Raw genomic sequence first — 57,671 nt, 5'->3', positions numbered from 1 at the left:
TCCAAGCTAATGTAGTCATATTACCCTCTATTTATGCATATGATTTTTTAAAATTCTGTTTCAGAAATCCAAAAACATGCCCACTTTTAGATGTTTCAGAAATTGGTTCAACCTCTTTTCCTACTTATGGTAAAGAAGCTAACATCACAAATGAAGTAGCACAATATAAAGTATACCGTTATGGCGAATTAGTAGAATCTCCTACTGACATATCTCATTTATTTAATGATGACATGGTCAGTTTTTTGATTGGCTGCAGCTTCACTTTTGAGCATGCTTTGTTGGAGGCGGGTCTACCAATACGTCACATTGAAGAAGAACATAATGTTCCAATGTATATAACAAATATTCCAGCCGCACCAAGTGGCCATTTCTCAGGAAATATCACTGTTAGTATGAGACCGATGACTATACAACAAGCTATAAAAGCAACAGAAATTACGACACACTTTAAAAATGTTCATGGTACGCCAATACATATAGGAGATCCATCAACAATTGGCATCGAAAACATAACAAATCCTGATTTTGGCGAACCTGTCACGATTAAAGAAAATGAAGTACCAGTATTTTGGGGCTGTGGTGTTACGCCTCAATCTGTTGCGTTAGATGCTAAACCAGAATTGATGATTACACATGCACCAGGACATATGTTTATCACTGACGTCCCAGATAGTCAGTTAAGCGATTAATTTCACATGATACACATTTTTACACACTAATTTTAATGATGGAAATTTAAAAAGCAGCATGATAGCATCCACAAATACTAAATGGCTGCTATATGCTGCTTTTCATTTTTATAATGGTTTTTATGATCAGTATGAAACACGGTTGACTATTTTAAGATTAACATTTACATCATTTACTTATAACGTAGCATTATCGTGCTTCTATCTCTTCTTTCGAAACGACTGGATAATTTTTAAACCAAACTGAACATACATATCCTACGATTAAACCTATAACACCTACAATGGCGCCATAAATAATTATTTTTATCGGGTTATTGAAACCGAACATAACAAGAAAACCTGCGAGCGGGGTAGCTGTACCTGTCGCATCATTAATCATACCTGATGATGCTATCACCGCACCTGCTAAAGCACCACCAATAAAGTTAGCGGTATAGACGGGTACTGGATTGGCTGACACAACATCTGCTTGTGATAATGGTTCAATACAAACTGCAATTCTAGATTTACGATCTCCTAGTTTAAGTTTATTAAACATCGTACCGTTAATGAAAGATGATGCAAATGAAACCATGGCTGCAATTGCCATTGGCATCCCAGTTAAACCTAATAATGCAGTCAATGCCATGGAACTTAATGGTGCCGTTCCAACAAGTGTAATGACGCCACCAAGTATAAGACCCATAATAATCGGGTTAATTTCTGTGGAACTTTGAATAATATCCCCAATTTTCAATAATGAATTATTTACTAATGGCGTAATTACAGTAGCTACTAATCTTGCTAGTGGCGCTATAATCAAAATACCCACTATTAAATCTACGCCGTCCGGCACTTTATGTTCTGCAAACTTCATTAAATAACCAATTGCATAACCAGCAACAAATCCTGGTATTAAATCTAAACCGCCACAAGCTGCTGCAATCACTAAAGCATACACAGGCGAAACCCCGATTGCTAAAGCTACCAAACCTGCAGCTGCCACACCGCCAAGTCCACCAGCAGCATCACCAAGATCTCCTAAAAATTTAATACCAAACAGATCTCCACCAACATACTTATGAAAAGCTTCCACTAAAAATGTTGCTATCGCTGCATTAGCTAATGCTCCCATTGCACGCATGCCATTAGGAGCACGATATGTAAATAATGTAAATAACACTAGTACAACGATTAAAAACAAGGTCCCTATTAAAATATCCATGAATCATTCTCCTCTTTCTTTGAACTGCTCACACAATAAATTTGTGCAATAAATCGTTCAATCCTTTCTAAATATGGATGACAAAGCTACTTGCAAAAAATAAATATTAAAATATTTGAAAATCACAAAATATAAACTTTTCAATTTCCATATTTATATATTCTAACATAATTTTTTATTATATTCCGAACAATTTTATTAATTTCTAATTAAGCTCCGCGGAACATTTTTTAAAACAAATTTAATTTATTTTAAAATTTCACGCAATAATATTTTATTTATCCTGTTGAAAAATAAAAAAGAGTCGTAACATGATCCGTTGCAAACGTTGAATCATGTCACTAACTCCTATCGAAAAAGTTCAATATTTAATATCATCATGTCGGTGCGTTGTTTTCAATCGTTTTTATTGGTTTTGCCGGAGAACCAACTGCAACTACATTCTCAGGAATATCCTTAGATACAACACTTCCCGCACCAATTACAGAGCCATTACCTATTGTTACTCCAGGTAAGACTATGACATTTGCGCCAATCCATACGTTATCTCCTATATTTATCGGTAACGCTTGTTCCAATCCTTGATTTCTATCTTGATATGCTAATGGATGTATCGCAGTATAAAAACCACATTTTGGTCCAATAAACACATGATTGCCCACAAAAATTTTACCACCATCCATAAAATAACAATCATGATTGATAAACACCTGTTCACCTAAAAAAAGGTTATAACCATAATCGACATAAAACGGACTTAATAATTCCAAATTATTTGGTTCAGCATGTAACAATGTCTTCAAAATAGTTTGACGCTTTGCTTTATTGCTAGGTTTCGTTTGATTTAATTCAAAGCATAAGTCTTTAGCTATATTTCTTTCTTTATCCAAATTTTCATCGTAATTTGCGTCATACCATTGTCCAGCTAACATTTTTTCTTTTTCCCTCATATTACATCCCTCACTCATCTATAATAATTCACCAGATTAACTATATCATCGCGTCATGATATTTCTAAATAATTGTCTTACCACTATGCAATATAAGATAACCATTGATACATTAATGTACCTGCATAATTGCCAATCACATAACCTAATGTACCTACAATTAATATAGGTCCGACTAAATCAGTCCAACCTTTACCAATAGCTAATGCAGCTGCAGTAGTAGGACCTCCAGCAGTTGCATTACTTGCAAGTAATATCTCTTCAATGTTGAATTTCAATAATTTTCCTAACAACAAGCTCAAACCCAAGTTAAAGATTAAAATTATCATAACAAAAATAAATAACAACGGTGCCGTTTTTATAATCGTAACAAACGAGGCTGGTGTACCTATGACAACAAAGAAAATATAAATTAAGAATGTTCCAATTTCAGAGGCACCTGCTAATTTTTCAAAGAAGTCTCCCCAAATTGCAACGATGACAAGTGTTAAAGTTGTAAGTAAGAGATAGAAATCCCCAAAAAATGACACAAGTATAGTTAAGAGCAAATTACTTTGAGGTACAACATGTTGTATTAATTCAGAAAGTTTAAAGCTGATTGCAACGATTGCTATCGCTGCAGCGATTGAAAATGCGATATCTAATAATTGAATTTTTTTGGGTTGCCAAAATGATTGTTGTGCTGCCGGTGTATGATCACTATGATAATGTGTTTTAAAATGTTTTTTTATAAACGGAATGGATGGTATAGCAATTAATAACAGAAAATATAATGCCATGACACTATTATCTGCAACAACTGTGGATGAAACCATTTCTCCAGGCGTTTTTAATTTGGAACTTAAGGCCGCAAAATTCACTCCCCCACCAATGTAACTTCCAGTCATCATTGCCCCTATTTTTGATAAATAAGGTACTGAATGATTTAATATAATAAAAGCTACAGTTGTCCCTATCATGGTCCCTATTGACGCGATTAAAAAAATAAATAATAATCGCCGACTTTCTTTCCAAATTTTTAATATATTTGAACTAAAAAGTAGCAACGGTATAGATAGAGGAACAATATAATCCCACACGGTATCATAAACTGGTGCACTCGTTGGGATAACTTTAAAGTTAGAAAGTAACATCGCTCCTACCAATGCAATAATCGCTCCTGAAATCGTACTTGCCCATTGATATCGTTGTTCTAAAAAGATACTTATTGTGGCCCAAACTATAATAATCGCCCATAATACCCATGTATCATCTTTTCCTACTAGTGTACCCAAAACCATAAAATCACTCCCCTTTATTTTGCATGCATAAGATTAAATTTATTCTAACAATAAAACAGTTGTTTTTTTACAATTTTCTGAAAAATAAATTGTCATTACTTTTCCAACTTGATATTCTTACTAATGCAAGGGTACAAACAAGGGGGATTTTTATGAAACAAAAAATTGGTTTGATACTAGGACCGTTGCTTTTTCTTACTTTTTATTTTATTCCTGAGATTACTGGGCTAGATGACGCTCCTAGGGCCGTACTTGCTGTAACACTTTTTGTCGCCACGTGGTGGATTACAGAAGCGATTCCTATTCCGGCTACTTCACTCATACCACTTATTCTACTACCTTTAAGTGGAGGCACAGACGAACAAGTAGCTGCAAGTGCTTATGCTGATCCGATCGTCTTTATGTATATGGGGGGCTTCATTATTGCCTTGGCAATTGAAAAATGGAACTTACATAAACGTATCGCTATGACGATTATCGCTATGATGGGTTCTAATAGCAATAGGATTATTTTAGGTACCATGATTGCAACGGCATTTATATCGATGTGGATTTCAAATGCTGCAACAGCCTTAATGATGTTACCGATTGCATTGGCTTTAATACATGAAATCCAAAACGCACAATTTTTAAAGCCTGAGTCAGCACATAAGTTCAGTAAAGCTTTATTACTTACGGTCGCTTATTCCGCTTCTATAGGTGGTCTCGCAACATTAATTGGCTCAGTGCCAAATGCAGTTTTTGCTGCAATCGCTTCTTCAAGCTTAAATAGAACAGTTTCTTTTGCACAATGGATGATTTTTGCATTACCATTAACAATTATATTACTTATCATATTATATTTGTTAATGACAAAATGGCTCTTTAAAATTGAAGATGCAGATCAAATATCTTCTGATTTTGCTAAAAAATCATTACGTGATTTAGGACCTATGAGTCTAGAAGAAAAATTAACAGGTATTGTATTTCTATTTGTCAGTATATTATGGATTTGTGGTAGCCTGCTTCCATCTTCTCTCCACTTATCAGATACAGTTATTGCAATGATAGGTGCAGTGCTTTTATTTTTAATTCCAGCTAAATCCCACAAAGGTGGTTTACTTGTTTGGGATGATATGAGTAAACTCCCTTGGGGTATATTACTATTGTTTGGTGGCGGTCTTTCGTTAGCTGCTGCTTTTGAAGACTCTGGTTTAACAAAGTGGTTTGGGGGTATGCTAGGCGTTGTAAAACCGTTGCCACTCATTTTAATTGTTATCGTGCTTACGACTGGCATTTTATTCCTTACCGAAGTGATGTCTAATACAGCCGTATCAAATATGTTAATGCCAATCAGTATTGGATTTGCTGCAGCTATCAGCCAAGACCCTTTCATTATTATGGGTATTGTAGCAGTATCATCAACATGTGCTTTCATGTTGCCCATTTCAACACCACCAAATGCAGCGGTATTTAGTTCTGATGAATTAGAAATGAAAGATATGGTAAAAGCTGGTTTTATATTAAATATATTCACCATTATTGTCATATCACTATTTGCTTATTTCTGGTTACCAATTGCTTTTGGTCTCTAATTGAAACTTTAATTAGAATTGATGACCATATATTTTCATAAGCACGTCGTATACAACTAAGGTACGATAGTATGTAAATACTCTGGACGCATGTCACAGACTAAATTTTCATTTATAATATATGTATTATCATTAAAAGGAGTCATTACTTATGAAAACAATCATCAAAGGTGCAATAGCAGTCCTCTTAATCTTAGGTGTCGTAAAAACATTTCAAGATCACGATATTGTAGCAGAAACTACAAATTATTATCAACAATTTAAAGAAGGAGAAATACTACAAAATATTGAAAATGTTAACTTTGACTCTTTAAAAAATATCAATGTCGATGATTTCATTCCTTCAGATTTCTTTTAGCATTTTAAAACGTATGCATCAAACTTGATGCCTTGGTTATAAATGATTAACATACTTTTTAGATATAGATGTACATGCAAGCTAGCATCTCTCAATTCAAAACTAAATCAATAACATATCTATGTTAAATATCATATTAACAATACACGTTCAACTTTAGAAAACTTTACAAACATTGCAAAAGCACTTTCATCTTTCAAAGGATTTTACAATTGCTATAAAATATAACAAAACACTTTCGTTCAATTCATGCTTTTACATGAATTGATATGAAAGTGTTTTTTACTACTAATTAATATAGAAGCATAATCAAAGTCTATCCCCTTAAGAGCTACAAAATGATAATGCTAAATCAAATATTTCAATTAACTTTAAAACAAGACACACCCTACAATCATTACTAATTTTATAAAGTAAGTTTTACTATCACAGTTGCAGTAAGTTGTTATTTCGTTAGTCCATAATAATCAAGCTACACACTATACTTAAGAAGTAATATAATCACCGCCATTTACATGAATGACTTGTCCTGTAATGTAAGAACTATCTGCATAAGACGCTAAAAATACATACGACGGTGCTAGTTCTGCGGGTTGTCCTCGACGCCCCATTGGCGTTTCTCCACCTTGATGTGCTACTTTTTCTTCTGAAAATGTAGCAGGTATTAAAGGTGTATATATCGGACCAGGTGCAACAGCATTTACACGTACGCCCCGTTCTATCAGACTTGTCGCTAAAGATCTTGTAAACGCTACAATTGCCCCTTTGGTTGCTGAATAATCAATAAGATGCGCTGATCCTCTATATGCTGTTACACTTGTAGTATTGATAATGGCATCACCGTCTGCTAAATGTGGCGCTGTTGCTTGAGATAAAAACATCATGCCAAAAATATTAGTTTCAAACGTTTCTTTCACTTGCTCTGGCGTAATTTCTTGAAAACTATCCTGCGGAAATTGAACGCCACCATTATTTACTAAAATGTTTAAACCTCCAAAGTCTTTAACCACTTTATCAATTAATGCTTGAGCGTCTGACACTACCTTTAAATCATGTGCATAGGCTTTAGCTTTTACACCTATTCTTTTCAAATCATCCACTACTTTTTGAGCATCTTCATGTTCATCATAATAGCCAATAGCAACATTTGCACCTTCTCTTGCAAATAGCATCGCTACAGAACACCCAATGCCAGAATCACCGCCAGTAATCAGAGCAACCTTGCCCGTTAATTTGCCACCGCTTTTATAACCTTCCATCTCTGTTATAGGCTGTGGATTCATCTCTTTTTGAATACCTGGTTGTTTATTTTGTGTATAACCTTTAATTTGCTTATGAAATTCTAATAAATTCATCATTATACCCCCATGTGTAATCATTGTATCGTGTACTACATACCACGAATAGACAACGACAAACATATTTAAAAAAACCCGATACATAAACTAAAAATGCTGTGAATCATGTTATATGCTTATAACTTCATTCACAGCATTTTATTTAAGCTTATTAATAGAATGTTTTATTTTTTAAATTGAATGTTTTACAATTCGGCTTGAATGTATAAAAGACATAATTGCAAATATACAATACACAATTGAATATACTATCATGACAACATAAACTGGTGTCATACTTGTCGCATTATAAATCCCCATAAAAGCTTTTGCTGCAAAGTAAGCATGCATCAGTGACACAACTAAAGGTAAGCCAAAGTTGAAAATTACTTTTAACCCTAGTCCTTTCAACATATCCTGATGAGTATAACCAATTTTTCTTAAAATGCGAAAGTTCGGGATTTCATCTTCAGTCTCATCCATTTGTTTAATATAAATAATACATCCTGCTGCCACTAAAAATGCCAAACCTAAAAATGAAGTGACAAATAATAAAATGCCGACACTTTCATTCATTTCTTGTTTTATCATACCTTGTGATTGGATACTCGGTTCAATAGATTGTGCAATTTTCGTTGCTTTTGTCAAATCTGTATGATGTTTCAAATCATAACCGTATTGTTTATTCGTTTCTTTACCTTCTTGCTTGATTTGCTCATATTTATCCGAGCTTACTAATAATACTGGACCACCATAACTTACTTCGCTCATAAATGTCGCTTTATTACTGTCGCCAATCACCTTGAATGTTTCCGTATGACTATTTTTTAACTGAATCTCTTTATTTAAATCATATTTTACTATTCCAGAACCAGCTGCTAAGTTAATCAATTTAGCTTTATTTCCAGAAACTGCTTTATCATTAAAGTATTGATTGCTTGTAACAAACAAGGTTTTCATATTACCCATATTTGATTTTTGAAATACTTGATCATTTAATATATCGCCACGTGTCACTTCTTTATAGTCTTTCTTTACTTCAATGTGTGCTTTTTGTAATTTACTTTCAAATTGTTTTGCTTGTTTACTATCTTTAAAATTTAAGTCATGAGGTGCCATTAACTTTGTATTTTCATCCATCGTTGATTTACTAATTGCACCAAAACATAATACCGTTACGGTTACCGCTGAAATAGTTGCAATGATTGTTAATGATAATGCATTTTTCTTCATTCTGTGCATGATAGATGATGTAAACACAACGTCAGTGATTGACACATTGCCTTTTTTTGAACGTTTTAACGTTTTAAATATAAGCGAAACGGAACTACGGAAAAATAAATATGCCCCTAACACCGTTAAAAATAAAATGATAAATGGTGAATAGATAACCATATTGAGAAACTTACCAAACATTTCTGTTGAGATATAATATCCTACACCAATCATCACAATACCTAACACACCGAAGATCACTTCGATCACAGTGATTTGAGATTTGGTTGCTTCTGTGCGTGCATTGTCATTCATCATCATTAAAATACTACGCTTACGTAAAAAGATAAAACTTTGTATGAGTATGAGTACAAATGACACCACAATAAGCATCAATGTTTGTATGACTGCTGGCAATTGGAACGATAATGATACGCTCATATTGATGTCTAATATTTTGAGCACGATCATCAGCAGCAATTTCGAACCAAATATGCCGATAATCATGCCGATAACGCCAGTTAATAAAAGCATCATCGCTTGCTCAATGACTAACATTCTCATGATGTTGTTTCTTGTTAAACCAATCAATTGATACAGCGCAAATTCACGCGTTCTACGCTTAATAAATAGTTGGTTTGCATACATTAAAAATATAACAATTATAAAGAATAAAAATACTGCGCCAATTTCTGAACCTTTTTGAATTGTCTTTAATGATTGCTCATTATTAATACTATTTGTATATTTTAAAGTTACAAAACTAAAATATAAAACGATACTGACAATTAAGGAAAATAAATACATGGCATAATGTCTAACGTTTTTCCTTAAATTCTTGATAACGATTTGATTAAAATTCATTTGCCACACCACCTAAGGCAGTTTGCATGTGAATGATGTTTTTATAAAATGCTTGATTACTATCCTCACCTTGATATATTTCTGAATGTATATCACCATCTTTTAGCATAATGACACGATTTGAATAACTAGCTGCAACGGGGTCGTGAGTGACCATTACGATGGTAGCATTCGTCTTTTGATTTAACTCTTCCAAACGGTTTAGTAAGTCTTGTGCACTTTTTGAATCTAAGGCACCCGTTGGTTCATCTGCAAAAATAATAGCAGGTTTGTGTACTGAAGCCCTTGCCGCAGCAGTACGTTGTTGTTGTCCTCCAGATATCTCATTTGGATATTTATGGCCCAGTTGACTAATACCTAATGCTTGCGTGACTTCGTTATAATTTTCCTCTTTTTCTTGTTTAGATAATTTTTGAATAGATAGTGGTAACATTATATTTTCTTTAACAGTTAATGTATTAAGCACACTATAATTTTGGAAAATAAAACCTATTTCTTTTTTACGAAAGTCTGCTAATGCTTTATTACTCATTTTATTAATTTGATGACCATTAATTTCAACAGTACCACTCGTTATATAATCTATGGAACTAATCACATTAAGCAATGTCGTTTTTCCAGAGCCTGATGGCCCCATAATCGTCACAAATTCACCTTTTTCTATTGCAAAATCTATGCCTTTGAGTACTTCTTGTTTTCTATGTTTATTACCATAATTTTTAGTTAATCCTTCTACTTTAAGAATAGACATGTGTTACACTCCTTCAATCACTTTACTTTTATTTATATTTTTATCATAGCGAATTCACTTTATTTTCTCGTTTGATTTTACTAACAAATACATATTTTCAAATTACAAAACTGTCACATGTTTATTTCGTAATAAATTATATTTTTTTAAATTTTTTTGTCATAAAGTACTATAAACTTTTTTTATGCTATGTGCTATACTATTAAAATTGACTTTTAATAAAGGAGCACAGTTTATGCTAAATAAATTAAAGAAAGAATGGCTCACTGCACCAGGTACAAATATATTAGCAGGTATTGTTGTAGCACTTGCGTTAATTCCTGAAGCAATCTCATTCTCTATCATTGCAGGTGTAGATCCAATGGTTGGATTATATGCCTCATTTATCATCGCTGTTGTCATTTCATTAGTTGGGGGTAGACCCGCAATGATATCAGCTGCTACTGGTGCTGTTGCTTTAGTTATTGTGCCATTAGTTCGAGATCATGGTATTCAATATTTACTTGCTGCCACCATTTTAATGGGAATCATTCAAATCATCTTTGGGTTGTTGAAAATAGGTAGACTTATGAAATTTATTCCAAATTCTGTAATGATTGGGTTTGTGAACGCATTAGCTATAATGATATTTATGACACAACTTAAACATATCTTTGGTATCTCCATGCCTACATACTTATTTGTCATTATCACACTATTAATCATTTATTTATTACCTCGTGTGTTCAATCGTATACCTGCACCATTAATTGCTATCGTCGTATTAACAATCGCATATTTAGTTACCGGGGCAGACGTTAAAACGGTTGGAGATTTAGGCGAAATTAAAAAAAGCTTACCGCAATTAATAATCCCAAATGTACCATTTAATATGGAGACTTTTAAAATTATATTTCCCTATGCCATATCAATGGCAATCGTAGGTCTTGTAGAAAGCTTATTAACCTCACGCATCGTCGATCAGGCAACCGATAGTTATAGCAACAAGAATCAAGAAGCTCGTGGACAAGGTATCGCAAACTTTATCACAGGCTTTTTCGGTGCAATGGGAGGTTGTGCTATGATTGGACAGTCGGTTATTAATGTGCGCTCAGGTGCAACCACACGACTTTCCACATTTACAGCGGGTGTATTTTTAATTATCTTGATTATGGTCTTTGGTGACTGGGTTGTTGAAATTCCAATGCCAATTTTAGCAGGCATCATGGTGATGGTTTCGGTAGGTACATTTAACTGGGGATCATTTAAATTTATTCAAAAAGCCCCACGTTCTGATGCATTTGTGATGATATTAACGGTCGTTATCGTTTTGTTCACAAGTAATCTAGCGCTTGGCGTCATTGTTGGTGTTATCATCAGTGCATTATGTTTTGCTACAAAGATATCCAATGTTTCTGTCCAATATGAGGAACAAAATCATCACGTCTATTATAAAGTTAAAGGACAAATTTTCTTTGTCTCTATCGATTCTTTAATGAATCAATTAGATTTAGAAATAAGAGATCAAACAATTTATCTCGATTTTAGCCAAGCACATCTATGGGATGATTCAGCTGTCAATGCAATAGATACTTTAATAGAAAATTATAAAAAGAAAAATAATATGATTTATGTAAAACATCTTAATAAAGACAGCCGTAAAATTGTTTCTGAACTCAGCAAAGTCAATCAGCAGCAACATCTAATATAACTTTGATTTAAATCATAAGCTAACATCACTTGTTACATACATACTGATGTTAGCTTATTTTGTTTCAAACAAACACATTGACTTTTATACCTATAGGGGGTATATTAAATTTAACAGATGACATACAAATAGCGTTTCGTTATAAATCTATAAAACAAAAGGAGGCAGTCACTGAGATGAGTAACAACAAAAAAACGACACTAGGCATTACGGGCATGACTTGTGCCGCGTGTGCAAACCGTATCGAAAAGAATTTAAATAAAATGGAAGATGTCACAGCAAATGTCAATGTCACAACCGAGAAAGCAACGATTGAATATAATTCAGATCATACTTCAATCGATGCTTTAACTCAAAAAATTAAAGATACAGGTTATGATGTTGTCACTGAAAAAGCTGATTTAGATGTCATCGGTATGACTTGCGCTGCATGTTCAAATCGTATTGAAAAAGTTCTTAATCGCACTGACGGTGTTGAACAAGCCAACGTCAATCTCACAACCGAAAATGCAACGATAAATTATAATCCAGAAGTGACATCTATAGATGAATTGATAAAGAAAATACAAAACATCGGCTATGATGCAAAAACCAAAGCAGCTCCTTCAGAAAAGAATTCACGCAAAGCTCAGGAATTAAAAGGGAAACGAAACAAATTAATCATTTCAGCCATCCTTTCTTTACCTTTATTATTGACGATGTTTGTCCATTTATTCGGACTACCATTACCGAGTTTCTTAATGAATCCCTGGTTTCAATTCATATTAGCTACACCTGTTCAATTTATAATTGGTTGGCAATTTTATGTAGGCGCTTATAAAAATCTACGAAATGGCTCAGCCAATATGGACGTATTAGTTGCTTTAGGTACGAGCGCAGCATTCTTTTACAGTATTTATGAAATGATAAAATGGTTGAGCAATACAAATAATACACCTCATTTGTATTTTGAAACGAGTGCCGTATTAATAACACTTATCTTATTTGGTAAATATTTAGAAAGCCGTGCCAAAACACAAACTACCAATGCTTTAAGTGAATTGTTAAGCTTACAAGCCAAAGAAGCACGTATAATCAGAAATGGTAAAACACAGATGGTGCCACTCAGTGAAGTTGTTGTGGGAGATTATATACAAGTAAAACCAGGAGAAAAAATACCAGTTGATGGTCAAATAATTAAAGGTATGACTGCGATAGATGAATCTATGTTAACCGGTGAATCTATCCCTGTTGAAAAAACATTAAACCATAATGTGATAGGATCAACAATGAATAAAAACGGTACGATTACAATAGAAGCAACAAAAGTAGGAAAAGACACTGCTTTATCTTCTATTATTAAAGTAGTTGAAGACGCTCAAGGTTCAAAAGCGCCTATACAACGTTTAGCTGATACGATTTCTGGTTACTTTGTTCCTATTGTCGTAGGCATTGCTATACTCACATTTATCATTTGGATTGCTTTTGTTCAAACGGGCCAATTTGAACCTGCGCTTGTAGCAGCAATCGCTGTATTAGTGATCGCTTGCCCATGTGCATTGGGCCTCGCAACACCCACTTCAATTATGGTGGGTACTGGTAAGGCTGCTGAAAATGGTATTTTATTTAAAGGCGGCGAGCACATAGAACGTACGCACCAAGTCGATACAGTTGTTCTAGATAAAACAGGAACAATCACAAACGGTAAACCAATTGTGACTGATTTTGAGGGTAATAATGAAACCCTACAACTATTAGCTAGCGCAGAAAAAGATTCTGAACACCCATTAGCTGAAGCAATCGTCAATTATGCAAATGAAAAAAACATCGACTTATTAGAAACATCTGCTTTTGAAGCCGTACCTGGACACGGTATTCAAGCAAAGATTCATAACCAAGACGTATTTGTTGGCACACGTAAATTCATGAAAGATGCGCATATAGATGTTTCAATGTATGAAGATAATTTAGTTAAATATGAATACGAAGGTAAAACAGCTATGCTCATTGCTATTAATCAAACACTGCAAGGTGTGATTGCAGTCGCTGATACAGTCAAAGACTCTGCCGAGGAAGCAATACAACAATTGCACGAATTAGGTATTTCCGTAACAATGCTTACAGGAGATAATGCACGAACAGCACAAGCGATTGCTAAACAAGTAGGTATAGACGCTGTAATTTCAGAAGTATTACCAGAAGAAAAAGCTTCAAAAATCGCTGAACTACAAGATAATAATAAAATTGTTGCTATGGTTGGAGATGGCGTTAATGACGCACCAGCATTAGTTCAAGCCGATATTGGTATTGCTATTGGTACAGGTACAGAAGTAGCAATAGAAGCAGCGGATGTCACTATTTTAGGCGGAGAATTATTATTAATTCCTAAAGCAATCAAAGCTAGTAATTCAACGATAAGCAATATCAGACAAAACTTATTTTGGGCGTTCGGCTATAACGTTGCCGGTATCCCTATTGCCGCTTTAGGTTTACTTGCACCATGGGTAGCTGGCGCAGCTATGGCATTAAGCTCCGTAAGTGTAGTAACCAATTCGCTTAGATTAAAACGAATGAAATTATAACTCAATTTTGTAATAATACTAATAATAAATATCCTTAATTTAAGGAGGTGATTCTTATGGCAACAGAAACAATTAAAGTTGATGGCATGAGCTGCGATCATTGTAAGCATGCAGTAGAATCTGCGCTGACGAATCTAAATGGCGTATCAACAGCTGATGTAAACCTTGAGGCTGGTAATGTTGAAGTCAATTTTGACGACAATAAAGTTACAATGACAAGCATGAAAGATGCTATCGAAGATCAAGGCTATGATGCTAAATAACCTGTACATTTATAAAATAAGGGCTGAGACGAAATCAAACGTCTTAGCCCTGTTTTTATATTACCTATTTAATTAACGCGAAGTTTACTATCCCCTGTATATATTACCTCTAATGTTGCATCTAGCGCATCCACAATAAGATTTTTCACAGCTGCATCTGTATAAAAAGCAATATGTGGAGATAGAATGACATCTTGTCGCTCTATCAATTCAACTAATACTGCATCATCCAATTGTGTATTGCGTTGATCACTTGGGAATAAGCCTTTCTCACCTTCATAAGTGTCTAATGCTGCTCCTTTTAATTTCCCACTATTCAATGCATCTATAAGCGCTTTTGTATCAACAATCGTACCGCGCGCACAATTAATAAACACGGCACCAGTTTTCATTTCTGTAAATACTGTCTCATTAAACAAATATGTATTATCCTTTGTCGCTGGGATATGTACAGTGACAATATCCGCGTCTTTAATTGCTTCACTCATGCTTTCCTGATATGTCAAATACGCTTCGCATGAAATTTGAGGTTCAATATCATATGCTACTACTTCTGAACCAAAACCTTCTGCAAAAATTTTACCAACAATGGAACCAATACGACCTGTACCAATAACTGCAACTTTTAAATCTTTTATAGAACGTGACAAAATACTTGGTTGCCATCTAAAATCATATGTTGCAGTTTTATTTTGTATATCATTAAAATTTCTAATTAAATTTAATGCTTGGGATACGGTATATTCAGCGATTGAATTTGGAGAATATGAAGGTACGTTGGTTATAACTAGTTCATATTTCTTAGCTAACTCAAGATTGTAACTATCGAATCCAGCACTTCTCTGAGCAATTTGCTTAATGCCATAATCATGTAATTTTTTATATACTGTTTCATCTAATTCAATTTGTTGTGACAATGACACCCCATCAAAACCTTTGACACGATCTACCGTTTCCAAAGATAAAATGTCACTATCTAAATCTACTAAAACCTGATTTTTTTCTGACCATTCATTAATAAAAGGGATATCTTCTTCTCTGACACCAAAAAGTTTAATGCTTTTCATTAATCGTTTCACTCCTAATCTGCTTCATATAAATGTTTTAATGATTGAATGCGTTCTGCGGCTTCCATTAAGCTATCATCATCCACTGCTAATGAAATACGTACATAGTGCCGCCCATGTTCACCAAATGGAACACCTGGCGCAACCAAAATGGATTTTTCTTTTAATAAATACGTTTCAAATGTTTCACCATCATAATGTTTAGGGGTTTTCAACCATAAAAATATGCCACCATTCATCGGTTCAAAAGGGATTCCCACTGCATTCAATTTAGCAGTGAACTTATCTCTACGAACTTTAAATATTTCATTTTGACTCAAGAGGAAATCATCATAGTGATTTAAAGCAAAGGTAGCCGCATCTTGCAGTGCACCAAACATACCAGCGTGCGTATGTGTTTGATATTTTTTCAATGCTTGTATCATATCTTTGTTTCCTACAGCAAAACCAACTCTAAAACCTGACATATTATATCCTTTTGATAAAGAGAAAACTTCTATTGCTAAGTTTTTAGCACCCTTTGATTGTAAAATACTTGGATTTTTATAATCAAAACCAAATGCACTGTAGGCAAAATCATGAACAATTTTAGTTTTTGTGCCTTGAAATTGTTTAATTGCTTTATCAAACACATCTTTTGTAGCAACTGAACCTGTAGGATTATTTGGATAAGTTAGATAAACTAAGCGCGTATTCAATAAGACATCTTTATCTATCGTATGCCATTGTGGCAAATAATAAGGTGGCTTTAACACAAGTGGTTGTGGCTTAGCATCTGCCAATAATACACCTGCTAAATAATCTGTATAACCTGGATCAGGAAGCAGCACATTTTCCCCTGGATTAACGATGCATGTAGGCAAAGCGACTAAGCCGTTTTTCGTACCATATAAGATACAAACTTCTTCATCCTTATCTAATTCAACCTCATATTGTCTTTTATAAAAATCCACGATTGCTTGCTTAAATGTTTCTTTCCCATGAAAAGCGACATATTTTTGATTTTCTGGTTTATAGATGGCTTCTGCGTAACAATCAAGAATACCTTTAGGCGTTGCACCATCAGGTATACCTACTGCCATATTAATCAATGGCAAAGGACCAGGCTCTATTTTACGCCCCATCGTTTTGCCAAAGTAACTATCCGGAATTTGTGATAATCGATCTGATATTACCATTAAAAGTCCTCCTTAAAATAAAAAACTATATGCCCCTTAAGTGACATATAGCTCTCACATGACACTTATCTATCAAGTATTTTACTTGTTGAATGTAGCACAGTACTTATGATAATAGATAAGTCTGTTGCTGAAGTTTCAACGGGTCAAGTCCCTCCACTTCTCTGGATAAGTTACTTTATAATTAAATTAATATTAATTTTATCAGAATATTCTAACATGTCAATATAAAAAAAGAGTGACTCGCTTGAGTCACTCTTTATCTATATCACCAAATAGAACTCGTTCAGCGTTATAGATTTTACCACCAACCGTGGTTTTTACGGAATTCTAATGCTGCTGCTTCAGAACCGTAACGTTGTTTAGCATAGTTTAACATACCTTTAGTTTGATCTGCTACTGAACCAGTACCCCATGATTCTTTAGTTTGGCCTAAACCTCTATATCCTGCTGGGTTAACCGCATTTGGATTACCACTTGATTCAGGCATTACAATTGAATTCCACATAGCTTCTGATCCACCAGCCGCTAAGAATTGTGCTTTAACTGATCCACCAGTTGAAGCTGCTGATGCTTGAGCTGTTTTATATGTTTGCGTAGCTGCACTTGTTTGTGCTGTTCTAACATTTGTAGTTGCTGAAGCTTTTGGTGCTTCTACTGCTGCTGGAGCAGCATATGATTGTTGCGAACGTACTTCACTTGCAGATTTTTCATTTGTATTAACACTAACTTCTGAACTTACATCTTGTGTAGTGTTAGGTGTTGAAGCTTGTGCACCAACTGCATGGTATTCCCATGACCATGTATTACCGTCTGATGTAAAAGTAAACTCGTTACCATCTAGTACAAAATTATAGTTATACGCACCAGCGTGTAATGGTTTTTGATTTAATTCAGCTGAATCATTTAATGCTAATTCTGCTAAATGTGCTTTGTCGATGTTTTGTTCTGAAGCGTGAGCTTGATTGTTGTCAGATGCTGCTGCATATCCTGTTACGCCTAATGCTACTGCTAATGATGAAGCTAAAATTGATTTTTTCATAATAAAATAAATCCTCCAAATTTAATTTCTAATAAAATATATTTTCGATAATTTTTTTGTCGTATTTGCTAAAATTCTTTAAATTTTATGTTTTGTTTTTTGACCATAGTTAATATACCACATATTTTTATCAAACATATTACACTTACATAACAAAACTTTACAAAAATTATTCTGATTTGTAACATTGCAATCTTTTGTAATCATTTTATACAACGTTCTCAAATAATTATTATTGCTCATACGATTTATGAATACTGGCATAAAAAAAGTATTTTCACTTGAACCACTTCATTTTTTATATTGTCTGAAAAATTACAAACAACCGTTTTGTTACATAACTGTAATAATATATTTCGATATCTTTTTTATATATTGGGGTCAAACTTGCAAATTTTTTTGTACAAAATTAAAAAAGACCTTTGATTTGAGGCCTTTTTTAATGTTTTCTCTTACATTTTAACTATACGTATTTTCAATATATTACATTAATCAAGCATATATCTGCTTATTTTATGCTAAAAATTTAAATACTTCCTTATTATATAATTTCAAAACTTTCATATAGAACATATGGATTAAGAAACCTATCATAAACGGAACGACAAAAAAAGCGATAAATACATATAATAGATTAAGTAGTAACGGCGCTTCCATATGTCTAAATGCACTGATTGGCCCAACGAGTCCAATGATACCAAAACCTGCAGATTCTTTGGTACCTGCAATACCTAGCAATGCACCAAAAAAACCAGTGATTAGCGCATTGGTAAAGATAGGTAATAAAATGATAGGATGTCGAACCATATTAGGAATCATCATTTTTACACCACCTAAAAATATTGTGATAGGTACACCTGATCGATTTATTTTCATCGTACCTGCAACAAGAACTCCTTCACATGCTACGATACCTAATGAGGCTGAACCTGCTGCTAAACCACTAATACCAATAGCTAATGCTGTAGCCACTGTAGAAATTGGTGAAATGATGATGAAACTAAAGACAAGTGCAATAAGCATTGACATGATGATAGGTTGTAATTCTGTAAATGTATTAACTAAGTTACCGATACCAGTCGTAATTAATTGTATGTATGGTAATAACGTCAAACCAATCAAACCTGAAATTACACCAACGATGGTTGGTAAAATAATCAATGTGAGACTACCAAAACGTTCACCAATTACCAATATAAAAAATACTGCAATTGCTGCTGTAATCATTGTATTAATTAAGTCTCCTACTCCAGCAAGTACCCATACGCCATCTTTAAATTGCGCAACACCACTGCCAACAAAAGCTGAACTAGCAACTACAGCGGTCGCTAAAGGCGTTAAACTAAAGCGCATTGCAATCAAAGCACCTACCAATAGTGGAACTGTAAATTGAATACCTAAAACAACCTGTAGTAAAGATTCAAAAATGGCATGTTTCGGCGCTAAAAGCTTAAACACCTCACCTAAAATAGCATTAGGTATGAGCCCAGCAACAATTGCAATTGCTACTCCAGATAATACATTATTAATAAATTGTTTCGGACTTACTTTGATCATTGTGTGCCTCCTATGTTGTGATAAATAAAATATACCATATTATCGCAATTTTCAGAATATTTATTGATGTAAAATTTTCCATTTCAAATTAAAAATGTAGTTAAGTATATTCTCAAAATTTTCCAACTCTACAGTATGCTTACAAATCACAAAAATTGCACACAAAATACGGACAGACATTCATATCTATTGCATGAACTTGTCTATCCGTATACTTTGGTTGCTATTCAAAACGATATTAAACCTTGTTGTCGCTAAAATTTATCATACTCTAGTACATGCGTATTATTGATGAAACCGTGTTATTAACATACCTTATTTTTCGTCCATGAATTCACGCGTCAATACTAAACCTTGTGTTGCATTCTCAAAAAATTCTAGCTTTTGTAGTGTATTTTGCTCTGGCAAGTGTTGCTCAAATTGTTCCCATATCCAAAAGGCTATATTTTCAGCAGTTGTATTCATTGATGGCAATGTTTCATTAACGAGTTGACCATCCAAATAAGTTGCGATTTTTTGATTATATATTTTATCTACTTCATTAAAATCTAATGCCAATCCGGTATCGTCTATTTCAGATAAAATTTCAATATCGAACTTATAATGTTGATTTGCTAAATCTTTGTGTGCTGTTTGACTGAAATATATTCGATTATCACAAGTGAATTCATAATAATTTTTAATAAGCACTGCATTACTACGGTATTTAAATTGTTCGGGTGGTTGTACTTGATCAAAATTCGTCATAGTTAAAATCTCCTTTTCAGCATTATATTTATCTATACCCTTTAAGGTAGAATATATGACCTCTGAGACCTCTGATGTTTTTAATATTAAATTTTAGGCTATAGAAAAATAATTGAAATAATTCAAATTAAAGGAGTATTTTATGACTATTCAAATACAACGCATTTATGAAAAACCACTTAAAGAAGGCGTTCGTGTACTTGTAGACCGTGTTTGGCCAAGAGGTATATCAAAAGATCAGGCCAATTTAGACTATTGGCTAAAAAATATTGCACCTACATCCGAGTTAAGAAAATGGTTTAATCACGATCCTCAACTTTATGCTGCATTTAAAGAAAAATACGAGAAAGAATTACGTGAAAATGAGGAACAACAAGAAGCTTTTAATGAATTGCAAGATATTATTGCTAACAGTAAGCAAGATGTCATTTTGCTATATGGTGCAAAAGATGAGCAACATAACCAAGCAATTGTGTTGCAACAATTATTACAATAAGGTGTGAGTACGATGACTCAGTGGCAAATTGATATAAATGATCAGGCTGTACAAACACTTATGAATCAAGATGAGACACTTGCAAAACTTATAAAGCAAATTGGAAACATAGAAATAACACTACGTACCAATCCGCTAAAATCGTTAATTCGTTCTATCATTGGACAGCAAATTACCAATACTGCCGCTTCAGCAATTTTCCAAAAATTTTCAGATGCTATACACAATCAATGGACCCTTGAATCGATTTTAAGTTTGAAGGAAACACAAATGAAACATATTGGTCTTTCAAAAACTAAAATCAACTATATTCAAAATTTGCTTGCATATATAGAACAAAATAAATTGGATTTTGCTAATTTACATGAATTAGATGATAAAACTGTAAAACAAGTTTTAACACAGGTCAAAGGGATTGGTCGTTGGACATCAGAAATATTTTTAATTTTTACATTAAAACGCGAAAATATATTGCCCATTTTTGATGTAGGTTTACAGAGAGCTGCACAATGGCTATATCAAACCTCAACCGCAGAAAGAAAAAAACAGCTCACTCTCTGTGCAAAACAATGGCATCCATATGCTTCATATGGAGCATTTTACTTGTGGGAAGCAATTCATCGAAATTTATTAAATTACGATTCTATTGACTCAGTTATAGATAAATCAACTTCTTAATAAGTTAATTTTATAGTTCCTAACTATGCCTTCAATATGGTAGAACAAAATTATATAAAATAATTTTGTTCTACCACATTGTTATCATTACATTATTCGGTAAATTGTGCCGTGATAGGCTAAAATATTTTCTAGACATTTATTGCTTATACAAACTTTTTTCACCTTTTGGCAATGATTCTATAAATTTTCTTGGGTTTTCCGCATAATCGTTGCCAACGCCACCTTTCATTCTTTGGAAATGTAGATGCGGTCCTGAAGTTTGAGAACCAGTATTACCAGAAAGTGCGATGATTTTTCCAGCTTCAACTTTGTCTCCAGGTTCCACTTTAAATTCATTTAAATGCATATACCATTGATGGTATACACCATTTTCTTCCCTAATTTGCACTACCTTACCACCTAACTCATTTTCAAAAGTTCTAGTTACCTTACCATCTGTTGCGGCAGTTACTGGTGTGTTTTTAGCTATACCATAGTCGATGCCATAGTGTTTACCATCAAAGTCATTATATTCATAATCACCAAAAGATTCTGTCTCTCTACTAATATTAAAAATACTTCTATCTGTTTCTTTTTCATCTTTATTTCCATCATTTTGTTGCACTAAATTTTCTCTTATATATCGTTGTACCGTATCTATATTTGTTAATAATAGTATTAACGGCACTAACACAATAATTAATAATAGTATCATTTTAAATGTATTTTTCACTATCTGATTCACCTTTTAAATTATGATATTAATATCATAATAAATGCTTTCATCTATATTTTGCTAATTATTCAACTTAAAATCTTCTCATACTTTCGTACTAAATGAATGGCACAAAAATATCAAAACACTTTTAGTAAACATATATCCATTGAATTCAGATATGGAAATCTCTTGATACCATTAATGTAAAATAAACGTCAATTTCTAATTTATTTTACTAGAAACCGACGTTTATTTTCAGTGACAAATATTTAAGCTCTATGCTTTTCTATTATTTTAATAAAATTTAAGAAATGCTAACGCGCACGTTCTTACAAGTGATGTATATTAATATCTTCAAAATTTATGAAGCAATACCTATTCATTTAAATTACACATTATAACTTTCTAACATATGTTCCATCAAAGTCCAAACGCGTTCAACATCTACTGATGTAGCAAAATATGCATTTTTTTCTTTGTTTGTAACATTATTTAAGTCGACTGACATTGTACCGTAAGTGAGTGAACTTTGATGTTCTATGTCGATATGTGTCTGTTGCATGGTAAATAAGTCTGGCTGCAATAAGTATAAAATTGTACACGCATCATGAATAGGACCGCCATCCATATTAAAATGCGTTTTATACGTAGATTTGAAAAATTTTAGTAGTTCAACAACAAATTTGGATATTTTATTATCAATAGCACTAAATCTTTGAATAACTTCATCTGTTGCTAAAACTTGATGTGTCACGTCTAGCCCAAAAACATTAATGTTAATACCACTTTCAAATACACGTGTAGCAGCTTCTGCATCTACCCAGATATTAAATTCAGCAGTAGGTGTCCAATTTCCGAAAGTACCGCCTCCCATGATAGTAATAGAATCAATGTATTGAGCAATACTAGGATCTTTAATTAATGCGGTAGCAACGTTAGTAAGCGGCCCCGTTGCTACAATTGTTACAGGGTCAGAGCTTTGTTTCAATGTTTTAATGATTACATCTGCAGCGTGATATTGTGTTGGTTTCAACGATGGTACTTCTGGTAATTTAGGTCCATCTAATCCAGAATCTCCGTGAATTTCAGAAGCAAACGAAGCAGGTTTTATGAGCGGACGTGAAGCACCTACTGATACTTCGATATCTCGTCTTCCCATAACTTCTAATACATTAAGTGCATTTTTGGTGTTTTTTTCAACTGCTTGATTTCCAGCTACAGTGGTCACTGCTAGTATATCAAGCGTGCTATGTTTCGCACCTGCAAGAATCAATGCTATCGCATCATCATGACCTGGGTCACAATCCATGATTATTTTTTTAGTCATTTAACACACTCCAATCTTCTTATATAAATATAAATTGTACTAACTTTATCTAAGTATCATTTTGAAGTTAATATTTTATTATTAAACACAACTACCTAAATCGCAGCAACATGCTTTCAATTATATTGCTCTGTCTTTTTATACTACTGTTAAATCTATCATACTACTTTTCCATTGCATCCGCTTTTTATTTTTCCGAAAATTCACTTATTTTTATAAAATATCATCTTATTTGTACGAATTTTGTTTGCTGTAATTAAAAAAACTGGTAAGTTAGTATCATTAAACAACTTGAGGTGGTCTTAAATGCGAGCAATTTTAATTGGTATATTAGCTGCTTTCTTTTTTTCTATTACATTCATATTAAACCATGCAATGTCTAACGACGGCGGAAGTTGGCTTTTTAGTGCGTCACTACGTTTTATTTTTATGTTTCCGTTTTTATTAATAATGGTTATTGGGAAGCATAAAACCCGCCATCATGTTGTTCTGTTGCATATTAAACAACATTTTTTCGCGTGGCTATTGTGGAGTTCTCTTGCCTTTGTCTTTTTCTATGTGCCTATAACTTTTGTATCAAATTATAGCCCGGGCTGGCTTATTTCTGCAACATGGCAATTAACTATTATTTGCGGCCTTCTCACTGCTCCTTTTTTCTACACATACATACAACATGATACAGCTACAATTAAAGTGCGAGAACGAATCGCATGGCGCCCGTTAATTACATCGAGCATTATGATTCTAGGTGTTATTATTGTACAAATACCACACATTTCAAATATAGACTTGCATATATTTTTATTATCGGTTTTACCGTTAATCGTTGCGGCATTTTGTTATCCATTAGGCAATCGTAAAATGATGGTGCTTGTTGGCAATGACTTAAATACGATTGAACGGATTTATGGTATGACCTTAGTCACCTTACCATTATGGTTGCTCATCTTTCTCATTGGATTGGCTAGGCAAGGACCGCCATCTTCAAACCAAATCATGCAAACTTTCTTAGTTGCAATTTTCTCTGGTATTATCGCAACAACATTATTCTTCTATGCTACAAATATGGTAAAACACAATCAAACTAAGTTAGCTGCAGTTGAAGCAACACAAGCGATGGAAATCGTTTTTACATTAATTGGTGAAATGTTACTTTTAGGTTTAGCGTTACCAAATATATTGAGTATCGTTGGTATTATGATCATCACATTTGGTATCATTATCTATTGTTTTTTAAATAGTAAAATAAATAATCGTAAAATAGAAATAAAATAATGTTATAGTCAGTTATGTTTATTGACAACTTGTGCGTAAAGCAAGATAATTTGTCTGATGCTAATAACAAATATAGAGGTGTAATCAATTGAATCATACTCATATAGATCCCCGTATTATAAGAACAAAGAAATTATTAATGGATGCTTTTCGTGAAATTGCAAAAGAAAAAAAGTTAGTATCGATTACAGTTAAAGATATCACCGAACGTGCTACTGTCAATCGCGCTACTTTTTATGCTCATTTTTACGATAAATATGACATTATGGATTATACATTGTCTGAAACAATCTTAAAAAATTTAAATCAATCACTCAGTATGGTTGCAGAATTAAATGAAAATGCATTGTGTCAATGTTTTATTACAATCACTAGCTATATTCAAGATACGCACGAAGAGTGCCGTCTAAACAGTGAAGCATATGGTGAAATTGTCGAAAAAAGAATTAAAGAAGAATTAGAAGATATTTTTTTTAAATTAATGTCTGATGAACACAAAGATATAGATAGAGAAACGCTTGCTACAAGTGCACGTTTTCTTTCATGGGGGTTATACGGCATTGCCAAACATTGGTTTCATTCAAGTAAATTGCCTGCTGAAACGTATATCAACAAGTCATTACCTTTCATTACATCACAACTTTCAAAACAAAAATAGTTCACATACAATGAGTTTAGACAATGAAAATAGTTGTTCTGTAAACATTCACCCCCTCGTTAAACCATCAGTTATCATAACTTTATTTCACGAGGGGGATAATATATTTGAGTACAACAATTGTTTAAACATTGTGTTTCTTGATAAATTCTAATACTTCACCTGTTATCGCCACTGCATTATTGCTTTCTCCTTCCACTCCCCCGTAATGTAGGCCGATTAGTTCATTATTATCATTAAAGACAGGTGAGCCTGAATTCCCACCAAATGTGCTAGCACTATACGTCAATATGTTATCATTATTACTTTTGACTTTACCGGAACTTTCCCACATCGTTGCTAAAGGTTTGTCACCTGGATAACCAGTAACTGTTATTGGCTCATTGCTCGACACAGTGGTAGATTCTCCAATAGTGGCAGGTGTCACAACATCACCAACCGATTGTCCTTTACTGTTTTTATTAAAATGAATAACTACTAAGTCAGCATCACCAGGATATGCTATCACTTCTTTTGCCTTAAAAGTACCGTACGGAAAACTATTTTCATTTTCAGCAGCGGGCGCAAACGACAGATTTGCATTATTGTTATCCGCTACATGTTTATTCGTCAGCACTGTATTTTTACCAATAACCACACCGGTAGCAATCATTTCTCCTTTTTCTATGTAGCCAATTGATTGGTAATGACTCGTTCGAGTATTTTTAATTTGATGTCTATTTTCACCTGGTAGCATTACCCTTGGCGTGGCAGTACCTATTTGGTTGTGTTCATTACTCTGTTGTGAATCTGGCAAAGTTCCATTTTGCGTTTGTGCTTGCGTCTCATCATTGATAGCGCTTGATAAAAATAATAGAACACCTATAACGATGCTAACTAAAATATTTTTCAACAAAAGTACCTCCTATTTAAAAGATATTACTTTTTAAATTTACAGAATTTTAAGATTTTAATCAATAATCATTAATGTTTCATTATGATTTTATAAATCGTTAATATTCATTCACAAATTCAACAATTATTGAGATATTAACTAAATAACTTAAACAACATATTGCTCACGTTGTTGTTTATACAATGAATCTATAAACATGTTGTTTGCATTATAATAAGTCGTGACATATAATCAATCTAAACAACAGATGTTTCTTAGTTTACAATCGTTGTTTAACATGATTGAAGAGGAGGGATAGACGTGACAACAATTCAAACACACAATGGTTTCAAACGAACTTTTCAACAGGAACATTTAACCTTAGGATTAATGTTACCCTTTGACGATTCTGAAAATATCGCATTGCCGTTTGATCAACAAATAGCATTAGTTCAATATGCTGAAAGACTTGGATTCACAAGCTTATTTGTGCGAGATAGTCCTTTATATAGTCCGCATCTTGGTAATGTAACGACAAACTACGATCCGTTTGTATTTTTAACTTTTATCGCTGCCAACACATCCAAAATCGCTCTCGGAACATCTAGTATTGTTGCAACATTACGTCATCCTGTGCATATAGCTAAAGCATCTGCTTCTCTTGATTTAATATCAAACGAGCGATTATTATTAGGGATTGCTACTGGAGATCGGCAATTTGAATTTCCAACTTTTAAAATCAATCCGAATGAGCTAAGTCAACATTTTCAATCAGCTGTATCATCTTTAAAAGAACTATGGCAATCATCATCACCACAAACGTCAAATCATTTATTTGAACTGTATGAAGATTCTGGCCTACAAGTATTACCAAAGCATAAGCATATTCCAATTTTCGCAACAGGATACGCCAAACAGCATATAGATTGGTTAAAAACGCATTTGGATGGGTGGCTATTTTATCCTCAACCATTCCAACAACAAAAGGCATTATTACAGCAATGGCATCAAAATGAAACATTCAAACCATTTATGCATCCTTTAGTCATTGATTTATCAGCGAATCCAAATGAACTTGTAAAACCAGTTAAAGGTGGTTATCGCTTAGGAAGAAACACTTTGTTAAACATCCTAAAAGCGTACGAACGCATCGGAACCAATCATATCATGTTGCAGTTTATAACCAACGACAGAACTTATAAAGATATATTAACAGAGGTCGGCAATGAAATAATCCCACACTTTCCACCTCGACATTTACAGGAGGACAAAATTTATGAAACTACTAGATAGAATTAACCAATTAGCAAATAAAGAAAAAGTACAGCCTTTGACTGTAGAAGAAAAACAAGAACAGCAAGTATTAAGACAAGAATATCTTCAAATGATTCGTGGCCAAGTCGTTAACACATTTTCCACTTTAAAAGTTGTGGATCCTTTAGGTGAAGATGTTACGCCTGATAAAGTTTATAAATTGCGTGAAGAAATGGGCACGCTAAATTTAGATTAATAAGAAACCCGTCAAGCAGCAAATGCTTAACGGGTTTTCTTTGTATCAATTAGATTGAAATATACTAATGATTCAGTTCATCATATTTAATTTTATACTAATCTCATCATTCTAAATGACTATTAACGTCTATTTCATTTTTAAAAATTGTATATTCATCGTGAATACAATGTGCCACATCACTTTATAACAATAGAAAATCATCTTTATCATGTTTAACCATTTAATATGTTTTCCATGGAGCGATCTACACTGCCTGCATACATACTTCCAAATTTTAATAAATGCACCATTAATAAATATAAACGATAAAATTCTAATCGCTGATTCGCACCTTTACTTAAAGGATAATGCTTATTATAAGCATCATAAAAAGTTTGCGTAAAACCACCGAACACAGTGGTTATACCTAAATCAAACTCTCTATCACCATATAGTGGCGCCGGATCAAACAATGCAGGTTGGCCATTTTCTAAGAACATATAGTTACCACCCCATAAATCACCGTGCAATAATGATGGTTTACTCGTATGATCCCTTAATGAACTTACAATTTTTTCTCTCACTTTATGATAAGTTTTTACATCATCCTCTATCCATAGACCTTGATCTACCAATCTATCTTTTAAATGATCTAAACGTCGTTCAACAAATATAGTCATCCAACTGTCTGACCAATTATTATTAAACGATACATCACCACCTTCATATGGTAAATCAAAGCCAAACTTACCATCTGGCTGCTGTTGTTGATGCATTTTAGCCACCAAGGCTCCAAGCTCGGCTTGGCTTCCTTGTGTTCCTTCATTTAAAAAGCTTAGCAACAGATAGGCATCACCATCGATTTCACCACTATCAATAACGATTGGCGCAGTGATGCCAGATTTCTCAAACAAATTGAGCCCAGCGACTTCTGCAGCAAAAAAATCTTTACTTCTCTGACGCTGTACTAATAAAAAATATGGTGATTGAGATGTTTCTACTCTATATGCTTCGTTAACGTCTCCACCACTTACTGGTACGATAGACCGTATGTTGTCTAATGGTAATTGTGATTGCCATTGTGTTTTCATAATATTATCCCTCCATCATTCCATCACACAATTATACTATTACCGTTTAATATAAAATTTAATCAAAATCAATGTCTTCCCCAATAATTTGAAGGTTGTATTAACATTACTTATTTACACTAGGCATATGAATGCTAAAATGCTAGTCTATTAAAGACAAATCATTTCATCTACTACTAATTTAAACAAATGGAGCGATGACAACATGTACAAGTTAATTAAACCTATATTATTTCAATTAGACCCTGAAAAGGCGCATGGCATGACGATAAATGCTCTTAAAATCCCACAAAAGCATACTAAATTGTTGCCGATACTTGAAAAATTATTTCATTATCAACATCCGATATTATCGCAAAATATTAAAGGGATTCATTTTGAAAACCCAATTGGATTAGCTGCAGGATTTGATAAATCTTGTGAAGTTCCTAAAGCATTAGATAAAGTAGGTTTTGGTGCTTTAGAATTAGGCGGAATAACACCTAAACCACAACCTGGCAATGCTAAACCACGCATGTATCGTTTAGTAGAGGACCATGCTCTGATCAATCGTATGGGATTCAACAATTTAGGTATGAACAAAGCATTGAGCAACTTAAGAAAATTTAGTTACCATACACCTATTGGTATAAATGTAGGTGTAAATAAAACAACACCATATGAATCACGTTATCAAGATTATATAAAAGTCATCGACACATTTAAAAATGACGTTACATTTTTCACTGTTAATATCAGTTCGCCTAACACGGAAAACTTACAAAGTTTTCATGATAAAAATGAATTTTCTCAATTATGTTCTGCTATACAAAATTACAAAATCCAGCATGAACTAGATGTACCTATTTTTATTAAATTAACATCTGATCTTAGTCCAGAAGGTTTATCACAAATGCTTAAACCTATCACACAAACGTTTGATGGCATCATTTTAGCTAACACTACGCAAAAACGTGAACAGTTACACTCCATTAATCAAAAAGAAACTGGTGGGTTAAGTGGTAAACCTTTATTCGAACGTAATTTAAAACTTATTGCACAAGCATATAGGGAAACGCAGGGGCAGTTTTTAATCATTGGAACGGGCGGTATTTCCACAGTGAATGATGTCATCAAAATGTTACGTCATGGTGCAACATTGGTGCAAATTTATAGTTCTCTCGTATTTGAAGGCCCCGGATTAACTAAAAAGATGAACAAACAACTCGTACAATATTTGCAAAACAATGGATATAATCATGTCAGTGATATCATAGGATTAGATGTGTAAAATATTTTAGTTTTTCTAATCGAATTATTTATTGTAAAATATTAATAGTGAAATTATGATAATTTTTTATTATATAGGGTAAATAATTACTGAAGGAGGCGCTAAAATGTATAAAAATATATTGTTAGCATATGACTTTGATAATTCTTTTAATAATGTTCCCCAAGAATTACAAAATTTAACTACTGGTGTTGATAATGCAAAAATCACTATTTTCAACGTGATACCTGAAGGTGATTTACAAACCTCAGTTCGCTATGATGGCAAACATTTTGAAGAATTAGCTGAAGAAAAAGGCAAAGAGATATCACCTTTTGTAGAAAAACTAGAATCACTCGGCTTAAAAATCCAAGTGAAGTTTCGTTCTGGCTACATTAAACAAGAAATATTAAATGAAATCGAAGAAAACAACTATGATATCGTCGTTATGAGTAATAAACGTGCCAAACCAGACATAAAAAATGTACTAGGTAATGTTACTCATAAAATCGCTAATAGCGCAAATATTCCTGTACTTATTATAAAATAATGTTACACCATTAATAAAACTCATTATTCTGTTAACAAATCTCTCGTAAGGATATGTCGTAATGGAATAATGAGTTTTTTGTCGTTGTTTTAGTTTGTCATATTGTTAGCTTGTTTTAAATATCGTTCAATGACTTGCAACACACCTGATTCATCATTAGATGGCGCTCTGTAATTTGCGACTTCAGCCACTTCTGGACTACATTCAGCCATTGCATAACTATTTGACGTCATAGCTAACATTTCTATATCATTATTTGCATCTCCAAAAGCCATCAATTCATGAGATTGAATCTTCCATTTATCTAAAAGTGTTTTAATCGCCACACCTTTATTCACTTTAGGTAATATTAAATCCAGACTATCATTTCCACTCGTCACTGGCTTTATTTCTTCTCCGTATTGTTCAGTCAAGCCTCTCATCACTTCATCTAAAAATTGTGGGTCTTTAATTCTAAGCGCAATTTTAACAAATTTATCTTGATTAATTGTGTTAAAGTCTGTAACTTTTGTTATATTAAAATAATATTTATATAAAAATGATAAAAAGTCGTTACTCACACTTTCTAATACATAAGCCGTTTTAACTCCACTTAACACAATATCTTCAATATGATAATGATTAATGATCAAATTCAAAACGTCAAAAACCAATTGTTGATCAAAATATTCAGCCGCTTCTAACTTGTTATTTTGATACGTCACTGCACCATTTTCTGCTATATATGCTATCTGCTGATCTTTGTCAGGAAAAAACGAACGCAATTGCGCATATTGGTTTCCACTAGCAATGATAAATTTCATATCCCTGTCCATCATGCTCTTAAAAATTTTATTGAAATAAGCTTCATCAAAGGTATTATCAGATTTAAAAAAAGTACCATCTTTATCTACCGCTATTGCTTTTATCAAATGTTACACCTTCCATTCCTGTACAAATCATTCAAAGATGAGATTGTCTTGTAAGTCATTACATTACAATGACATTGAACAAATGGCCATCTATATCACTAAATAACGCCCCATAATACCCTTCATGTTCTGTGCCTGTTTCGAGTACTTTTCCACCTGCCTGTTCAACCAATGAAACCAACGTATCAACTTCAGGTTTTGTTGAAACTGAAAGTGATACTAATGCTTCATTACTACCTATAGATGAAAGTCTAGAAACATTTTCAAATTGTTCTTTTTCTATCAGCATAATGATTTGGCCATCTTTCGTTTGAATACCTCGCATTTTATTCATCATGTCTTTATGTTTTTTGATTGTAAACCCAATCGTATCATAAAATTTTTCACTTGCTTCCAAATCTTGTACTGGTAAATTGAGCCATGCAGCGTTAATTTCCATCAGCATTCTCTCCCTTTTCAAATTTTTCAATGTATTACACACTTATAGTAAAACATAAAATACATTAGAACGCATGACTTAATCATTTTTACATTTCAATAGCGTAAAGTTTTAAAATTTTTATTTCATACGACAAACATTAATCACTATCATCCATTTTTGCTAGTGTTCTAATACTCTTTAAATTCACTTGCTTTAATAATTGGTCGTAAGTATGAAGTGCTTTTTGGGTTACTTTTTCTCCATTACTAGTTAAGTAAATATACATGGCTCGTTGATCTTCTACACACTCTTGTCTATATACAAGCGCAGTCTCTGTATTTTCCATCCTTACAATAAGTCTAGACATCGCACTTTGACTTAAATCAACCACTTTTATCAAATCATTGATCTTGTATTTTTTATTTTTTGACTTATAAATTTCATATAATACATAAAACTCTTTAATACTTAGATGGTATTGTTCTTTCAATTTCCTCTCGATCATCGCTTCAATATAATGTATATATTTCGTCATTTTAATCCAGTTATCCACTTTTTGTTCTTTTTTCATGATATATCTCCCCACTAACCATACATTTGAAAGTTTCTTTAGTTCATTAATTAATTTTTAAATGATGTTGTACAAAAAATATTAATTCTAGCTTCTGGGTTTTGTCTAACACTACCTATATAAATACTTGGCTTCAACAATAAATTTGGCAATCTATATCATTCAATATACTCAACATTTTAGCATTTTCTTTCTAGTTTAAAGGATAAAAATATCGAGTTAAAGACTAGATACTCACAACCCTTACTATATACAGCTAATCATTTTGTTATTTTCTAAACCATTTGCCTACATTCATTTTAAAACATTTTAAAAATTATATATGCTTTCATCAACCCTATATAATTAGGACATTATTTATCATTGAGCATAATACAAAAACCATTTTAGTGTACTAACAACAACTACTAATAAAATAAGTTCAATTCTATTAGTGTTTAAACTGTTAATAGTAACTAAAATGGTTTTAATTTATAAAATTAATCCGGTTTATATTTATTGCTTTTTCAATAATTGATCTTTCAAATCTTTACGTTCATATTCTAAAGAGTAAGGATCATTTAGCCAATAAATACCCTCGTCTACTTTAATTGTATGTCCATTTTTGACAGCCTCGGTACTTTTCCATAGATCTTTATTTTCAAAAGATAATTTAGTTCCTTTAGCGACAGGTGTAACCACGTAATCACCCGCCATATCTGGAATTTCCTCTTCAGAGATATCAGCTAAATCATTTTTCTTAGTAGCTTTTTCAACATTCTCTGGCATTTTTAAGCCAAATGCATCATACAACACTTCACTACCATGACCGTATGTCTTACCGAGTGCATACACTTTTTTATCAAAATCTTTAATAATTGAAACTGTTGTGTTTTCACCAATAGCTTCTTTTATTGTTTTACCATCATTTTTTGTTTTTTTATCCCACTTATCAATCCATGCATTCGCTTGTTTTTCCTTACCTATAATTTTCCCTAATTCTTGATGTTGCTCTTTGTAATCATGTTTCAAATAATCAAAAGCAATTGTAGGAGCAACTTTATTTAATTTTTTTAAATTTTTATCTGTATTGTAAGTAATAATTAAATCTGGTTTTAATTTTGCGACACTTTCCACATTCTCTGCGTCTACTTTTTTGACATCTTTAAATTTATCTTTTAACACTTTGCTATCATTCACGATGTTAGCTACACCTACTATGTTCCCATCAAGTTGTTTTAAGCCACCTGCATAAGTAGCCCCCAGTACGACAATGCGTTTAGGTTTTTTAGGAATTTTCACTTTATCCCCTGAATCTTGAACATACGTCTTTGTTTCTTTCTTACTTTTTGATGATTCATTATTTGATTGATTACCACATGCTGCTAATACCAAAATAAGTGCAAGTAATGGTAATAATAATTTTTTCATTTCTAAATATCCCCTTTTCATATAATTACAATTTAAACTGAGCTTAATTATATATTATACTTCATTTATATTGAGCAAACCACAAAAATTTGTTGATTGTACTTTAATTATTGCCCAGCTTAATATAGAGAAAGTAGCGCTTTCGTATAATGATGGCGATCTTCAGAAAATAAATCAGTAATCATAAAATCATCGACAATTTCTCCATCTTTCATAACAACAATACGCTCAACAAATTGATTTAAAAATGCGATATCATGAGAAATCATAATGATGCCGTTGTTTGTTTGATCACAGTAATCTTTCAAAACTTTTATCATTCTTTGTTCAGCGATGACATCTAAGCTCGCTGTTATTTCATCACAGATTAACATATCAGGTTCTAGCATTAACGTGCGTATGGTGTTAAATCGTTGTAACTGACCACCACTTAACTCGTCTGGAAATTTTTGTAATAATGCTTCTTCTAACTGCATGTATGACATTAAATATTTAAGATTTGAGCGAATATCTGATGTTGATTGTGAACCTTTGTAATATCGTAATGGCTCTTCAAGCGCGGTTTGTATTTTGAATTTGGGATTAAAGCTGTCATATGCATGTTGGAATATTGGAAGCATACTTAATCCTTGTGTTGAATAATAACCTTGGTAATCAGTTAATAATCCTAGCATGATATGGGCCAAAGTCGTCTTACCAGAACCGCTTTCACCAACAATACCTAGTTTTTCATTTGGAGATATAGTTAAGTTAATATTTTTTAAAATAGGCGCATTTTTATAAGCAAAGTTAACCTGTTTCAACTTAATCATTTATGCCATCCTTCCTTAACTGACTACGCGCATCAAATAATTTAAGACTATATGGTTTTACATTCCCATCTTTAAATGCTTGTACATGGTTAAAGTCTATGACCTTACCATGTTGAATAACACTAATCCAGTCACTAAAATCGAGCACATGAGATAAATTATGTGTAATCATCAATAAAGTCACCTTATGGACTTCCGCTAAGTGCTTGATTAAATGCATCACATTATAACCAGTGATTGCATCTAATGATGCTGTAGGTTCATCAGCGATAATAACACTTGGCTTTAACATTAAAACACTGGCGATTTGCACCCTTGCAAGTTGACCTCCTGACAAGTTAAATCTATAACGCGGCATCACTGTTTCTGGATCTAAATCCACCCACTTAAGTGCTTGTTTTACAAAATTATTAGCCGTTGTCTTGTCTACCTTATAATGCATTTTATAAATCGCAAGTAATTGCTTACCTAATTTTGTATGATCATTAAAACTATGTGTATAATCCTGAGATATAAATCCAATTTCTTTTCCTAGTAAATTACGCACACCTGTGATGGATTGCCCTTTGTAAACTAGTGAATCAAAATGTGTGGTTAGCATATTAGGAACTTGTTGCACAAGTGCTTTTGCAGTTAAACTTTTTCCAGAACCGCTTTCACCCACCAAAACATTCACTTTACTTTTTCGTAATGCTAAATCAAGTTGATCTACGAGTCTTTGTCCGCTGTTATCTGTGATGGTTAAGTTCGCTATTGATAAAAGGTTACTATTAGCCATCTACATCACGCTTTCTTTTTAAAAGTTTATCTCTCAATGCATCACCAGTTAAATTAAACAATAAAATAGTTAATGTGATTAGAAATGCTGGTACAACCAATAGTAAAGGATATGAACTGATATAATCTCTACCTGCATTTAACATTGCCCCCCACTCTGGTGAAGGTGGTTGTGCACCTAAACCTAGAAATGAGAGTGAAGAAATATAAAGTATAATCTTCCCAAAGTCTACGGTCATTAAAACAATCACAGACGGCATCACTTGTGGGAAAAAATGTTTAAAAATGATACGATGTGTTGGTACATTAAATAGTTTAGCCATTTGAATATATGGTTTCCCTATTTCACTACTTACAATCGAACGTGTCAGTCGCGTGTATGTCATCCATTTTATAACCGTAATTGCTATCACTAAATTCCAAATACTAGGTTTAAAAAAACTTGCCATAGCAATCATTAACACAAATTCTGGAATACTTAATCCTATGTCAATAACACGCATAATTATAGTATCAACAAAGCCTTTTTTATAACCTGCTAAAAGCCCCAATGGTACACCGATTATTACAGTAATTAACAACGTGATTAAACTGATGATTAATGTATATCTAGCACCTATGATTACTCTTGCTAGTAAATCGCGACCATAATCATCTGTACCTAGCCAATGTGAACTACTAGGAAGCTCTAGTGTATGATTCAAATGTACCTCCAAAGCACTATCTGTTGAAATAAAAAATTGGGCAATGATGAGCAACAATACGTATATACCAAACACGTAAAAGATAAAACTGCTTTTATTCATGTCTTTCATTCCATATCACCATCCTGACCGTGGCGTTTTAATGTATCATTGATTTTATTAAAACGACGTTTAGGATCGATCCATAAAAGTAACAAATCACTAATCGTATTGGCTAACACCACAAAGCATCCAATCATGATAACGGCACCTTGTACTACCGGATAGTCCCTCGCTCTAATACTATCCACAAGAAAGTGACCTAGGCCCGGTATACCAAATAAATTTTCAATCACTACCGTACCACCAATTAAACTCCCAACAGACATTCCTAATACAGTAATCACGGGAATAATAGCTGGCTTAAATAAATCTTTCCATAATATATATTGTTCTGACATCCCTCTTAATCTAGCCGCTTCAACTTCTTTAGATTGATACAATTCAACTAAAGTCGAACGCATCAATCTTACATAATATGCACTCATTCCAACACTCAATGCAATGACAGGTAATATATAACCAGCAATGGAATCTAAACCTGATGAAGGAAGTATATTTAATCGTTGTGCAAATATATAAATTAATATCGTTCCTAAAAAGAAGGAAGGCACACTTACTGTAAATGAAGTCAGTATTCTTATCCATGTATCTACCCAAGTATGATAACGCTTAGCTGCTAACATACCCAAAGGAATGGCAACTAGAAATACGATAACTATCGTTAATATTGCAATCGTTAAGGTTGGAGGTGTATAGAAAATCAATTCCTTGATCACAGGTTCACCAGTTTGATAACTGGTACCAAAGTTCAATTGTATTATTTGACCTAACCATTGAAAATATTGCATTACCGGGGATTGATTAAGCCCTAATCGCTCTTTCGTAGCTTCAATTTGATCACTCGAAACATTCGCTACATCTAAGTGCAAAACCTTGTCAACTGGGTCTCCGGGTGTAAGTTTCATTAATATAAAAGTAATAGTAGAAAGGACAAACAATACAATGATCATTTGTCCAATTCTAGAAAGTATCTGTTTTAATATCATTCTTTTTTATCAACCTTATAATCAATAAGATAAATACCTTCTGGTGTTGAAGTTAAATTTTCTACATCCTTATTCATTCCAACGATATTGTCATTGTAAGAAATATAACTGTTTGCGATGTCATCACTTGTAATATCAATGATTTGATTGGTAATGCGATTTCGTTCTTCTTTATCCACTGTTTTATTTAACTCATCTATTAATGCTGTGACCTTATGATTATCATAACCCCCTGCATTAATTGCACCTTTTGGTTTATAAGCTTGGTTAAAGAAATAACCTGTATCTCCTCTAGGGATTGTGCCGAAACTGTAAAGTGAGGCATCCCATTGTTCTTTATCTTTTAAATACCCCTGTATGTCATCCACATTGCGTAATTTGATATCAATATTTGCCTTTTTAGCATCTGACTGAATCACTTGTGCAATTTTAGGTAATTCGGGACGACCATTATACGTAGATATCGTCAGCTTTAATGGGTGTGCTTCACTATATCCAGCATCTTTCATTATTTTCTTAGCTTGCGCAATATCTTGTTTTTGCACATCTTTATTTTCTATAAAGTCGAGTTTATTGTTGAACGGTCCAGTTGCTGGTGTTGCATAACCTTTTGAAACATTATCTGTAATACGCTTGCGATCAATGACTTTATCTAAGGCTTCACGAACCTGCTTTGTCATTTTGTCACTCGTGTGATTATATAATAATAATCCAGTTCTAAAACCAGAGACAGATGAAATTTTTGTCTTGTCACTCTCTTTTAATGATTTAACTTTTTCAACTGGTACATCTGTAATAACATCTGCTTTTCCAGAATCTAAATCACTCGTGCGGGCATTGCCGTCTTCTTGATATGTAACATTGACGTGGTCTAGTTTAGGTTTGCCTTGCCAATAATCTTTATTTCGGTCCAATTGAATTTTCTGTGATTGTTTATAATCTTTGATTTGATATGGACCAGTGCCTACAGGGGTTTTATTGATATCTCCTTTAGCTTTAGTATCATAAATAGCTGAGAATGGGCTAGCTAATTCTGAAATGAGCTCAGGATATGCGGATTTAGTTGTGATTTGCAACTTTTGTCCATCCACTTTGATATCTTTGATTGGTAGTGAACCTTTGACTAAATCACTTTTTTGAATACTTTCCTCCAAGCTAGCTTTAACCGCTTCGCCTGTCACCTTTTTACCGTTTTGGAATTTAATATTATCTTTTAATGTTAAATCTAATTGAGTCGGTGATGTTTGATCATAAGATTTAACTAACAACTTTTGAACTTTGCCATCAGATGTCGCTTTAAACAATGATTCTGCAGCACCTATTTTCACAGGCACATCCGTTTCATATGGTGCGATAGATGTCGTTTTCAAAGGTAACTCTACGTCTAAAGTTTTGCCTTTAGACTCGCTGTTAGAGCCACTACAACCAGCCAAAATCACTGCTGCAGAAGCTAATACTGTGATGATTTTTTTCATAAATATACCTCTTTTCAACAATTTTTATTAAATAATAAACGCATAATCAAAGTTCATCCTCTTTCATTATACTTAGTTTGTACATTTAATTAAACCGCATGCCTCAGTGGTTACTTATTTTTGTACACGCATACTATTACCTGCGAATAACATAATCCATGTAGCAATAATAAACGGTAAGGTAAAGACAGGTAATCCAAATGGTGTTAGCAATGTAATCATGCCTGCATGTATAACCACTGTCAGTAAAACACCAAGTACAATACTCATATACCTTGGAATTCTAGTTTTAAATGCCACGCCTAACGCTAAAACTGTAAGAATGACATTATAACCAAATAAACCGTCATTAATCTGATCATGATTTGCACCGAGTATTGTAACTGCTGCAAAGCCAATAACATTAGCAATCATTGCGTAGCATCCTGCTTTTCTGGAAGCAATAAAAATTCCAATTAAAATGAATGTACCTGCCAAAACACTTTTCAATAAAAAAACTTCACTAAAACCTGATAAAAAGGCACTGATAAAATCGATTTGATGTCCCGAAAATGTAATTTCTTTGACTGTGTTAGGCAATATCTTTACATCTGCATTTACAAATTTGAATTGGAAAGACATCAATAAAACGACCCAGCTTACAAACACATATGGCATCGTTAACATTGGTACACCAAAAGGTTTGAAAAATTCCCTGAATGCAGATCCTAATGGCATTGTTATGACTATTGCAACTAAGACGATCAATAGGCTGTACCATTCAGGTACTAAAAATAACGTTAATGCAATTGCTGTCAATACTGGATTGAACCCTGCTAAACCACTATTAATCTCTTCCTCTGAATAATTCGTATGTTTAGCTAATAATAACGATATTAAACTAGCAATAAGTGCCATTAAACCGACTTTCCAACTACCTACAAATAGGCCTATTAAGATAAATAAACCTGTCCATGCATTGTTCAACAACAAAACCTGCGCGATATTTTTTAATAATATTTGAATCGCATTCACAATGTCACCTGATTTCTATAAAATTTACGTTATTTATCTTATATCATACAACCTATAATTAAAAGTCTTTCAAATTTTACTGAATTTGTTATTTTTGCATTTTTCACTAATGTGTAATTCTTGTAGTTAGCCTAGCAACCCTTTATTATAAAAATGTAGACACTTATACATAAGTGTTGTTTTCAACAGTTTTGGAAAGGGAGTGAACAACGTGCATTTTACACAACGTGAGCAAGATAAATTAATGTTAGTCATTGCATCCGATTTAGCACGTAGACGTCAACAAAGAGGATTAAAATTAAACTATCCTGAAGCAGCTGCTATCATTAGTTTTGAATTATTAGAAGGCGCACGCGATGGGAAATCAGTCGCAGAACTCATGAGTTATGGAAAACAAATATTAAGTGAAGATGATGTCATGGAAGGTGTTGCAGATATGTTAACTGATTTAGAAATTGAAGCAACATTCCCTGATGGTACAAAATTAATTACTGTCCATCATCCGATAGTCTAAAGGAGGATACTTGATGAAACCAGGTGAAATTATTGTTAAGCGTACAGAAATCGATGTTAACAAAGGGCTTCATGCCACAGTCATCACAGTAAAAAACACAGGTGATCGACCTATACAAGTTGGTTCTCACTTTCACTTTTACGAAGTGAATCCTGCTTTAGATTTCAATCGTGAACACGCATATGGCAAACGTTTAGATATACCCGCAGGTGCTGCAGTTCGTTTTGAGCCAGGTGATGAAAAAGAAATTCAATTAGTAGAATATAAAGGAAAACGTAATATTTATGGTTTCCATGGCAAAGTAAATGGTCCGATAGACGAAACCCGTGTAGTTAAACCTGATGATTATACTAAAGACTCAGAAATTATCGATGAAGCTAATTTATCTGAAGATAATGCTAATAAAGAAAGTGGGTATAAAAAATGAGTTTTAAAATGACGCAATCTCAATATACAAGTCTTTATGGCCCAACGATTGGTGATTCAGTTAGACTCGGTGATACAAATTTATTCGCCAAAGTCGAAAAAGATTTTGCTACTTATGGTGACGAAGCTACTTTCGGTGGCGGTAAGTCCATCCGAGACGGTATGGCTCAAAACCCTAACGTAACAAGAGACGATAAAAAAGTTGCAGATTTAGTGATTACTAATGCGTTAATCTTAGATTATGACAAAGTAATCAAAGCAGATATCGGTGTGAAAAATGGGTATATTATGAAAATTGGTAAAGCAGGCAACCCTGATATTATGGATAATGTTGATATTGTTATTGGAGCAACAACTGATGTTATTGCTGCAGAAGGTAAAATCATAACTGCGGGTGCCCTTGATACACACGTCCACTTCATTAACCCAGAACAATCACTCGTTGCACTAGAAAGTGGTACAACGACATTGATTGGCGGAGGTACAGGTGCTTCTGAAGGCTCAAAAGCAACAACCGTTACACCAGGTCCTTGGTATATTCATCGCATGTTAGAAGCGGCAGAACAAATTCCATTAAACGTTGGCTTTACTGGAAAAGGACAAGCCGTTAATCATACGGCTCTCGTAGAACAAATACATGCGGGTGCCATTGGCCTTAAAGTCCACGAAGACTGGGGTGCAACACCATCTGCCTTAGATCATGCTCTACAAGTCGCAGACGACTATGACATTCAAGTAGCCTTACACGCAGATACTTTAAATGAAGCCGGCTTTATGGAAGAAACAATGGCTGCAGTTAAAGACCGTGTGTTACACATGTACCATACAGAAGGCGCTGGTGGCGGACACGCACCTGACTTGATTAAGTCAGCTTCATACTCAAATATTTTACCATCATCCACTAACCCTACGTTGCCTTACACACACAATACCATTGATGAACATTTAGACATGGTTATGATCACACACCATCTTAACGCTTCCATCCCTGAAGATGTCGCTTTTGCTGACTCACGTATTCGTAAAGAAACGATTGCTGCAGAAGACGTATTACAAGACTTAGGGGTATTTAGTATGGTTAGTTCAGACTCTCAAGCTATGGGACGTGTGGGTGAAGTAATTACACGTACATGGCAAGTGGCTCATCGCATGAAAGAACAGCGTGGCGCACTTGAAGGAGACGGTGAATATAACGATAATAATCGAATCAAACGTTATATTGCGAAGTACACAATTAATCCTGCAATCACGCATGGTATTTCAGAATATGTTGGGTCTATTGATGAAGGTAAACTCGCAGATATTGTGATGTGGGACCCAGCGTTCTTCGGTGTTAAACCTGAAGTAGTACTTAAGGGTGGTATGATTAGTACAGCAATCAACGGTGATGCTAATGGTTCTATTCCAATTTCTGAACCGCTCAAATACCGTAATATGTACGGCCAATTAGGTGGTAATATGCAAAGTACTGCCATCACTTTCGTTTCGTCTACAGCTTACGAAAATGATATTGGTAAAAGTTTAGGATTACAACGTAAATTAAGACCAGTTAAAAACATTCGTAATTTATCTAAAGCAGATATGAAAAATAATAACGCTACACCTAAACTAGATGTGGATCCACAAACTTATGAAGTATTTGTCGATGGCGAGAAAATAACAAGTGAACCAGCTACTGAATTGCCACTAACACAACGTTATTTCTTATTTTAGGAGGATAAAGTATGATCATCGAAGAAATTAAAGGTAATATTGCAAATCTTACGCAAAATGAAAAAAACAAACATGTTGAAAAAGTTTACCTTGAAAATTCTGACTTAGTGAAACGTATTCAACGCGTTACAACAGATCATGGTAATGAAATTGGTATTCGTTTAAAACAGCCAATCGATTTACAATATGGTGATATTTTATATCAAGACGATACAAATATGATTATTATAGACGTCAATTCAGAAGATTTATTAGTTATCAAGCCACGCACATTACAAGAAATGGGTGACATTGCACATCAATTAGGTAATCGACATTTGCCAGCACAATTCACAGAAACAGAGATGCTTGTACAATATGACTATCTTGTAGAGGATTTACTGAAAGAATTAGGCATACCCTATAGCCACGAAGATAGAAAAGTAAATCAAGCATTCAGACATATAGGTCATTCACATGATTGATCATGCACATTTGCGCCTTTTTCAATTTTGTGATTCTCAATTTCCAACAGGCGCTTTCAGTCACTCATTCGGACTTGAGACATATATCCAAAGAGATATTGTTCATGATGAAGCATCATTTAAACAATGGCTTGAATTATTCTTAAATGAACAACTTTCGTTTGCTGATGGTTTAACGATGCGTCTCGTCTATGATGCACTCAATCATCAGAACACAGAAAAAATCTTGTATTTAGATAAAATACTTTTTGTACAAAACCTACCTAAAGAAACCAGACAAGGTTCAAAACAAATGGGTAACCGCATGGTCAAATTAGCAGCAGAACTTTATGATAGTGAATGGTTAAAGTGGTATCAAACGCAAAACAAAAATAAAAATGCAAAATTGCATCCTGCGATTTGTTTTACGATGCTCGGTCACCATTTGGGTGTCGATATTGAAATGATTATCGATTACTATTTATACCAAAATGTTTCGAGTTTAACACAAAACGCCGTTCGTGCAATTCCTTTAGGACAAACTGCTGGTCAAAGAATCGTGCATGATATGATTCCCTTTATGAAAAATACGAGAAATCATATTATGACATTAGATGAATCACAACTAGGTATCACTGCACCCGGATTAGAAATCAACCAGATGGAACATGAAAACGTAAACGTAAGAATATTTATATCTTAGGAGGGCATTTAAAATGACAGAGACAGTTAAGATAGGTGTCGGTGGCCCTGTAGGTGCAGGGAAAACACAACTTATCGAAAAATTAGTAAAACAATTATCTAAAGAATTTAGTATCGGAGTCATTACTAACGATATTTATACAAAAGAAGATGAAAAGATTTTAGTTAATTCCGGTGTGTTACCTGCAGACCGCATTATCGGTGTCGAAACAGGCGGCTGCCCACATACAGCAATTCGTGAAGATGCTTCAATGAACTTTGCTGCAATCGATGAATTAAAAGAGCGCAATGACGATATCGATTTAATCTTTATCGAATCTGGCGGTGACAACCTTGCTGCGACCTTCAGCCCAGAGTTAGTCGATTTTTCTATTTATATTATCGACGTTGCCCAAGGGGAAAAAATTCCTCGTAAAGGCGGACAAGGCATGATTAAATCTGATTTCTTTGTAATTAACAAAACCGATTTAGCTCCATATGTTGGTGCTTCATTAGAACGTATGGCCGAAGATACAGAAACATTCCGAGGCAAAAGACCATTTGCATTTACTAATCTTAAAACAGATGAAGGCTTAGATAAGGTTATCGAATGGATAGATCAAGACGTCTTTCTTAAAGGTTTAGCTTAATGGCCGATGCACAACAAAAATGGACTGGCATATTAGATTTAACCATTTTTAATAATGGTAGAAAATCTGTAGCGCGTAATATCTTTTTTGAAAAAGCATTAAAAGTCATACGCCCAGTCTACTTAAACGGCTCAGATATACCTACATTTTATATTGTAAATGTAGGCGGTGGTTATTTAGATGGTGACCGTTACAAGATGGATTTTACAGCAGAAGAAAATGCACATGTGACGCTAACTTCACAAGGTGCGACAAAAATTTATAAAACATTAAATGATCATGTCGAACAATATCAAAATTTTACCATTAAAGATAATGGTTATATTGAATATGTCGGCGATCCTATAATTGCATTTGAAAACGCCAAATTTTTCCAACAAAATACGTTTAATTTAAGTGCAAGCGGTTCACTGTTCTATACAGATATACTGACACCTGGTTATTCAAAAGAAGACAAAGCCTTCACATACACATATATGCATCTGCTTAATGAAATTTATGTTGATAATGAACTCGTAACTTTTGATAATTTGTTACTTGATCCAACTAAAAATAAGGTTGATGGCCTAGGATATATGGAAGACTATACACATTTAGGCTCATGTTATTTCATACATCCTGAAGTAAATCAATCCTTTATTGATGATGTATATGATCACATCAAGCATTATCAAAAAGTATATAATTGCCGTGTTGGCATTACGCAACTGCCAACACATGGTTTCAGTATTCGAATTCTATCAAATAAAACACAAATTATTGAGCGCATTTTAAATGCAGTTCAAACGTATGTTGTACATCAAATCTTTGATAGAGAAGTCAATTTCTTAAGAAAATATTAATTTTCATTGTGCCAAATATCAAACAACCACCTTCACGTCAAAAATAATAAGACTTACAAATTAACTTATACAAAAGAGAACTAATCCATACAAAAGATGGATTAGTTCTCTTTTTATACAACATATTGATTTTGACCGTGCCTGACTGAGGCTATCATTTATATCATCAGAGCCAGTCAGTTTCTGCTAATTTAACATTCAGAGGCTGCGACAAAGTGCTCCGTTCCAGCCTCCTCTATTGCACATCTAAAATGTTTGTGTTTGGGCCAGCTATTTGCAATACCTTATCAACACGTATTATTTAAATAGCTTTTTTACCATTCATTTAAACAATATTTAGCAACCATACGATACTAATTACTAACAATATAATTGTCGCAATGTAAATCGCTAGCTTTTGTCCTTTTTTTAATGATTTTTCTTCATGTGTAAACAAGCTAAATAATGATCCATCTTTCCCCATCAGCAGTGCAATAGAATAAATCAATAATATAATCGCTATTATCAGTAACAACAATGCCACATAAACCATTTGCGATTGGCTCCTTTCGGATTTCAATAATTATCATTTCTTATACGTACCTGCTAGCTTAACATTTACACTATAAAAATATATAGCTATTTTCATATGATATTTTACAAATCTTGTAATGATTTACCTTGTTTTTTTATTCGTCTCACCTTAAATGGTGCATAAATTAATACGATTATAATAATGATTCCCATATAACCAATTACTGGATAGAAAAATGTCATTAAATCTGTAAAACCTGCAAAACTAATTGCAAAACCGATTAAAGTGAATATCGTATAAAATATTTTAAATTGTTTCGTTTCAATTTCAGTGAAACGTGTAGCTAATGAGTAAAACATACCTAGGCATGTGTTAAAAATCATTAAATAAATAACAATTGACATGAATACGCCTAATATAGGTGAAATATCATTGACTAATCCTAACATTGGTAACGGCAAGTGACCAACTGTTTCAATCTTAGAAAAAATTGCCAAATGGCTGATCATAATCATTAAACCTAATACTATACCGCCAACTAAACCACCCCATGCCGCTACTTTACTATTTTTCTCATTACCTCCCATGACAATTGACATTGATGCACCTAACCCTACATTAAGTGAGACATAATTCACACCTGCGATAAACCAATGTGGAACAGCTGAGGTATGACTTTTAGCCAATGTATCCAATTCACTAAATGAACCTGACATCGTAAATAAACAATATATCGCAACGATAACAATAAAGATAATCAATAGTGGCGTAATGTTACCAATCACTTTTACAACGTTATCCACACGTAACATTCCAAATACAAGTACTAAGATAACCATAAGAGCGGTACCGTACACAGCTGGTATGCCAAATTGTTGTTCAAAATTCGAACCTCCACCTGCAAGCATAACGACACCAAATCCAAATAAGGCAATAATGAGCACAATGTCTACTAACCATGCAATAACTTTGCCAAACATTGTACCACCAGTCAATTTATGTATCACGTCGTTATGTCCTTCAGCTTTAAATATACTACCTAGCCAAACTAACATCATACCTACGTAAGCGAATAACACGGTAGAAACAATTCCCGCGAGTATACCTAACGTTCCAAAGCTAGTAAAATACTGTAGTATTTCTTGACCTGAGGCAAACCCTGCACCCACGATGATACCAATGAATGCACTACCTATTAAAAATATCCTTTTCATATAAATCCCCTTCGCTAAAGTTACATTGAATTTCATTTATAAACATTTACAAATGTCTATAACAATACTTTGCTCGCTTGCATCTTTGATATTGAAATAGGATGAACGAGCTTAAAATATGTTTGTGGTTTTCACAGAACCTTAAGTCTGTACCCCTTTTTCCTAGTCACCCAAACCTTTGTTACCTACCGAATTCTGTTTAAATTCAAAATTTTTATATCTTTTATTTTAAATTTATAAATACTGATATAAACTTAAAACATCCAAAATGCAAGCGTTTACATTTTTTATAATAACTTACTTACATTTGTTTATCAATGCTCACATTTTTAATAATTAATGCTGAATTATGCTTAGATTCAATCAAAATACTAACTTAAACTGTTTAATGTTGTTACAATAATATAGGTTACTATTAATTTTTACTCGAGGAGTGATTTTGTGGCAGAGGAATACATTTATAAAAACACCGTGCAACCATCTTGGATAGATAATAATAACCATATGCATGATGCACAATATTATTCCATTTTCAGTGATGTTGTCGTTGGCTTTTTTGAATCAGTCGACTTATATGTTTCTTATCGACAAACACATGAAATTACCATTTTTAGTTTGGAGGCACATATTTCATTTTTAAAAGAACTTGTGTTAGATGATGCCTTTTATGTTAAAGTACATATTTATGATTATGATGCGAAAAGAGTACATTTATTCCTGACAATGTATAATGACAATGATGAGCGTATTGCTACATATGAAGTTATCATGATAGGTGTTAGTAAAGTTACACGTCGGAGCATGGCGTTCCCTCAACCTATACTAGAGAAAATACAAGCAGCTTTTAATATGCAAACGCCGTTTAATCCGCCATCACAACTAGGACACGTTATTGGTATACCTAGAAAATAAAAAAAGAAAAGTAGAACGGAGATGCTAACTTCCATTTCTGTTCTACTTTCTTTATTTTAAATAAGCTATTATATTGTTAGGCTTTAAACATGTAGTAAAGACTTTCTTTTGTATAAAGTAAATGTTTTTCATACGCTTCGTCACATTGATAATTCAAATCAATTAAATAACTTATATTTAAATTGATTGTTTGAGCAATTAAACTACGTACAAAAAACTCCGCTTCGACATCTCGCATTTCACCACAACGTATCATCTTATTGATTATCGGCTTTAAATGAGCAACTAAACGCTTATTAAATATTTCTAATAAAACTGATTGAAATGTTTTACTTGTCATAGCCTCATTAAAGAATATCTTTATCAGCATTCTATTTTCATAAATAAATTGAGAACGATTGTCCACAAATGTATTTATAAATATTTCCAAGTTGCTTGCACGATTCAATTCACTTAAGAATTCTTCTGCTACAGTTGGCGCTATATTATCTTTTATGATAGGCACTAAACCTGCATATAACAATGCTTCTTTATTTTTAAACTGTTTGTATACTGTACCTTCAGCAACACCTGCCCGCTTCGCAATATCACTTGTACTTGTTTGACTATAGCCTTTTTCACTAAAGAGTACGAGGGCACTTTCAATCACTGAACGTTGCTTTTCAGTTAAATGTTCTAACTTAGGTACAATTTCTTCCACAATATCTTTAATATTTCGATTCATTTTTGATACCACCTATATTTAAACTTTTCTATAACGCTTCATGCCTAAAATATTCAATATCAAGAGCACTACAAAAATACCAAATAATATACATAAATTGATATAAATATCTTGTATACCAAATCCTTTAATCATGACATCTTGCATAGCTTGCCCCGTATAGAATAGTGGCATCAAATGTGCAAAGTATTGCAACCCCATATTCATCGACGATATTGGTATTAATCCTGCAAATAGCACTTGCGGTACAATTACAAGTGGTATAAATTGGATCATTTGAAATTCTGATGATGCAAAAGTAGACAGCAGTATACCGAAAGTTAAAGCTACGAGGGCCGTTAATACCGTTGTAGCTAAGACAAGCCAAATCGAACCTGCAACAGCTATATTTAACACATATATGGCATATATAACTACTACAAAGGTTTGTATCACGCTAAAAATACCATAACCCATTATATAACCATAAATAATATGACTGCGCTTAATTGGTGAAGACAACAACCGTTCCAACGTCCCTGAAGTTCTCTCTTTTAATAAACCGATGCCAGAAATTAAAAAAGTGAAGAAGAATACGAAAAATCCTATTAAAATGGGATTAATTGTATCAAAATATGTAGCATCTTTATCCCCATATAAATAATGTGTATTAACTTTTGTTGGCTTGCTGATATTTTGCTGATTATCTGTCATACTTTGACCTGAATTAGCATTATCAGGCATTTGCGATTGAACTTCCTCAAGTGCCTTTTTTAATGATTCTGTATTTTCTTTCATTTGAGTCATATTATGATTGGTTAACCATTTTTGGTTTGTAGAAGCCATGATGCCCTTATCAGTTGGATTATCATTAGCAAAAGTGACTTCTAGCTCATTATTTTGCATATACATAAAACCAGTCAATTGATCTTCTTTTATTTTATCATCTATATTTTTATGGTCCTTAAAATTTTCTATCGTAATATCTTGTGACTGTAATTCATCCTTCAGTGATGCAGGAATATCATGAACGCCTACTTTTACACCATTCGAGTTATCTGAAACTGTAAATATATAATACAGTAATGTTAATATTAGCAAAGGTGCTACTAGTAATAACATTAACGTACGTATGTCTCTGATTGTTTGTTTGAAAATTCGTTTAGTAATATAAAATGCATTCATATTTAGTCCTCCATTTTCAAAAACACATCTTCAATTGATTCAGCTTGATATTGCGTTTTAATATCTTGTGGTGATCCTATTGCAATAATTTCACCATGATTCATAAGTAATAGTCTGTCACAACGTGTTGCTTCATCTAATACGTGAGTTGTGACTAGAATACTTTTCCCTTCTTTTTTGGCTGCATCCAAATCCCTCCATACCGCTTGTCTAAGTTTAGGATCAATTCCAACAGTTGGTTCATCTAGTATCAATATTTGTGGATCTTGTAGAAAACTAATAGCCAAAGACAACCTACGTTTCATGCCGCCAGAATAGGTAGATACCTTTTTATCTAATGCTTCTTGAAGTTTTACCATATCACTACAAATTTCCACGCGTTTTTTGATGTCTTTTCTTTTTTTTATATATATACTTCCAAAAAATTCTAGGTTTTCTCTCCCCGTCAAATCTGTGTAAAGTGCATCACTTTGAGCCATATATCCAATGTCACCTAAAATTTTTCTATTGGGCATTTCAACTCCATTTATCATTACCCAACCTACATCAATACGTTCCATTCCTAACATGCATTGGATTAGCGTTGTTTTTCCAGTTCCAGACGGACCAATTAATCCAACGATTTCACCTTTTTCAAAAGCAACATTTATATCTTCTAATACTTGTTTATTACTAAAAGATTTACTTAAATTATTCACTTCAATCATTTCTACACCCCACTTCACAAATAGTGAGTATACACTCACTTTGTTGTTATATTACACTTCTAAATATAAAATGTCAAAATCATAATATGTTGATATTACTTTGACATTTTGCTATTTAGCTGTTAACTTTAAATAGAACGGTCATTCTACTAAGAAGAAAGTGTGAGACGATTGTCACAAAAGCGACAAGATATATTATCAACTGCTGAAAGGTTATTTTATGAGTATGGGTTTCGTGGTATCGGCTTAAAGCAAATTATACAAGAAGCCAATGTAGCTACGATGACTTTATATAATCATTTTGAATCTAAAGACAATTTAGTTGAGGCGGTGTTAAAACAACGTGAATCTAGATATTGGCATTATTTAGACACTTATGTTGAAAAACAACCACACCAACCTTTTATTTCTGCAGTCAAAGCACATTGTCAGTGGCTTAATGATCATTCTTATAAGGGTGATATGTTTATGAGGGCTATCGAAGATTATGCGAATACAGATAACGAAATTGAAAATATTGCTAGAGGACATAAACAAAAGTTGTTAAATTACTTAGAGCAATTGGCAAATAATGCTGGTATCGTCAATGGATTGGATTTGGCAATTCAATTCACACTATTACTTGAAGGAACAACCTCAATGACAGCATTACTAGGTTCAAAAAAAGCTACATCGCACGCCATAACTATGGCTGATTTACTACTTAACGAAGCACACAAAGAAATTTAATTCTTAAACGAGCATGAGCATCTTACTTTATATACTCATCTCGTATTTTTTTAAAATTAAAATAGAATGAACATTCTATCTACTAAAGGAGAAATTTATAGTGAAATTTTCTAAACTTGTATTTCCTGGTATAGCTATGATAGCAACAACCTATGGTTTAGGACGTTTTAGTTTTGGTTTGTTTTTACCTGAAGTAACCACTGATTTACATTTATCTGCATCACAATCAGGGATTATTTCCTCATTATTTTATTTATCCTATTGTTTTACAATTATCTTTTCAACATTACAAACTGATAAAATTGGCCCTAAACGTATGATTATATTAGCAGGAATCTCTGTACTAATAGGTTTATTAGGGATAGGCATTTCAACAAGCGCAATCGTTTTATCTATCGGTGTCATCTTTGCCGGTGCGAGTACTGGACTCATTTCACCTCCATATGGCTACACCATTTCTTTATGGATTAAAGTGCATGAACAAGGAAAAGCAAATACTTGGATTAATTCTGGCACAAGTATTGGCCTTATGTTTACGGGTATAACAGCCATGTTCACTTTTATAGATTGGCGACAAACTTATTTTATCTATGCGATATTGGCACTTATCGTTTTACTTTGGAACTATCTCATCATTCCATCATTAAAGCAAAATATTAAAATTCATACAGGTTCATTTAACATTCGTGATATTTCAGCTAGTACACGTATCACGACTGCTTCTATATTATTAGGTGTATCTACTGCAACCTTTTGGACATTTTCCAAATCATTTGTTCAAAATACTGGTAATTATTCTGATATTGCACTTTCACTCTTTTGGATTTTGATAGGATTATTCGGCATGATAGGTGGCATATCAGGTGCAATTATTGATAAACGCGGACTTCGTTATGCATTTAATTTAGGTGTTATAGCACTTGCCATCGCAACAATCGCCCTTGCTTTCACACCCAAAATTTGGATTATTCCCTTTGTATCTGCTGCACTATTTGGCATGAGTTATATATTCTTAACTGGCGTACTTTTAGTTTGGGGAATTAAAATATTTGTTAAAAATGCCTCTTTAGGTATAGGCATACCCTTCTTAATGTTAGCTATTGGACAAGTGATTGGATCTACTTTTGCAGGATTATTTATAGATACGTTTAATTTTATGTTTACATTTATGATATACGGTTTAATTGGTTTTATTCCCCTACTTATTTATCCTAAAGTTGAAGCTCTCGAGAGCAAATTACCAGAAGGAGATTACAGTCAGCTACAACAGCAAAACGCCGAAGTTTTAAATCATGAAAATATGGATGATACACACGATCAATATGCGCATGATCAACATTACTAATATATAAAATTGCCTAGGAAATAATGATCCTAATCGAATGAACAGACTTGGCCTATAAAGTTCCCCATGAATATTGTTACATATTAATATTCGTGGGGACATATTATTGTTATAAACATAAAATTAATCCTTACTTTCTTAGTAAGGATACTTGAAAATAAAAAAATGCTCTTGTATAGTAATAATTATCAGAAAATTCAAATATATAGGAGGGACAATGTATGTCTCAAAATCATTGGCATTTAGATACTTTATCGATTCATGCGGGTCAAGAGGTAGACGCATTCTCAAAATCACGAGCAGTACCGATTTATCAGACCTCAAGTTACGTGTTCGATGATACAGAACATGCAAGAAAACTTTTTTCACTAGAAGAACCCGGAAACATTTACACCAGAATTATGAATCCTACACAAAACGTTTTTGAAGAACGCATTGCTGCACTTGAAGGTGGTGTCGGTGCACTAGCCACATCTTCTGGACAAGCTGCAATTCACTTAGCTTTATTAAATATTGTTGAAAGCGGCGATGAAATTGTAGCATCTTCAAATCTTTATGGTGGTACCTACAACTTATTTAATGTCACTTTCAAAAAACTGGGCATTAAAGTACACTTTGTGGATCCAAGTAATCCCGAAAATTTCAAAGCAGCCTTAACGGATAAAACCAAAGCAGTTTATGCCGAAACAATTGGTAATCCTAGAATAGACGTCTTAGATATTGAAAAAGTTGCTCATATTGCGCATGACCACGAGATACCTTTAATTGTTGATAACACTTTCCCAACTCCGTATTTATTACGTCCATTTGAGTATGGCGCTGATATTGTGATACACTCAGCCACAAAATTTATAGGAGGCCATGGCACTTCCATTGGTGGCATCATCGTCGATAGTGGTAAATTCAATTGGGATAATGGAAAATTCCCTGGTTTAGTCGAACCGGATCCAAGTTATCATGGTGTTTCATATGCAAATGATGTAGGCGAAGCTGCTTATATTACAAAAGCACGCGTACAATTATTACGTGATCTTGGTTCTGCTGTTTCACCGTTTAATGTACATGAATTTCTAATTGGCTTAGAAACGTTACATCTTCGTTTAGAACGTCATTCAGAAAATGCACTTAAAGTCGCACAGTTTCTTGAAGAACATCCTAAAGTTTCTTGGGTGAATTACCCTGGCTTGGAAAGTAATGCATATCATAATCTTGCTAAAAAATATTTACCTAATGGCCAAGGCGCAATTTTAACCTTTGGTGTGGATGGTTCAGTTAAAGATATTGCCAAATTTGTTGAATCTTTAAATTTATTCTCACATTTAGCAAATGTAGGCGATTCAAAATCATTAGTTATTCATCCAGCTAGTACGACTCATTTACAACTTTCACCTGAAGAACAACAATCATCTGGTGTCTTACCAGAATTAGTAAGATTATCAATTGGTACTGAAAATATTGACGATATTATTTCAGATCTTGAACAAGGATTACAAATATTATAAAGATATCTGCATGCCTTTAAAAAATCTAATTCATTCAAAATGATTATGGCGCTCTCCAATAGAATGGCTAAAACTTGAGCGAACAAGCTTACATTAAGTCCCACTGACTCAATTCATTTGAGAAGTGGGACTTTAATTGCTAATTAAATGTTAAAGGTTGAAACAATTAACTTTTATCAGCAATATAATATCTAATTGTCTATGTAGACGTCGCATCGATAAAAATAAGACATGTTTTTATACTTAAATTTTATTGATTTAACTTTTTTAAAACCTTTAAATTTCATTTTGCTGAAACGATAACGTCTAATCATTACTTTAGACACCTCGCAATGTTACCGCAGACAACCCGTAGGCTAACGTCAGCAATGCATATTGTTTATGCTTTTTACTTTAGTAAATTCTTTTTGAAATTACATAATAATATTGGGATAATAATGATAATTATTTATCAAGTCGGAGGTACGCTTTTGGATAACTACAAAGATAAAGTTACGATGAATGTGATATTACTTGCTGGTAAAATTTTATTGTCATCTGGCGCTGAGGTTTCTCGTGTTGAAGATACAATGAGACGAATCGCCATTTGTATGGGTTATTATAATAGCCAAGGATATGTCATTAATGTATTTATCAATTTTTCATTAAGTGAAGAACACGATACTCGAATTTTGCGTATTGATAAAAACAGCACTAATTTACTTAAAATATTTCAAGTCAATAATATTTCCCGTAAACTTACAGGCAATCAACTTTCTATAGAAGAAGCTTTTGAAGCGCTGAAAAATATTGATAGATCCAATTTAAGTATTCCACTATGGAAAAAAGTGATTGCGGCAGGTATTATATCGTTAAGTTTTTTATACTTACAAGGCGGTACTTGGTCTGATGCAATTACTACAATTATTGCTGGTGCTATAGGATTTTTAATCGTTGAGTATATGCAAAGTAAATCACTCACCATGTTTATACCTGAATTTGTAGGTTCATTTATCTTGGGCACGACCGTTATATTTGGTTCAGAACTGTTTCAAGTCAATCAATCTTTCGGACCAGCTATGATTGCCTCCGTTATGCCAATTGTACCTGGTGTACTAATAACGACTGCGATACAAGATTTATTTAGTAGACACATGTTAATGTTTACAGCAAAATTTTTAGAAGCACTCGTCATTGCCTTCGCAATTGGTTCAGGTATTGCGATTGCTTACTTAATTTTTTAGGAGGTCACATAATGACAATTTTATTTACTTTTTTATGTAGCTTTAGCGCATCATACTTTTTTAATGTGATATACGATGCCCCTAAAAAATTATTTTTTCCAGCTGGATTTGCTGGCTCAATGGGCTATTTTGTCAGCTACATTTTAGAACAATCCTTCGAAATGGATAGTATATATTCTAGCTTGCTCGGCAGTTTAACATTAGGTTTGCTTGCCCATATTATGAGTCGTATTTTTAAAGCGCCCGTTGTACTTTTTATGATTCCTGGCATCATTCCACTTGTCCCAGGAAGTATTGCTTTTAGAGCGACACAGCAATTGGTGACTTTAAATTTCACTGATGCTACCAATACCTTTATACGAGCAATTTTAATTGCAGGTTCAATTGCATTAGGATTACTACTTTCTGATCAACTATCTAAAACATTAAACATACGAAAATATATTTTAATTAAGCGCAACAGACTATAAATCAACTTAAGCATTTTAGACATCAAAAAATAGCGAGCATCTGAAATTTCCATTAAATCATTTCAGGTTCTCGCTATCTTTATGAATGTGCAAACTGTTTTTATTGTTCATTTACATAATAAAGACCAGTAAGCACATTTTCTGCCAAATTACTTACTTTAATATGAAATGGTTTGTTTTGAATCAAATGGTGCTTTTGCGCATACGCTTCAATGTTTGCTTTATATGGTAATGCACTTTGTGTAACACCACCACCAAGAATAATATGATATACATTAAAGATATTAAACAAATTCGTACATAGTTGTTGTGTTAGTAACACTACTTCATTCATCATACGACTGATATTTTCATTTTCATTATTCATGTAGATGTCGATTGCTTCTCTAGTACTCACCGCTCTTTGTAAAATATCACTCGCTTTACGACTGACTGCTAAGCCTGACAGTTCATTTTCAACACATCCAAATTGGTGACACACCGGACATTGATAATCGCTATTATTTTTTATGATAGTATGACCAATTTCTCCAAAATTACCATCAATGCCAGTAACGAGTTGACCATTTCTTATATATGCCATACCAATACCTGTGCTAATTGTTAAATATATGACATCTTCTACATCTGAATTTAAATATTGATATTCCGCTAATATCGCTGCATCAGTATCATTTACAAAATGTGGTTGAAATGCACTTTGCGCCTTTATAAAATCACCAGCATTAAAGCCTACATATTTCTGTAAATTAGGAGGATTCAAAAACAATCCTTCAGTATAATCACAAGGTCCTGGCATCGCGATATTCAATGTACTTTGCGCTACATTATTATATTTTTTGCTGAATTCATTTGCTATATTAATAATTTTTGTGAATTCTGCTTCCGGGTGATCTACATCCGTCTCGAATTTTTGACTGTCAATCACTGATAAGTCTTGGTCTATAACCCCTACAATGGTTTTCGTGCCACCTATATCTGCGCAAATTTTAAGCATATCCATACACCTCATCACTCATATTATTACTTCAATTTTGGATAAAAAGAGGTGTAGGTTAAATGAATCTGCCTTAACGCAAATCCATGCCCTCACCTCTTAAACATTATACATAACTTATAATCATTGTCATATCACCGTTAAATGCTATGTTTTTATCTTCTGTCGTTAATATAAAATGTATTCCTTTTTCTATTTTATAAACTTCATCATTCGTTTCTACATTACCATTACCCTCAACTATGGATACAAGACAATATGCGCTTGGTTTTTCATAATTTAATGCACCATTGATCATCCAGCGTTCGACCGTGAAGAAATCATTTGAAACAAATTGCGTATATGTTTGCCCTTGTCTCACCTCGTGTTTGGGTGTTGTATTGGGCGAAGTCGCAGCAAGATTAATCACAGCTTTACTCTGCGCTAAATGTAGTTCACGTTGGTTACCTTTGTTGTCAGTGCGCTCATAATCATAGATTCTGTATGTTGTATCGGAAGATTGTTGTGTTTCTAATATTAAAATACCTTCTCCGATAGCATGTACTGTACCAGCAGGCACATAGAAAAAATCTCCCGCCTTCACTTTAACTTTATGAAATAACTTATCAAATTGTTGTTGATCTATCATATCATTCAGTTCATCTTGATTTTCAGCGTTTACACCGTAAATAATTTCAGCATCTTCTTGTGCGTCTAATATATACCAACACTCTGTTTTACCGTATTCACCCTCATACTTTTGGGCATAGTCATTATCTGGATGGACTTGTACTGATAATTTATCTTTTGCATCTAAAATTTTAGTTAGCAATGGAAATTTAACATCACCTGAAACACCAAAAAGTGCTTTATCCTCATTCCACACTTCTTCTAAAGTTTTACCTTGATGCCTTCCATTTTCTATTGTATTTGTACCATTTGGATGCGCCGAAATCGCCCAACATTCTCCTGTATAATCACTTGGAATATCATAATTAAATGTTTTTAGAGCTGTT

At 33.4% G+C, this 57,671-nt stretch carries 59 protein-coding genes and 1 riboswitch (2 of these 60 running past the window's edge); of the genes, 27 read left to right on the top strand and 32 right to left on the bottom strand.

Translation table 11 applies throughout. From position 1 onward, the window contains the following. On the top strand, positions 1 to 692 hold the 3' portion of the coding sequence (locus KA830_RS00785; protein WP_204179968.1) for a putative hydro-lyase. It extends 94 nt beyond the left edge of the window; the window shows 692 of its 786 coding nt (coding positions 95–786); its start codon lies off the left edge, out of view; the stop codon is at positions 690 to 692. 190 nt (positions 693 to 882) lie between these two features. On the opposite strand, the gene KA830_RS00780 is transcribed toward KA830_RS00785, so the two are convergent. From KA830_RS00780 to KA830_RS00770, 3 genes are all read right to left on the bottom strand, one after another. Beyond that, the gene (locus KA830_RS00780) at positions 883 to 1,899 is read right to left on the bottom strand and encodes a PTS sugar transporter subunit IIC (RefSeq protein WP_204196310.1); all 1,017 of its coding nucleotides are present in this window, start codon (positions 1,897 to 1,899) and stop codon (positions 883 to 885) included. A gap of 377 nt (positions 1,900 to 2,276) precedes the next feature. After that, a complete protein-coding gene (locus KA830_RS00775) occupies positions 2,277 to 2,849 on the bottom strand; it encodes a sugar O-acetyltransferase (RefSeq protein ID WP_210134050.1) in 573 nt (190 codons plus the stop codon). Positions 2,850 to 2,932: 83 nt separating this feature from the next. Further along, positions 2,933 to 4,129 (bottom strand): DUF819 family protein, encoded by a 1,197-nt coding sequence (locus KA830_RS00770; RefSeq protein ID WP_046208802.1) that lies wholly within the window; start codon positions 4,127 to 4,129, stop codon positions 2,933 to 2,935. A gap of 152 nt (positions 4,130 to 4,281) precedes the next feature. On the opposite strand from KA830_RS00770, the gene KA830_RS00765 reads away from it, so the two are divergent. Then, positions 4,282 to 5,703, top strand: coding sequence for an SLC13 family permease (locus tag KA830_RS00765; RefSeq protein ID WP_064209234.1), 1,422 nt, complete (start codon positions 4,282 to 4,284; stop codon positions 5,701 to 5,703). A 151-nt stretch (positions 5,704 to 5,854) separates the two neighbouring features. Next, positions 5,855 to 6,061 carry a hypothetical protein gene (locus KA830_RS00760; protein WP_019469992.1) on the top strand — a complete coding sequence of 69 codons (207 nt, stop codon included), beginning with the start codon at positions 5,855 to 5,857 and terminating at the stop codon, positions 6,059 to 6,061. 485 nt (positions 6,062 to 6,546) lie between these two features. On the opposite strand, the gene KA830_RS00755 is transcribed toward KA830_RS00760, so the two are convergent. The 3 genes from KA830_RS00755 to KA830_RS00745 all read right to left on the bottom strand — a co-directional run bounded on the left by KA830_RS00755 (position 6,547) and on the right by KA830_RS00745 (position 10,228). Next, entirely contained in the window at positions 6,547 to 7,416 is an 870-nt protein-coding gene (locus KA830_RS00755; protein ID WP_204179964.1) for an SDR family oxidoreductase, read from the bottom strand. Between the two features lie 174 nt (positions 7,417 to 7,590). Beyond that, positions 7,591 to 9,477, bottom strand: coding sequence for an FtsX-like permease family protein (locus tag KA830_RS00750; RefSeq protein WP_070037283.1), 1,887 nt, complete (start codon positions 9,475 to 9,477; stop codon positions 7,591 to 7,593). After that, a complete protein-coding gene (locus KA830_RS00745; protein ID WP_204179963.1) occupies positions 9,467 to 10,228 on the bottom strand; it encodes an ABC transporter ATP-binding protein in 762 nt (253 codons plus the stop codon). Before KA830_RS00745 ends, KA830_RS00750 begins: the two co-directional genes overlap by 11 nt. 235 nt (positions 10,229 to 10,463) lie before the next feature. Between KA830_RS00745 and KA830_RS00740 the strand changes: the two genes are divergently transcribed. From KA830_RS00740 to copZ, 3 genes are all read left to right on the top strand, one after another. After that, positions 10,464 to 11,918: a SulP family inorganic anion transporter gene (locus KA830_RS00740; RefSeq protein WP_064209231.1), complete on the top strand. Its 1,455-nt coding sequence runs from the start codon at positions 10,464 to 10,466 to the stop codon at positions 11,916 to 11,918. Between the two features lie 176 nt (positions 11,919 to 12,094). After that, positions 12,095 to 14,479, top strand: a complete 2,385-nt coding sequence (locus tag KA830_RS00735; RefSeq protein WP_204179962.1) for a heavy metal translocating P-type ATPase — start codon at positions 12,095 to 12,097, stop codon at positions 14,477 to 14,479. Positions 14,480 to 14,535: 56 nt separating this feature from the next. Next, positions 14,536 to 14,742: a copper chaperone CopZ gene (copZ, locus tag KA830_RS00730; RefSeq protein ID WP_046206719.1), complete on the top strand. Its 207-nt coding sequence runs from the start codon at positions 14,536 to 14,538 to the stop codon at positions 14,740 to 14,742. 68 nt (positions 14,743 to 14,810) lie between these two features. Here copZ and KA830_RS00725 read toward each other — a convergent pair whose 3' ends face one another. The 5 genes from KA830_RS00725 to KA830_RS00705 all read right to left on the bottom strand — a co-directional run bounded on the left by KA830_RS00725 (position 14,811) and on the right by KA830_RS00705 (position 20,333). Continuing rightward, entirely contained in the window at positions 14,811 to 15,809 is a 999-nt protein-coding gene (locus tag KA830_RS00725; RefSeq protein ID WP_204179961.1) for a D-lactate dehydrogenase, read from the bottom strand. A gap of 14 nt (positions 15,810 to 15,823) precedes the next feature. Further along, positions 15,824 to 16,987, bottom strand: coding sequence for an aminotransferase class I/II-fold pyridoxal phosphate-dependent enzyme (locus KA830_RS00720; protein WP_070658009.1), 1,164 nt, complete (start codon positions 16,985 to 16,987; stop codon positions 15,824 to 15,826). Between the two features lie 62 nt (positions 16,988 to 17,049). Next, positions 17,050 to 17,162, bottom strand: a riboswitch (SAM riboswitch). A gap of 126 nt (positions 17,163 to 17,288) precedes the next feature. Next, complete coding sequence (locus KA830_RS00715; protein WP_204179960.1) at positions 17,289 to 18,029, bottom strand: aggregation-promoting factor C-terminal-like domain-containing protein; 741 nt, start codon at positions 18,027 to 18,029, stop codon at positions 17,289 to 17,291. Between the two features lie 513 nt (positions 18,030 to 18,542). Next, positions 18,543 to 19,586 (bottom strand): PTS sugar transporter subunit IIC, encoded by a 1,044-nt coding sequence (locus tag KA830_RS00710; RefSeq protein ID WP_046206715.1) that lies wholly within the window; start codon positions 19,584 to 19,586, stop codon positions 18,543 to 18,545. A gap of 315 nt (positions 19,587 to 19,901) precedes the next feature. Then, positions 19,902 to 20,333 carry a 6-pyruvoyl trahydropterin synthase family protein gene (locus tag KA830_RS00705; RefSeq protein WP_046206714.1) on the bottom strand — a complete coding sequence of 144 codons (432 nt, stop codon included), beginning with the start codon at positions 20,331 to 20,333 and terminating at the stop codon, positions 19,902 to 19,904. A 142-nt stretch (positions 20,334 to 20,475) separates the two neighbouring features. On the opposite strand from KA830_RS00705, the gene KA830_RS00700 reads away from it, so the two are divergent. Both KA830_RS00700 and KA830_RS00695 read left to right on the top strand, forming a co-directional pair. Next, positions 20,476 to 20,829: a DUF488 domain-containing protein gene (locus KA830_RS00700; protein WP_210123084.1), complete on the top strand. Its 354-nt coding sequence runs from the start codon at positions 20,476 to 20,478 to the stop codon at positions 20,827 to 20,829. Positions 20,830 to 20,841: 12 nt separating this feature from the next. Then, positions 20,842 to 21,507: a DNA-3-methyladenine glycosylase family protein gene (locus KA830_RS00695; protein WP_204179958.1), complete on the top strand. Its 666-nt coding sequence runs from the start codon at positions 20,842 to 20,844 to the stop codon at positions 21,505 to 21,507. A 139-nt stretch (positions 21,508 to 21,646) separates the two neighbouring features. On the opposite strand, the gene KA830_RS00690 is transcribed toward KA830_RS00695, so the two are convergent. Both KA830_RS00690 and KA830_RS00685 read right to left on the bottom strand, forming a co-directional pair. After that, a complete protein-coding gene (locus KA830_RS00690; protein ID WP_226857789.1) occupies positions 21,647 to 22,204 on the bottom strand; it encodes a M23 family metallopeptidase in 558 nt (185 codons plus the stop codon). 391 nt (positions 22,205 to 22,595) lie between these two features. Further along, a complete protein-coding gene (locus tag KA830_RS00685) occupies positions 22,596 to 23,534 on the bottom strand; it encodes a nucleoside hydrolase (protein WP_064209225.1) in 939 nt (312 codons plus the stop codon). A 306-nt stretch (positions 23,535 to 23,840) separates the two neighbouring features. Between KA830_RS00685 and KA830_RS00680 the strand changes: the two genes are divergently transcribed. Continuing rightward, positions 23,841 to 24,809, top strand: coding sequence for a DMT family transporter (locus KA830_RS00680; RefSeq protein WP_204179957.1), 969 nt, complete (start codon positions 23,841 to 23,843; stop codon positions 24,807 to 24,809). A gap of 88 nt (positions 24,810 to 24,897) precedes the next feature. Continuing rightward, on the top strand, positions 24,898 to 25,467 hold the full coding sequence (locus KA830_RS00675; RefSeq protein WP_204179956.1) for a TetR/AcrR family transcriptional regulator: 570 nt from the start codon (positions 24,898 to 24,900) through the stop codon (positions 25,465 to 25,467). 124 nt (positions 25,468 to 25,591) lie between these two features. Here the strand turns inward: KA830_RS00675 and KA830_RS00670 are convergent, their stop codons facing one another. Further along, complete coding sequence (locus tag KA830_RS00670) at positions 25,592 to 26,359, bottom strand: trypsin-like serine peptidase (RefSeq protein WP_204179955.1); 768 nt, start codon at positions 26,357 to 26,359, stop codon at positions 25,592 to 25,594. Between the two features lie 303 nt (positions 26,360 to 26,662). Here KA830_RS00670 and KA830_RS00665 point away from each other — a divergent pair, with 303 nt between their 5' ends. Then, entirely contained in the window at positions 26,663 to 27,634 is a 972-nt protein-coding gene (locus tag KA830_RS00665; RefSeq protein ID WP_046206708.1) for an LLM class oxidoreductase, read from the top strand. Further along, positions 27,618 to 27,851, top strand: a complete 234-nt coding sequence (locus KA830_RS00660; protein ID WP_046206707.1) for a DUF896 domain-containing protein — start codon at positions 27,618 to 27,620, stop codon at positions 27,849 to 27,851. Before KA830_RS00665 ends, KA830_RS00660 begins: the two co-directional genes overlap by 17 nt. 215 nt (positions 27,852 to 28,066) lie before the next feature. Here KA830_RS00660 and KA830_RS00655 read toward each other — a convergent pair whose 3' ends face one another. Further along, positions 28,067 to 28,924 carry a fructosamine kinase family protein gene (locus KA830_RS00655; protein WP_070658013.1) on the bottom strand — a complete coding sequence of 286 codons (858 nt, stop codon included), beginning with the start codon at positions 28,922 to 28,924 and terminating at the stop codon, positions 28,067 to 28,069. 205 nt (positions 28,925 to 29,129) lie between these two features. Between KA830_RS00655 and KA830_RS00650 the strand changes: the two genes are divergently transcribed. Both KA830_RS00650 and KA830_RS00645 read left to right on the top strand, forming a co-directional pair. Continuing rightward, a complete protein-coding gene (locus KA830_RS00650) occupies positions 29,130 to 30,194 on the top strand; it encodes a quinone-dependent dihydroorotate dehydrogenase (protein ID WP_204179954.1) in 1,065 nt (354 codons plus the stop codon). Positions 30,195 to 30,300: 106 nt separating this feature from the next. After that, positions 30,301 to 30,723, top strand: coding sequence for a universal stress protein (locus tag KA830_RS00645; protein WP_070037261.1), 423 nt, complete (start codon positions 30,301 to 30,303; stop codon positions 30,721 to 30,723). Between the two features lie 89 nt (positions 30,724 to 30,812). Here the strand turns inward: KA830_RS00645 and KA830_RS00640 are convergent, their stop codons facing one another. From KA830_RS00640 to yut, 10 genes are all read right to left on the bottom strand, one after another. Beyond that, on the bottom strand, positions 30,813 to 31,634 hold the full coding sequence (locus KA830_RS00640) for a Cof-type HAD-IIB family hydrolase (protein WP_204179953.1): 822 nt from the start codon (positions 31,632 to 31,634) through the stop codon (positions 30,813 to 30,815). A 58-nt stretch (positions 31,635 to 31,692) separates the two neighbouring features. Further along, positions 31,693 to 32,073 (bottom strand): VOC family protein, encoded by a 381-nt coding sequence (locus KA830_RS00635; protein ID WP_064209218.1) that lies wholly within the window; start codon positions 32,071 to 32,073, stop codon positions 31,693 to 31,695. A gap of 139 nt (positions 32,074 to 32,212) precedes the next feature. Beyond that, positions 32,213 to 32,626 carry a MarR family winged helix-turn-helix transcriptional regulator gene (locus KA830_RS00630; RefSeq protein ID WP_064209217.1) on the bottom strand — a complete coding sequence of 138 codons (414 nt, stop codon included), beginning with the start codon at positions 32,624 to 32,626 and terminating at the stop codon, positions 32,213 to 32,215. A gap of 495 nt (positions 32,627 to 33,121) precedes the next feature. Then, on the bottom strand, positions 33,122 to 34,036 hold the full coding sequence (locus KA830_RS00625) for an ABC transporter substrate-binding protein (protein ID WP_046206700.1): 915 nt from the start codon (positions 34,034 to 34,036) through the stop codon (positions 33,122 to 33,124). 119 nt (positions 34,037 to 34,155) lie between these two features. Next, positions 34,156 to 34,848, bottom strand: coding sequence for an ABC transporter ATP-binding protein (locus KA830_RS00620; protein ID WP_064209216.1), 693 nt, complete (start codon positions 34,846 to 34,848; stop codon positions 34,156 to 34,158). Continuing rightward, positions 34,841 to 35,626, bottom strand: coding sequence for an ATP-binding cassette domain-containing protein (locus KA830_RS00615; protein WP_204179952.1), 786 nt, complete (start codon positions 35,624 to 35,626; stop codon positions 34,841 to 34,843). Before KA830_RS00615 ends, KA830_RS00620 begins: the two co-directional genes overlap by 8 nt. Continuing rightward, positions 35,619 to 36,440, bottom strand: coding sequence for a nickel transporter permease (gene nikC / locus KA830_RS00610; protein WP_204179951.1), 822 nt, complete (start codon positions 36,438 to 36,440; stop codon positions 35,619 to 35,621). Before nikC ends, KA830_RS00615 begins: the two co-directional genes overlap by 8 nt. After that, complete coding sequence (gene nikB / locus KA830_RS00605; protein WP_046206696.1) at positions 36,437 to 37,417, bottom strand: nickel ABC transporter permease; 981 nt, start codon at positions 37,415 to 37,417, stop codon at positions 36,437 to 36,439. Before nikB ends, nikC begins: the two co-directional genes overlap by 4 nt. Next, positions 37,414 to 38,892, bottom strand: a complete 1,479-nt coding sequence (gene nikA, locus KA830_RS00600) for a nickel ABC transporter substrate-binding protein (protein WP_204179950.1) — start codon at positions 38,890 to 38,892, stop codon at positions 37,414 to 37,416. Before nikA ends, nikB begins: the two co-directional genes overlap by 4 nt. A gap of 114 nt (positions 38,893 to 39,006) precedes the next feature. Then, the gene (gene yut / locus KA830_RS00595; RefSeq protein WP_064209211.1) at positions 39,007 to 39,906 is read right to left on the bottom strand and encodes an urea transporter; all 900 of its coding nucleotides are present in this window, start codon (positions 39,904 to 39,906) and stop codon (positions 39,007 to 39,009) included. A gap of 211 nt (positions 39,907 to 40,117) precedes the next feature. Between yut and KA830_RS00590 the strand changes: the two genes are divergently transcribed. Genes KA830_RS00590 through KA830_RS00560 form a run of 7 tightly spaced genes read left to right on the top strand, consistent with a single transcriptional unit; the run spans position 40,118 to position 45,175 of the window. Further along, positions 40,118 to 40,420, top strand: a complete 303-nt coding sequence (locus KA830_RS00590; protein WP_046206693.1) for an urease subunit gamma — start codon at positions 40,118 to 40,120, stop codon at positions 40,418 to 40,420. 13 nt (positions 40,421 to 40,433) lie between these two features. Then, positions 40,434 to 40,847 carry an urease subunit beta gene (locus KA830_RS00585; protein WP_070658020.1) on the top strand — a complete coding sequence of 138 codons (414 nt, stop codon included), beginning with the start codon at positions 40,434 to 40,436 and terminating at the stop codon, positions 40,845 to 40,847. Continuing rightward, positions 40,844 to 42,559 carry an urease subunit alpha gene (gene ureC / locus KA830_RS00580; RefSeq protein ID WP_073344369.1) on the top strand — a complete coding sequence of 572 codons (1,716 nt, stop codon included), beginning with the start codon at positions 40,844 to 40,846 and terminating at the stop codon, positions 42,557 to 42,559. The genes KA830_RS00585 and ureC overlap by 4 nt, the downstream gene beginning before the upstream one ends. An 11-nt stretch (positions 42,560 to 42,570) precedes the next feature. Next, the gene (gene ureE / locus KA830_RS00575; protein WP_064209209.1) at positions 42,571 to 43,023 is read left to right on the top strand and encodes an urease accessory protein UreE; all 453 of its coding nucleotides are present in this window, start codon (positions 42,571 to 42,573) and stop codon (positions 43,021 to 43,023) included. Continuing rightward, positions 43,016 to 43,705: an urease accessory protein UreF gene (locus KA830_RS00570; protein ID WP_046206689.1), complete on the top strand. Its 690-nt coding sequence runs from the start codon at positions 43,016 to 43,018 to the stop codon at positions 43,703 to 43,705. The genes ureE and KA830_RS00570 overlap by 8 nt, the downstream gene beginning before the upstream one ends. Positions 43,706 to 43,718: 13 nt before the next feature. Continuing rightward, complete coding sequence (gene ureG / locus KA830_RS00565) at positions 43,719 to 44,333, top strand: urease accessory protein UreG (protein ID WP_046206688.1); 615 nt, start codon at positions 43,719 to 43,721, stop codon at positions 44,331 to 44,333. After that, a complete protein-coding gene (locus KA830_RS00560) occupies positions 44,333 to 45,175 on the top strand; it encodes an urease accessory protein UreD (protein ID WP_073344378.1) in 843 nt (280 codons plus the stop codon). Before ureG ends, KA830_RS00560 begins: the two co-directional genes overlap by 1 nt. A 325-nt stretch (positions 45,176 to 45,500) precedes the next feature. Here KA830_RS00560 and KA830_RS00555 read toward each other — a convergent pair whose 3' ends face one another. Together KA830_RS00555 and KA830_RS00550 are read right to left on the bottom strand one after the other, a co-directional pair. Beyond that, positions 45,501 to 45,707: a hypothetical protein gene (locus KA830_RS00555; protein WP_046206686.1), complete on the bottom strand. Its 207-nt coding sequence runs from the start codon at positions 45,705 to 45,707 to the stop codon at positions 45,501 to 45,503. A 104-nt stretch (positions 45,708 to 45,811) separates the two neighbouring features. Continuing rightward, complete coding sequence (locus KA830_RS00550; protein WP_204179947.1) at positions 45,812 to 46,903, bottom strand: YkvI family membrane protein; 1,092 nt, start codon at positions 46,901 to 46,903, stop codon at positions 45,812 to 45,814. Between the two features lie 441 nt (positions 46,904 to 47,344). On the opposite strand from KA830_RS00550, the gene KA830_RS00545 reads away from it, so the two are divergent. After that, positions 47,345 to 47,815 (top strand): thioesterase family protein, encoded by a 471-nt coding sequence (locus tag KA830_RS00545; protein ID WP_046206684.1) that lies wholly within the window; start codon positions 47,345 to 47,347, stop codon positions 47,813 to 47,815. 76 nt (positions 47,816 to 47,891) lie between these two features. Here KA830_RS00545 and KA830_RS00540 read toward each other — a convergent pair whose 3' ends face one another. Genes KA830_RS00540 through KA830_RS00530 form a run of 3 tightly spaced genes read right to left on the bottom strand, consistent with a single transcriptional unit; the run spans position 47,892 to position 50,410 of the window. Continuing rightward, positions 47,892 to 48,539 carry a TetR/AcrR family transcriptional regulator gene (locus tag KA830_RS00540; protein WP_204179946.1) on the bottom strand — a complete coding sequence of 216 codons (648 nt, stop codon included), beginning with the start codon at positions 48,537 to 48,539 and terminating at the stop codon, positions 47,892 to 47,894. A gap of 18 nt (positions 48,540 to 48,557) precedes the next feature. Then, entirely contained in the window at positions 48,558 to 49,703 is a 1,146-nt protein-coding gene (locus tag KA830_RS00535) for an ABC transporter permease (RefSeq protein ID WP_046206682.1), read from the bottom strand. A gap of 2 nt (positions 49,704 to 49,705) precedes the next feature. After that, positions 49,706 to 50,410, bottom strand: coding sequence for an ABC transporter ATP-binding protein (locus KA830_RS00530; protein WP_204179945.1), 705 nt, complete (start codon positions 50,408 to 50,410; stop codon positions 49,706 to 49,708). A gap of 171 nt (positions 50,411 to 50,581) precedes the next feature. Here KA830_RS00530 and KA830_RS00525 point away from each other — a divergent pair, with 171 nt between their 5' ends. The 5 genes from KA830_RS00525 to KA830_RS00505 all read left to right on the top strand — a co-directional run bounded on the left by KA830_RS00525 (position 50,582) and on the right by KA830_RS00505 (position 55,679). Next, a complete protein-coding gene (locus KA830_RS00525) occupies positions 50,582 to 51,139 on the top strand; it encodes a TetR/AcrR family transcriptional regulator (protein ID WP_019468982.1) in 558 nt (185 codons plus the stop codon). A 100-nt stretch (positions 51,140 to 51,239) separates the two neighbouring features. Next, positions 51,240 to 52,484 (top strand): MFS transporter, encoded by a 1,245-nt coding sequence (locus KA830_RS00520; protein ID WP_073344391.1) that lies wholly within the window; start codon positions 51,240 to 51,242, stop codon positions 52,482 to 52,484. A 221-nt stretch (positions 52,485 to 52,705) separates the two neighbouring features. Further along, entirely contained in the window at positions 52,706 to 53,986 is a 1,281-nt protein-coding gene (locus tag KA830_RS00515; protein WP_210134049.1) for a homocysteine synthase, read from the top strand. Positions 53,987 to 54,456: 470 nt separating this feature from the next. Further along, on the top strand, positions 54,457 to 55,209 hold the full coding sequence (locus KA830_RS00510; protein WP_073344397.1) for a threonine/serine exporter family protein: 753 nt from the start codon (positions 54,457 to 54,459) through the stop codon (positions 55,207 to 55,209). A gap of 11 nt (positions 55,210 to 55,220) precedes the next feature. Beyond that, positions 55,221 to 55,679, top strand: coding sequence for a threonine/serine exporter family protein (locus tag KA830_RS00505; RefSeq protein ID WP_046206676.1), 459 nt, complete (start codon positions 55,221 to 55,223; stop codon positions 55,677 to 55,679). Between the two features lie 100 nt (positions 55,680 to 55,779). On the opposite strand, the gene KA830_RS00500 is transcribed toward KA830_RS00505, so the two are convergent. Both KA830_RS00500 and manA read right to left on the bottom strand, forming a co-directional pair. Continuing rightward, entirely contained in the window at positions 55,780 to 56,676 is an 897-nt protein-coding gene (locus tag KA830_RS00500) for an ROK family protein (RefSeq protein ID WP_204179943.1), read from the bottom strand. Positions 56,677 to 56,782: 106 nt separating this feature from the next. Further along, positions 56,783 to 57,671, bottom strand: partial view of a mannose-6-phosphate isomerase, class I gene (gene manA, locus KA830_RS00495; protein ID WP_046206674.1) — the 3' portion only. Its footprint extends 47 nt past the window's final position; 889 of the gene's 936 nt are visible here — the last part of the coding sequence; the start codon falls outside the window, past its right edge — the gene reads right to left on this strand; its stop codon occupies positions 56,783 to 56,785.

The organism is Staphylococcus sp. GDY8P119P (assembly GCF_017892075.1).
Taxonomy (GTDB): domain Bacteria; phylum Bacillota; class Bacilli; order Staphylococcales; family Staphylococcaceae; genus Staphylococcus; species Staphylococcus ureilyticus.
The sequence above is the reverse complement of the archived record's forward strand: the minus strand, read 5'-3'. Positions and strand labels throughout refer to the sequence as shown.

Bases quoted from the DNA above. Each gene is read 5' to 3' on its own strand.
- KA830_RS00780 (WP_204196310.1), bottom strand. From the start codon at position 1,899: ATGGATATTTTAATAGGGACCTTGTTTTTAATCGTTGTACTAGTGTTA.
- KA830_RS00775 (WP_210134050.1), bottom strand. From the start codon at position 2,849: ATGAGGGAAAAAGAAAAAATGTTAGCTGGACAATGGTATGACGCAAAT.
- KA830_RS00770 (WP_046208802.1), bottom strand. From the start codon at position 4,129: ATGGTTTTGGGTACACTAGTAGGAAAAGATGATACATGGGTATTATGG.
- KA830_RS00765 (WP_064209234.1), top strand. From the start codon at position 4,282: ATGAAACAAAAAATTGGTTTGATACTAGGACCGTTGCTTTTTCTTACT.
- KA830_RS00760 (WP_019469992.1), top strand. From the start codon at position 5,855: ATGAAAACAATCATCAAAGGTGCAATAGCAGTCCTCTTAATCTTAGGT.
- KA830_RS00755 (WP_204179964.1), bottom strand. From the start codon at position 7,416: ATGAATTTATTAGAATTTCATAAGCAAATTAAAGGTTATACACAAAAT.
- KA830_RS00750 (WP_070037283.1), bottom strand. From the start codon at position 9,477: ATGAATTTTAATCAAATCGTTATCAAGAATTTAAGGAAAAACGTTAGA.
- KA830_RS00745 (WP_204179963.1), bottom strand. From the start codon at position 10,228: ATGTCTATTCTTAAAGTAGAAGGATTAACTAAAAATTATGGTAATAAA.
- KA830_RS00740 (WP_064209231.1), top strand. From the start codon at position 10,464: ATGCTAAATAAATTAAAGAAAGAATGGCTCACTGCACCAGGTACAAAT.
- KA830_RS00735 (WP_204179962.1), top strand. From the start codon at position 12,095: ATGAGTAACAACAAAAAAACGACACTAGGCATTACGGGCATGACTTGT.
- copZ (WP_046206719.1), top strand. From the start codon at position 14,536: ATGGCAACAGAAACAATTAAAGTTGATGGCATGAGCTGCGATCATTGT.
- KA830_RS00725 (WP_204179961.1), bottom strand. From the start codon at position 15,809: ATGAAAAGCATTAAACTTTTTGGTGTCAGAGAAGAAGATATCCCTTTT.
- KA830_RS00720 (WP_070658009.1), bottom strand. From the start codon at position 16,987: ATGGTAATATCAGATCGATTATCACAAATTCCGGATAGTTACTTTGGC.
- KA830_RS00715 (WP_204179960.1), bottom strand. From the start codon at position 18,029: ATGAAAAAATCAATTTTAGCTTCATCATTAGCAGTAGCATTAGGCGTA.
- KA830_RS00710 (WP_046206715.1), bottom strand. From the start codon at position 19,586: ATGATCAAAGTAAGTCCGAAACAATTTATTAATAATGTATTATCTGGA.
- KA830_RS00705 (WP_046206714.1), bottom strand. From the start codon at position 20,333: ATGACGAATTTTGATCAAGTACAACCACCCGAACAATTTAAATACCGT.
- KA830_RS00700 (WP_210123084.1), top strand. From the start codon at position 20,476: ATGACTATTCAAATACAACGCATTTATGAAAAACCACTTAAAGAAGGC.
- KA830_RS00695 (WP_204179958.1), top strand. From the start codon at position 20,842: ATGACTCAGTGGCAAATTGATATAAATGATCAGGCTGTACAAACACTT.
- KA830_RS00690 (WP_226857789.1), bottom strand. From the start codon at position 22,204: ATGATACTATTATTAATTATTGTGTTAGTGCCGTTAATACTATTATTA.
- KA830_RS00685 (WP_064209225.1), bottom strand. From the start codon at position 23,534: ATGACTAAAAAAATAATCATGGATTGTGACCCAGGTCATGATGATGCG.
- KA830_RS00680 (WP_204179957.1), top strand. From the start codon at position 23,841: ATGCGAGCAATTTTAATTGGTATATTAGCTGCTTTCTTTTTTTCTATT.
- KA830_RS00660 (WP_046206707.1), top strand. From the start codon at position 27,618: ATGAAACTACTAGATAGAATTAACCAATTAGCAAATAAAGAAAAAGTA.
- KA830_RS00655 (WP_070658013.1), bottom strand. From the start codon at position 28,924: ATGAAAACACAATGGCAATCACAATTACCATTAGACAACATACGGTCT.
- KA830_RS00650 (WP_204179954.1), top strand. From the start codon at position 29,130: ATGTACAAGTTAATTAAACCTATATTATTTCAATTAGACCCTGAAAAG.
- KA830_RS00645 (WP_070037261.1), top strand. From the start codon at position 30,301: ATGTATAAAAATATATTGTTAGCATATGACTTTGATAATTCTTTTAAT.
- KA830_RS00635 (WP_064209218.1), bottom strand. From the start codon at position 32,073: ATGGAAATTAACGCTGCATGGCTCAATTTACCAGTACAAGATTTGGAA.
- KA830_RS00630 (WP_064209217.1), bottom strand. From the start codon at position 32,626: ATGAAAAAAGAACAAAAAGTGGATAACTGGATTAAAATGACGAAATAT.
- KA830_RS00625 (WP_046206700.1), bottom strand. From the start codon at position 34,036: ATGAAAAAATTATTATTACCATTACTTGCACTTATTTTGGTATTAGCA.
- KA830_RS00620 (WP_064209216.1), bottom strand. From the start codon at position 34,848: ATGATTAAGTTGAAACAGGTTAACTTTGCTTATAAAAATGCGCCTATT.
- KA830_RS00615 (WP_204179952.1), bottom strand. From the start codon at position 35,626: ATGGCTAATAGTAACCTTTTATCAATAGCGAACTTAACCATCACAGAT.
- nikC (WP_204179951.1), bottom strand. From the start codon at position 36,440: ATGAAAGACATGAATAAAAGCAGTTTTATCTTTTACGTGTTTGGTATA.
- nikB (WP_046206696.1), bottom strand. From the start codon at position 37,417: ATGATATTAAAACAGATACTTTCTAGAATTGGACAAATGATCATTGTA.
- nikA (WP_204179950.1), bottom strand. From the start codon at position 38,892: ATGAAAAAAATCATCACAGTATTAGCTTCTGCAGCAGTGATTTTGGCT.
- KA830_RS00585 (WP_070658020.1), top strand. From the start codon at position 40,434: ATGAAACCAGGTGAAATTATTGTTAAGCGTACAGAAATCGATGTTAAC.
- ureC (WP_073344369.1), top strand. From the start codon at position 40,844: ATGAGTTTTAAAATGACGCAATCTCAATATACAAGTCTTTATGGCCCA.
- ureE (WP_064209209.1), top strand. From the start codon at position 42,571: ATGATCATCGAAGAAATTAAAGGTAATATTGCAAATCTTACGCAAAAT.
- KA830_RS00570 (WP_046206689.1), top strand. From the start codon at position 43,016: ATGATTGATCATGCACATTTGCGCCTTTTTCAATTTTGTGATTCTCAA.
- ureG (WP_046206688.1), top strand. From the start codon at position 43,719: ATGACAGAGACAGTTAAGATAGGTGTCGGTGGCCCTGTAGGTGCAGGG.
- KA830_RS00560 (WP_073344378.1), top strand. From the start codon at position 44,333: ATGGCCGATGCACAACAAAAATGGACTGGCATATTAGATTTAACCATT.
- KA830_RS00555 (WP_046206686.1), bottom strand. From the start codon at position 45,707: ATGGTTTATGTGGCATTGTTGTTACTGATAATAGCGATTATATTATTG.
- KA830_RS00550 (WP_204179947.1), bottom strand. From the start codon at position 46,903: ATGAAAAGGATATTTTTAATAGGTAGTGCATTCATTGGTATCATCGTG.
- KA830_RS00540 (WP_204179946.1), bottom strand. From the start codon at position 48,539: ATGAATCGAAATATTAAAGATATTGTGGAAGAAATTGTACCTAAGTTA.
- KA830_RS00535 (WP_046206682.1), bottom strand. From the start codon at position 49,703: ATGAATGCATTTTATATTACTAAACGAATTTTCAAACAAACAATCAGA.
- KA830_RS00530 (WP_204179945.1), bottom strand. From the start codon at position 50,410: ATGATTGAAGTGAATAATTTAAGTAAATCTTTTAGTAATAAACAAGTA.
- KA830_RS00515 (WP_210134049.1), top strand. From the start codon at position 52,706: ATGTCTCAAAATCATTGGCATTTAGATACTTTATCGATTCATGCGGGT.
- KA830_RS00505 (WP_046206676.1), top strand. From the start codon at position 55,221: ATGACAATTTTATTTACTTTTTTATGTAGCTTTAGCGCATCATACTTT.
- KA830_RS00500 (WP_204179943.1), bottom strand. From the start codon at position 56,676: ATGCTTAAAATTTGCGCAGATATAGGTGGCACGAAAACCATTGTAGGG.